This is a genomic window from Leptolyngbya sp. Heron Island J (assembly GCF_000482245.1).
Lineage (GTDB): Bacteria > Cyanobacteriota > Cyanobacteriia > Phormidesmidales > Phormidesmidaceae > Leptothoe.
In genome coordinates this window covers 115344-173014 of the sequence record NZ_AWNH01000070.1, presented here as the reverse complement: position 1 = coordinate 173014, position 57671 = coordinate 115344, and the positions used below count along the sequence as shown (strand labels likewise).

55 protein-coding genes (2 of these 55 cut by a window edge) are annotated in these 57671 nt (G+C 48.9%); 26 read left to right on the top strand and 29 right to left on the bottom strand.

Annotated features, from left to right (window positions below):
- Positions 1–31: the end of a 30S ribosomal protein S4 gene (gene rpsD, locus N836_RS59270; protein WP_023074299.1), read on the top strand. The gene continues 578 nt to the left of window position 1, outside the view; the window shows 31 of its 609 coding nt (coding positions 579–609); its start codon lies off the left edge, out of view; it ends in the stop codon at positions 29–31.
- 220 nt (positions 32–251) lie between these two features.
- On the opposite strand, the gene N836_RS59265 is transcribed toward rpsD, so the two are convergent.
- Positions 252–509 carry a hypothetical protein gene (locus tag N836_RS59265; protein ID WP_023074298.1) on the bottom strand — a complete coding sequence of 86 codons (258 nt, stop codon included), beginning with the start codon at positions 507–509 and terminating at the stop codon, positions 252–254.
- A 155-nt stretch (positions 510–664) separates the two neighbouring features.
- Between N836_RS59265 and N836_RS59260 the strand changes: the two genes are divergently transcribed.
- Positions 665–1021, top strand: a complete 357-nt coding sequence (locus N836_RS59260) for a hypothetical protein (RefSeq protein ID WP_023074297.1) — start codon at positions 665–667, stop codon at positions 1019–1021.
- A 6-nt stretch (positions 1022–1027) separates the two neighbouring features.
- Here N836_RS59260 and N836_RS59255 read toward each other — a convergent pair whose 3' ends face one another.
- The 7 genes from N836_RS59255 to thrS all read right to left on the bottom strand — a co-directional run bounded on the left by N836_RS59255 (position 1028) and on the right by thrS (position 9082).
- Positions 1028–1819, bottom strand: a complete 792-nt coding sequence (locus N836_RS59255) for an energy-coupling factor ABC transporter ATP-binding protein (protein WP_023074296.1) — start codon at positions 1817–1819, stop codon at positions 1028–1030.
- A gap of 144 nt (positions 1820–1963) precedes the next feature.
- A complete protein-coding gene (cbiQ, locus tag N836_RS59250; protein WP_023074295.1) occupies positions 1964–2725 on the bottom strand; it encodes a cobalt ECF transporter T component CbiQ in 762 nt (253 codons plus the stop codon).
- Positions 2716–3423 carry a cobalt transporter CbiM gene (cbiM, locus tag N836_RS59245; RefSeq protein ID WP_023074294.1) on the bottom strand — a complete coding sequence of 236 codons (708 nt, stop codon included), beginning with the start codon at positions 3421–3423 and terminating at the stop codon, positions 2716–2718. Before cbiM ends, cbiQ begins: the two co-directional genes overlap by 10 nt.
- Positions 3423–3938 carry a carboxypeptidase-like regulatory domain-containing protein gene (locus N836_RS59240; protein WP_023074293.1) on the bottom strand — a complete coding sequence of 172 codons (516 nt, stop codon included), beginning with the start codon at positions 3936–3938 and terminating at the stop codon, positions 3423–3425. The genes cbiM and N836_RS59240 overlap by 1 nt, the downstream gene beginning before the upstream one ends.
- A 196-nt stretch (positions 3939–4134) precedes the next feature.
- The gene (locus tag N836_RS59235) at positions 4135–5742 is read right to left on the bottom strand and encodes an NAD(P)H-quinone oxidoreductase subunit 4 (RefSeq protein ID WP_023074292.1); all 1608 of its coding nucleotides are present in this window, start codon (positions 5740–5742) and stop codon (positions 4135–4137) included.
- A 467-nt stretch (positions 5743–6209) separates the two neighbouring features.
- Positions 6210–7124 (bottom strand): homoserine kinase, encoded by a 915-nt coding sequence (gene thrB, locus N836_RS59230; RefSeq protein ID WP_023074291.1) that lies wholly within the window; start codon positions 7122–7124, stop codon positions 6210–6212.
- 158 nt (positions 7125–7282) lie between these two features.
- On the bottom strand, positions 7283–9082 hold the full coding sequence (thrS, locus tag N836_RS59225; RefSeq protein WP_023074290.1) for a threonine--tRNA ligase: 1800 nt from the start codon (positions 9080–9082) through the stop codon (positions 7283–7285).
- A 315-nt stretch (positions 9083–9397) separates the two neighbouring features.
- Here thrS and N836_RS59220 point away from each other — a divergent pair, with 315 nt between their 5' ends.
- Complete coding sequence (locus tag N836_RS59220) at positions 9398–9637, top strand: DUF4327 family protein (RefSeq protein ID WP_023074289.1); 240 nt, start codon at positions 9398–9400, stop codon at positions 9635–9637.
- Positions 9638–9672: 35 nt separating this feature from the next.
- Here N836_RS59220 and N836_RS59215 read toward each other — a convergent pair whose 3' ends face one another.
- Positions 9673–10935 carry a Na/Pi symporter gene (locus N836_RS59215; RefSeq protein ID WP_023074288.1) on the bottom strand — a complete coding sequence of 421 codons (1263 nt, stop codon included), beginning with the start codon at positions 10933–10935 and terminating at the stop codon, positions 9673–9675.
- On the opposite strand from N836_RS59215, the gene N836_RS59210 reads away from it, so the two are divergent.
- Positions 10934–11734, top strand: coding sequence for a Nif3-like dinuclear metal center hexameric protein (locus tag N836_RS59210; protein ID WP_023074287.1), 801 nt, complete (start codon positions 10934–10936; stop codon positions 11732–11734). The two genes, N836_RS59215 and N836_RS59210, sit on opposite strands and share 2 nt — an antisense overlap.
- 8 nt (positions 11735–11742) lie before the next feature.
- Here N836_RS59210 and N836_RS73595 read toward each other — a convergent pair whose 3' ends face one another.
- Complete coding sequence (locus N836_RS73595; RefSeq protein WP_023074286.1) at positions 11743–13587, bottom strand: lipase family protein; 1845 nt, start codon at positions 13585–13587, stop codon at positions 11743–11745.
- A 65-nt stretch (positions 13588–13652) separates the two neighbouring features.
- On the opposite strand from N836_RS73595, the gene nfi reads away from it, so the two are divergent.
- Positions 13653–14375, top strand: a complete 723-nt coding sequence (gene nfi, locus N836_RS59200) for a deoxyribonuclease V (RefSeq protein WP_023074285.1) — start codon at positions 13653–13655, stop codon at positions 14373–14375.
- Positions 14376–14461: 86 nt separating this feature from the next.
- On the opposite strand, the gene N836_RS59195 is transcribed toward nfi, so the two are convergent.
- Positions 14462–15109, bottom strand: coding sequence for an NAD(P)H-dependent oxidoreductase (locus tag N836_RS59195; protein ID WP_031293369.1), 648 nt, complete (start codon positions 15107–15109; stop codon positions 14462–14464).
- A 149-nt stretch (positions 15110–15258) separates the two neighbouring features.
- Here N836_RS59195 and infC point away from each other — a divergent pair, with 149 nt between their 5' ends.
- A complete protein-coding gene (gene infC, locus N836_RS0138705) occupies positions 15259–15822 on the top strand; it encodes a translation initiation factor IF-3 (RefSeq protein WP_023074283.1) in 564 nt (187 codons plus the stop codon).
- Between the two features lie 365 nt (positions 15823–16187).
- Here the strand turns inward: infC and N836_RS59190 are convergent, their stop codons facing one another.
- A complete protein-coding gene (locus N836_RS59190; RefSeq protein WP_023074282.1) occupies positions 16188–16415 on the bottom strand; it encodes a hypothetical protein in 228 nt (75 codons plus the stop codon).
- A 195-nt stretch (positions 16416–16610) separates the two neighbouring features.
- Here N836_RS59190 and yidD point away from each other — a divergent pair, with 195 nt between their 5' ends.
- From yidD to N836_RS78060, 7 genes are all read left to right on the top strand, one after another.
- Positions 16611–16934: a membrane protein insertion efficiency factor YidD gene (yidD, locus tag N836_RS59185; RefSeq protein ID WP_023074281.1), complete on the top strand. Its 324-nt coding sequence runs from the start codon at positions 16611–16613 to the stop codon at positions 16932–16934.
- 61 nt (positions 16935–16995) lie between these two features.
- The gene (locus N836_RS59180) at positions 16996–17328 is read left to right on the top strand and encodes a cupin domain-containing protein (RefSeq protein ID WP_023074280.1); all 333 of its coding nucleotides are present in this window, start codon (positions 16996–16998) and stop codon (positions 17326–17328) included.
- 112 nt (positions 17329–17440) lie between these two features.
- Complete coding sequence (gene tadA / locus N836_RS59175) at positions 17441–17938, top strand: tRNA adenosine(34) deaminase TadA (protein WP_031293365.1); 498 nt, start codon at positions 17441–17443, stop codon at positions 17936–17938.
- Positions 17939–18079: 141 nt separating this feature from the next.
- The gene (locus N836_RS59170; RefSeq protein WP_023074278.1) at positions 18080–18814 is read left to right on the top strand and encodes a lysophospholipid acyltransferase family protein; all 735 of its coding nucleotides are present in this window, start codon (positions 18080–18082) and stop codon (positions 18812–18814) included.
- A 499-nt stretch (positions 18815–19313) separates the two neighbouring features.
- Positions 19314–20015, top strand: coding sequence for a POTRA domain-containing protein (locus tag N836_RS59165; protein ID WP_081716921.1), 702 nt, complete (start codon positions 19314–19316; stop codon positions 20013–20015).
- Between the two features lie 4 nt (positions 20016–20019).
- On the top strand, positions 20020–20181 hold the full coding sequence (locus tag N836_RS77125) for a hypothetical protein (protein ID WP_200867445.1): 162 nt from the start codon (positions 20020–20022) through the stop codon (positions 20179–20181).
- Positions 20182–20186: 5 nt separating this feature from the next.
- Complete coding sequence (locus N836_RS78060; protein ID WP_200867444.1) at positions 20187–20324, top strand: CHAT domain-containing protein; 138 nt, start codon at positions 20187–20189, stop codon at positions 20322–20324.
- A gap of 23 nt (positions 20325–20347) precedes the next feature.
- Here N836_RS78060 and N836_RS59160 read toward each other — a convergent pair whose 3' ends face one another.
- On the bottom strand, positions 20348–21742 hold the full coding sequence (locus tag N836_RS59160) for a hypothetical protein (RefSeq protein WP_031293364.1): 1395 nt from the start codon (positions 21740–21742) through the stop codon (positions 20348–20350).
- A gap of 349 nt (positions 21743–22091) precedes the next feature.
- Here N836_RS59160 and N836_RS59155 point away from each other — a divergent pair, with 349 nt between their 5' ends.
- The 4 genes from N836_RS59155 to N836_RS73590 all read left to right on the top strand — a co-directional run bounded on the left by N836_RS59155 (position 22092) and on the right by N836_RS73590 (position 26516).
- Positions 22092–22865 (top strand): hypothetical protein, encoded by a 774-nt coding sequence (locus N836_RS59155; protein WP_023074274.1) that lies wholly within the window; start codon positions 22092–22094, stop codon positions 22863–22865.
- 67 nt (positions 22866–22932) lie between these two features.
- Complete coding sequence (locus tag N836_RS59150) at positions 22933–23598, top strand: response regulator transcription factor (RefSeq protein WP_023074273.1); 666 nt, start codon at positions 22933–22935, stop codon at positions 23596–23598.
- 43 nt (positions 23599–23641) lie between these two features.
- The gene (locus N836_RS59145) at positions 23642–25582 is read left to right on the top strand and encodes a sensor histidine kinase (protein ID WP_023074272.1); all 1941 of its coding nucleotides are present in this window, start codon (positions 23642–23644) and stop codon (positions 25580–25582) included.
- A gap of 73 nt (positions 25583–25655) precedes the next feature.
- Positions 25656–26516 carry a DUF928 domain-containing protein gene (locus N836_RS73590; RefSeq protein ID WP_023074271.1) on the top strand — a complete coding sequence of 287 codons (861 nt, stop codon included), beginning with the start codon at positions 25656–25658 and terminating at the stop codon, positions 26514–26516.
- Between the two features lie 82 nt (positions 26517–26598).
- On the opposite strand, the gene N836_RS76635 is transcribed toward N836_RS73590, so the two are convergent.
- Positions 26599–26739 (bottom strand): hypothetical protein, encoded by a 141-nt coding sequence (locus N836_RS76635; protein ID WP_023074270.1) that lies wholly within the window; start codon positions 26737–26739, stop codon positions 26599–26601.
- Positions 26740–26808: 69 nt separating this feature from the next.
- A complete protein-coding gene (locus N836_RS59140; protein ID WP_023074269.1) occupies positions 26809–27504 on the bottom strand; it encodes a hypothetical protein in 696 nt (231 codons plus the stop codon).
- A gap of 256 nt (positions 27505–27760) precedes the next feature.
- Here N836_RS59140 and N836_RS59135 point away from each other — a divergent pair, with 256 nt between their 5' ends.
- Positions 27761–27997, top strand: a complete 237-nt coding sequence (locus N836_RS59135; protein WP_023074268.1) for a hypothetical protein — start codon at positions 27761–27763, stop codon at positions 27995–27997.
- Between the two features lie 5 nt (positions 27998–28002).
- Here N836_RS59135 and N836_RS59130 read toward each other — a convergent pair whose 3' ends face one another.
- The gene (locus tag N836_RS59130) at positions 28003–28761 is read right to left on the bottom strand and encodes a TSUP family transporter (RefSeq protein WP_023074267.1); all 759 of its coding nucleotides are present in this window, start codon (positions 28759–28761) and stop codon (positions 28003–28005) included.
- 195 nt (positions 28762–28956) lie between these two features.
- Between N836_RS59130 and N836_RS59125 the strand changes: the two genes are divergently transcribed.
- Positions 28957–30066 carry an aldo/keto reductase gene (locus N836_RS59125; RefSeq protein ID WP_023074266.1) on the top strand — a complete coding sequence of 370 codons (1110 nt, stop codon included), beginning with the start codon at positions 28957–28959 and terminating at the stop codon, positions 30064–30066.
- 1 nt (position 30067) lies between these two features.
- Here N836_RS59125 and N836_RS59120 read toward each other — a convergent pair whose 3' ends face one another.
- The 6 genes from N836_RS59120 to N836_RS59095 all read right to left on the bottom strand — a co-directional run bounded on the left by N836_RS59120 (position 30068) and on the right by N836_RS59095 (position 34952).
- Positions 30068–30877 (bottom strand): phosphate ABC transporter ATP-binding protein, encoded by an 810-nt coding sequence (locus tag N836_RS59120; RefSeq protein WP_023074265.1) that lies wholly within the window; start codon positions 30875–30877, stop codon positions 30068–30070.
- Positions 30878–31002: 125 nt separating this feature from the next.
- Positions 31003–31848 carry a phosphate ABC transporter permease PstA gene (pstA, locus tag N836_RS59115; protein WP_031293360.1) on the bottom strand — a complete coding sequence of 282 codons (846 nt, stop codon included), beginning with the start codon at positions 31846–31848 and terminating at the stop codon, positions 31003–31005.
- Positions 31849–31858: 10 nt separating this feature from the next.
- The gene (pstC, locus tag N836_RS59110) at positions 31859–32770 is read right to left on the bottom strand and encodes a phosphate ABC transporter permease subunit PstC (RefSeq protein WP_152532207.1); all 912 of its coding nucleotides are present in this window, start codon (positions 32768–32770) and stop codon (positions 31859–31861) included.
- A complete protein-coding gene (locus N836_RS59105; protein ID WP_023074262.1) occupies positions 32745–33599 on the bottom strand; it encodes a phosphate ABC transporter substrate-binding protein in 855 nt (284 codons plus the stop codon). Before N836_RS59105 ends, pstC begins: the two co-directional genes overlap by 26 nt.
- An 80-nt stretch (positions 33600–33679) precedes the next feature.
- Positions 33680–33964 (bottom strand): ArsR/SmtB family transcription factor, encoded by a 285-nt coding sequence (locus N836_RS59100; protein ID WP_023074261.1) that lies wholly within the window; start codon positions 33962–33964, stop codon positions 33680–33682.
- 103 nt (positions 33965–34067) lie between these two features.
- Entirely contained in the window at positions 34068–34952 is an 885-nt protein-coding gene (locus N836_RS59095; protein WP_023074260.1) for a DMT family transporter, read from the bottom strand.
- Between the two features lie 154 nt (positions 34953–35106).
- On the opposite strand from N836_RS59095, the gene dusB reads away from it, so the two are divergent.
- The 3 genes from dusB (at position 35107) to N836_RS59075 (ending at position 39123) form a co-directional block, all read left to right on the top strand.
- Positions 35107–36216: a tRNA dihydrouridine synthase DusB gene (gene dusB, locus N836_RS59090; protein ID WP_023074259.1), complete on the top strand. Its 1110-nt coding sequence runs from the start codon at positions 35107–35109 to the stop codon at positions 36214–36216.
- Positions 36217–36252: 36 nt separating this feature from the next.
- The gene (locus N836_RS59085) at positions 36253–36900 is read left to right on the top strand and encodes a DUF3318 domain-containing protein (RefSeq protein ID WP_031293357.1); all 648 of its coding nucleotides are present in this window, start codon (positions 36253–36255) and stop codon (positions 36898–36900) included.
- A gap of 936 nt (positions 36901–37836) precedes the next feature.
- Entirely contained in the window at positions 37837–39123 is a 1287-nt protein-coding gene (locus N836_RS59075; RefSeq protein ID WP_023074256.1) for a glycosyltransferase family 4 protein, read from the top strand.
- On the opposite strand, the gene N836_RS59070 is transcribed toward N836_RS59075, so the two are convergent.
- From N836_RS59070 to N836_RS59060, 4 genes are all read right to left on the bottom strand, one after another.
- Positions 39098–40975 (bottom strand): sensor histidine kinase, encoded by a 1878-nt coding sequence (locus N836_RS59070; protein ID WP_023074255.1) that lies wholly within the window; start codon positions 40973–40975, stop codon positions 39098–39100. The two genes, N836_RS59075 and N836_RS59070, sit on opposite strands and share 26 nt — an antisense overlap.
- Before the next feature lie 115 nt (positions 40976–41090).
- Positions 41091–42467 carry an ABC transporter substrate-binding protein gene (locus N836_RS59065; RefSeq protein WP_023074254.1) on the bottom strand — a complete coding sequence of 459 codons (1377 nt, stop codon included), beginning with the start codon at positions 42465–42467 and terminating at the stop codon, positions 41091–41093.
- A 1060-nt stretch (positions 42468–43527) separates the two neighbouring features.
- Entirely contained in the window at positions 43528–45495 is a 1968-nt protein-coding gene (locus tag N836_RS73585) for a sensor histidine kinase (RefSeq protein WP_023074253.1), read from the bottom strand.
- 377 nt (positions 45496–45872) lie between these two features.
- Positions 45873–48662: a UPF0182 family membrane protein gene (locus tag N836_RS59060; RefSeq protein WP_023074252.1), complete on the bottom strand. Its 2790-nt coding sequence runs from the start codon at positions 48660–48662 to the stop codon at positions 45873–45875.
- A 196-nt stretch (positions 48663–48858) separates the two neighbouring features.
- On the opposite strand from N836_RS59060, the gene N836_RS59055 reads away from it, so the two are divergent.
- Positions 48859–49629, top strand: a complete 771-nt coding sequence (locus N836_RS59055) for a 6-phosphogluconolactonase (protein ID WP_031293351.1) — start codon at positions 48859–48861, stop codon at positions 49627–49629.
- 88 nt (positions 49630–49717) lie between these two features.
- On the opposite strand, the gene N836_RS59050 is transcribed toward N836_RS59055, so the two are convergent.
- The gene (locus tag N836_RS59050; protein ID WP_023074250.1) at positions 49718–50221 is read right to left on the bottom strand and encodes a hypothetical protein; all 504 of its coding nucleotides are present in this window, start codon (positions 50219–50221) and stop codon (positions 49718–49720) included.
- Between the two features lie 229 nt (positions 50222–50450).
- On the opposite strand from N836_RS59050, the gene N836_RS59045 reads away from it, so the two are divergent.
- Positions 50451–50951 carry a GNAT family N-acetyltransferase gene (locus N836_RS59045; RefSeq protein WP_023074249.1) on the top strand — a complete coding sequence of 167 codons (501 nt, stop codon included), beginning with the start codon at positions 50451–50453 and terminating at the stop codon, positions 50949–50951.
- Between the two features lie 462 nt (positions 50952–51413).
- Complete coding sequence (locus N836_RS59040) at positions 51414–52595, top strand: RtcB family protein (RefSeq protein ID WP_023074248.1); 1182 nt, start codon at positions 51414–51416, stop codon at positions 52593–52595.
- Positions 52596–52598: 3 nt separating this feature from the next.
- Here the strand turns inward: N836_RS59040 and N836_RS0138680 are convergent, their stop codons facing one another.
- On the bottom strand, positions 52599–53129 hold the full coding sequence (locus N836_RS0138680) for a type III secretion system chaperone (protein ID WP_023074247.1): 531 nt from the start codon (positions 53127–53129) through the stop codon (positions 52599–52601).
- Between the two features lie 171 nt (positions 53130–53300).
- Here N836_RS0138680 and N836_RS59035 point away from each other — a divergent pair, with 171 nt between their 5' ends.
- Positions 53301–55811, top strand: a complete 2511-nt coding sequence (locus tag N836_RS59035) for a glycoside hydrolase family 3 protein (protein WP_031293349.1) — start codon at positions 53301–53303, stop codon at positions 55809–55811.
- A gap of 38 nt (positions 55812–55849) precedes the next feature.
- Here N836_RS59035 and N836_RS73580 read toward each other — a convergent pair whose 3' ends face one another.
- Positions 55850–57671, bottom strand: partial view of a S8 family serine peptidase gene (locus N836_RS73580; RefSeq protein ID WP_023074245.1) — the 3' portion only. Its footprint extends 734 nt past the window's final position; only the last 1822 of its 2556 coding nucleotides appear in the window; its start codon lies off the right edge, out of view; the stop codon is at positions 55850–55852.

Sequence of the window (57671 nt, the reverse complement as noted above, 5' to 3'; positions counted from 1 at the left end):
CGTGGTTGAGTACTACTCCCGTAAAGCGTAGACCGACTGTCGCTCTACTTGAACACGTTAGGCATGCGGTTATGTATGTCTACTGGGCGTTGCTGATACTCGATCGGGTTTAGTCCTAGATTTTGATTATTTGATCAAAAGCGGTTAACCCAAATCGAAACAGTCCTCCAAATCAGCAATTGCTCTTACCGCGCTAGTTTAGTTATTTCCATTTGCCCCTGAGGTCCGTCAGCCTGAGGGGTTTTTTATGGCTACAGTGGCATCCAAGATAAGACAATCAGCTGCCCCTTGACGACTCCGATCCGGAGCTCATAGATAAACTCGTAGCGATCTTCGTTTCTATCCCAAGCTGTAATCCATAGCTCATAGACGCGAGCATTGCGTTCGTAGCAAGGCAGCTGTCGTAAAACATCGATTTGATGACCGCGATAGCTTTGTAGAAGATCTGCAACAGCAGCCGTGACAGCTGATGTATAGTGTTGCTCTGAGTAAATTCTCGGAAATGCCATGGATCAACGCCCAGAAGCGATGGTGATTGTTTTCATTAGCTACGTGACGTTACGGAATGGGCTTATGGTTGCATCAGATGTGTAAAGTTTTTGAGAAAACGTTCTAGGACTGTGTCAAGCTGGGAAACCGATAGGCAAGTGGCAAATAGTTGTTGATGAGCATTAATTCAGAACGGCTGCGAACATTGATCAATCGTGCTCAGCGGCTAACCGAAGCAGAGGCACTGGCAGATCTTCCTATCCCAGTGACTGAACGGTTAAAAACAGAATCTTCTACGCCGCTAGTGGCTGCGCTAGGGTTGAGCGATGCCCTTTGGATTGATAATCCCTACAAAGGTGAAAAGGGGGCCTCAAGGGCGGTGCGAGTAATTCAGCGCGATGAGGCGTTAATTCGAGCATTAGCGTTCTATCGCCTTAAAGGGGGGAAAGACCTCGAAAAAACAGCTGCTTTTTTTGAAGAGACCTTTGCGACAGAAAGTAAGCATGATGGCCAGGTAAAGCATGCGGATTAGACGCTGTTACTGGTGATGGTTGATCGTGTGGGGAATTAAAGAATGGGGTTTTTCTAGATCGTAGGTATGCATCAGGCGATCATCTCCCATAATCTCCCTGGGAGGTCCATCGGCAACAATCTTGCCCTGATACATTATTAGAGCGCGATCGCAAACCTCTAACAAAAACTCCAGATCGTGGGACGCAATCACCATAGTTTGCTGCAGCCCTTGCATAAACGTGATCAACCGGCGGCGGCTGCGAATATCCAGACTAGCGGTGGGTTCATCATAAAGAACGATTTGGGGCTTCATCGCCAGCAGCCCAGCAATGGCCACCATCTGCTTTTCCCCACCCGACAAATGATGGGGCGGTCGCTCTGCTAAAGGCTGTAACCCAGTCAGCGCAATAGCTGCATCCACACGTTCTTCTACCTGGTGCGGCGGCAGATTCATATTAGCCGGACCAAAGCGAATATCTTCTCGCACCGATGCCGAAAACAACTGGTTGTTCGGATTTTGAAACAACAACCCAATTTGAGGATTAAACCCGCCAGTGACCACCGGTTTATCCATCAGTCGCACTGTGCCAGACGTTGGTGTGAGTGCACCACACAAGGTCATAAATAGGGTTGTTTTACCACAGCCATTATGGCCAATAATTCCAACTCGCTGACCAGGGGAAATTTGCAGACAGATATCGTCAAGTACCTGGGGCCGATCGGGATAAGAAAAACACAGATGTTCAACAGCAATTGCCGCAACCGTTGCTGGCAACACAACAGAATCAACTGTTTTCTTGGGTAGTAGAGACGTCATAGATACTACTCAGAGAGTAAGAGCGTGAGATTTGAAGAGATTTAAATAAGTTTTTATTTTTGAGGTGCTGAGTTAAAGGAATTAGTCTGGGTTCTTAAGGTTTTAATTGGGAAAGGCAGGTTAAACCTATGCTCCAGGCAACACCTACCACACCTGGAGGCCAATTAACGTCAGGCTAATGGTAGCGCACAATCCTATGGCCGCAATATCTGAGCTCCGACCCCAGCCTCGCAGCTGGGAGGCACTATTACGGCTGTGGCCATAGCCTCGCAAACGCATGGCTTTATAGACCCGTTCTGATTGTTCATAACTGCGCACGAGCAGGGTGCCGGTGACCGCCGCTAGTTGCTGCCAGCTCTGGCGACTGCCAGTGGGTTGAAAGCCTCGCAGCCGCATGGCCTGGCGTAACAGGGCAAGCTGATCAGAAATATCAAACAGATAGCGATAGGCCAGCAGCGCCATTTCTGCCAGCAATGAGGGTAACCCCAAAGAGACCAGAGTGTCCATCAGGGTTAGCAGCGGCGTCGTGCCCAATAACAACATACCTAGGGTGACAATGGAGAGAAATCGTCCAGCAATCAGCCCCATGGCCAGTAGTCCTTCCTGGCGAATGGCCAACGGTCCCCACTGCCAGAGAATGGTGTTGCCGGACAACAGCGGCAGGGCGATGACCATGCCGAGGAGAAAGAGACCGGGATAGCGCAGGCGCGATCGCAAAAATGACCAGGGCAGTCCCGATAACAGATACAGCCCAGCCGTCACCAACAGACAAATCGGCACCAGTTGCACCTGCTGCACACTAGCAAACCCCAGCATCAACAGTCCCAGTCCCACTAATTTGGCCCGAGGCCACCAACGATGGAGGGGAGACTCCAACGCAGCATAGGGATCAAGCGTTAGTCGCATAGCTGCTCTCCCGATGGTCGCACCGATTGATTATGCCTAGTCGACGGCATGACTAGGCCAGTCAACAGTTCCGGTTTTGTTCGCTGTAAAAATGTCACAATCAGTGCCGTAAAGATACCCTCAACAATGACCAAAGGACCATGGGCAAGACCTAAGGTCAGTAGCGCCGCCCGTTCGGTGGCCACATCAAAGCCGACAGGCACTGCAAAGATTAAGATGCTGATAAAAAAAGTAACCGCCAGAAGCATGCCAATGGCACCCGCCAAAAACCCACTCACCCCATAGCGCAGCGATGGCTTCAGCGACTGGGGTAGCCAACGTCGTAGTTGAAAAACGCCATGGGCAGTCAGGGCCGGCACACCGATAATAATGGCGTTTACTCCCAGAGTGGAAAACCCACCGTGACCTAAAAATAGGGCCTGGAAAAACAAACCAATCAGGATAGCTAAAAACGCGTGATAGCCCAGGACAGCTCCTAGTAGGCCACTGAGTACCAAATGCAAACTGACGGGCGGCAGTGGAATTTGGATCGACGATGCCACAAAGAAGGCCGCAGCTAGCATAGCCGCCTTAGGCATCTGGGTAGTCGGATCTGAATGCCGGTTAATTTGTCGTAAACATTGCCAGGTAACAAACCCACTGAGACCATACCCAACAATGCACAGCTGGGGGGGTACAAAACCATCTGGAATATGCACTAGGAGTTTTTACCTCGTGAAAAAAATAATACTGTCCCAATCAACCCCCAAAAGGCGGCTCCGGCACTGGCCCAACGTTGTACGGGGCTGGTAGCGGGGTCTGATGTAGCCACAATGGCGGTTGTAGACTCAGTTTCAGTGTGCTGGGGCTGGACTGCTACTTGGGTAGTGCCGACTGGCACGCTGACAGTTGTGCCATGCCCCGCCTGCCGAATCACGACCTCCCAATTACCGTTAGTATCGGGTTGAAATTCAAATTCTCCTTGCGCGTTGGTTTGGCCGGTGATCCTGGGTTCACTGGGATCTTCGGGGCTATAGACCAGGACCTGAGCGGAGGCCATCGGCTGTCCAGATGAATAACTGGCTTTCACCGAAAAGGTTTGGGTGACGGTTGCGATCGCAGCATGACTCCACCCAGGTTGACCGCACAGCAGCACCAAACCCACACTATAAAACCATGGACTCAGCCTGAATAAAGACTTCAATCGGACTAAACCCTGACTGGGGATAGACATCGTGGATGCACATGAGGAATTTTCCCCAATCAGTTAATCGCCTTCTCTTCTATATATTCAATGCCCCAGGGGGGGACATGGGCTGAGTAAACGCCCAAAACAACAAAGTCGCCAACGCCCAAGGTTAGGCACTGGCGACTTTAACGCAAATTGGAAGACTCAATTAACCCTGGAGAAGGGATAAAGAAGTTAACACCTAGCGGATGCTGGTGGTCGACAAACGACTAGCCAGAAGTTCAGGAGCCGTCAAAACCTGAGCATAGAAAGGACCATGATTGGCAGTGTCCTGAGCCAGGCGAATATTCTGCACCCGACTGGCCAATTCAGTACTTTTCACATCGTAGGTTTGGGTAGCCAGCTTGGGATAGAGACCAATGCCAATGATGGGCACCAGCAGACTAATAGCCACAAACGCTTCGCGGGGCTTGATATCCCAAGACGTATTGTCAGGAATTTCCAACTCGCCAGGGTTACCAAAGAAGATGCGACGCAGCATCGACAGCAGATAAATCGGAGAAAGAATTATACCGATAGCCGCCAAAATCACAATGGCTGCCTTGAAGAAAGTACTGTAGGCATCGCTGGTGGAAAAGCCCAGGAAGACAGCTAGTTCAGCCACAAAGCCGCTCATACCCGGCAGGGCCAAAGATGCCATCGCACCAGCTGTAAACATACCGAAGGCAACCGGCATTGCTTTGCCCATGCCGCCCATCTTGTCCATAGCCAGGGTGTGGGTACGCTCGTAAGCGACTCCAGACAAGAAGAAGAGAACTGCCGCAATCAAACCGTGGGAGATCATCTGTAGCAGCGCACCGCTGAGACCCAGGGTAGTAAATGCCGCTAAACCGAGTAGTACAAATCCCATGTGCGCCACAGAGGAATAGGCCATGCGACGCTTGAGGTTGTCTTGACCAAAAGCGGCCAGGGAAGCGTAAACGATGTTGATTACACCCAAAATTGCCAGGACAGGTGCAAAGTAAACATGGGCATCGGGCAACATCTCGATGTTCATCCGAATCAGACCGTAGCCTGCCATCTTCAGCAGCACACCCGCCAGAATCATGGATACCGGTGCCGGTGCCTCACTGTGGGCATCCGGTAGCCAGGTATGAAACGGAAATACTGGCAGTTTGACACCAAATGCAATCAAAAAGCCGGTATAGGCTAACAGCTGCATCGGTAAGGAATAGTCCTTAGCCGCTAACTCACTGAAGTTAAAGGTGAGGTTGTCACCGTAGAAGGCCATGCCCAAGGCTGCTAGCAGAATGAAGATAGAGCCAATAGCCGTGTAGAGAATAAACTTAGTCGCTGCATAGAGGCGCTTCTGACCACCCCAGATAGAAATCAGCAGATAGACCGGTACCAGTTCTAGCTCCCACATGATGAAAAACATCAGCATGTCCTGAGACAGAAAGACACCGACCTGAGCGCTGTACATCAGTAGCAGCAGTGAAAAATAAAGACGTGGCTTGAGGGTAATGTTCCAGGACGCAATCACCGCCAGCGTGGTGACCAGACCGCTCAAAATCACTAAAGGCATGGACAAACCGTCCGCTGCCAATGACCAGTTAAGACCGATTTGAGGGACCCAGGCAAAATTGTCAACTAGCTGTAAGCCGTTTTGATTGAGATCGTAATAGTTAGCAAACGTATAAAGAATGAGGCCAAGTTCTGCTAAGCAAGCGCCAAGGGTATACCAGCGGAGGGACTTACCTTCGCTATCTGGTAGCAAAGGAATGGGGATAGCCGCTAGAAGAGGAAAAAGGACTAGCGCTGTTAGCCACGGAAAGTGTTCAACGATCATGCCAACTCATGCGTACAACTCGTAGAGGCGCATTTTACCGAGAGGCAGTTGGTCTAGCTTAAAGCGAGAAGGCTTAGTCTTAGCAACGTACCCTGTCAGGGGAACTACTGTTTTCGCGGCGGCCTTAGTCGAAGAGGTCGGAGGAATTCAGAAGCACGTGTGCGTTAAAAAACACTAGGCTAACTTACCGGACGGCGATGAGGAAAAATACCTATTGAAATACGCCCAGTCACAGTATATGTAATTTAGTTAACTTTTGATAAGGTCAAAAGGCATTAAAAATCATTTGTTTTTCTTAATTGCCTTAATATATAAAGCTCATGGAAAGATGTTGAGCTATCACAGATAAATAGTGGATATGAGGGTAATCAATCACACTTATGTAAATGTAAATTAATAAAAATCTGGCCAGAGGATTTTTGATGTTAAGTCCAGGGTCAACGCCATACCGTAAACCGTGGCAGACATTAGCCGAGCAAACTGGCTTGAGTACCGTTTAGATCAATAACTAGCTGATGGATGGTGTAGGGGATATTGGCTAATTGCCAGGCACTGCCCAGGGTGCGACAGACAGTTGGTACTGCCTCAGGGCTAGTCAAGGCCAATAGGGTAGGACCAGCACCGCTGATCACCAGTCCCCAGGCTCCAGTCGCAAGGGCACTGGCATGGATATCGTCGTAGTTGGGAATCAGAGTTTTGCGATAAGGCTGATGGATGCGATCGCAAAGCGCCGTTTTCAACCAGTCCCCCTTACCCGCCGTCAGCGCTTGAGTTAGTAACCCCAGGTGAGCCGTATTGAAAATAGCATCGGCACGACTGTAGCTTGCGGGTAGCACCCGACGGGCATCAACGGTGGCCAGCTCAAAATCTGGAATGGCTACGACTGGCACAATCGATTCGTGCCAGGGAATCTGACAGATCGTTAGGGGACCGTTGGTCCCATAGACAGCCAATTGACAGCCTCCCAGTAAAGCCGGGACAACATTGTCTGGATGGCCTTCTAGCTGAGTCGCCAGGGTAGCTAGCTGATGCTGATTGAGGGGACTGCCTGCTAGCAGATTTGCACCGACCAGACCACCAACAATGGCGGTAGAGGAGCTGCCTAACCCTCGAGCCAGAGGAACATGCAGGTCAATGTCAATGTGGACGGGAGGGGTGGGCTTATTGATTTGGTTGTAAAACGCTTCGTAGGACTTATAGACCAGGTTGTCGGGGCCAGTGCTGAGACGAGCGGCTTCTTTGCCAGTGATGGTGATGGTTAACCTATCGGCTGGGGTGAAGGTGAAGTGGTTATGGAGAGTGAGGGCTGCACCAAGGCAGTCAAAACCGGGACCAATGTTAGCGGTGGTTGCGGGGACTGTGACTTGGGCAGTTTGAGACATTGTGGGTCTTTGGAGAGCGATAAGGAGAGGAGACGGCCCGGTCAGGGATACGGTTTTCTTCTGAAAACCAGGAAAAGACGCAACATCAGCAGGGGCACTCCCTTATGGGTGCCCCTGGAACTGTCAAAAAATGGGGTTCAACCAATCAGTATTTCAGATCAGAAGTACCCATGGCTATCAAGGGCCGTTTTTAATCGGCTAATGACATCGGCGACTGCGATCGCACCCAAATCCCCATCTTGGCGCGTACGAATACTCAGACTGTTAGCCTCGACTTCCTTAGCACCAATCACAGCCATCACCGGGATCTTCGCTTTCTCCGCATTACGCACCATCTTGCCAAGACGTTCACCACTGCGATCAACAATCACACGCATACCCAGCTGCAGCATCTGGTCAGCGACCTGCTCCGCAAAGGGAAGCTGCTCAGCCGTAACCGGCATCAGCCGCACCTGCTCAGGAGCCAGCCAGAGGGGAAATAGCCCAGCATATTCTTCGATCAAAATACCAATCAGACGTTCCAAAGAGCCAAACGGAGCCCGATGGATCATCACCGGACGCTGACGGGTGCCATCGTCAGCCACATATTCCAGATTGAACCGCTCGGGTAGGTTGTAATCTACCTGAGTAGTTCCCAGCTGCCATTCCCGACCCAGAGCATCGGTAAAGATGAAGTCCAACTTAGGACCATAGAAAGCCGCTTCACCAATACCCTCAAAATGCTCCATACCCAAGGTTTCCACCGCCCGACGGATAGCGTTCTGGGATTTTTCCCAGGCTTCATCGGAGCCGATGTATTTATCAGAGTCAGGATCGCGAAAGCTGAGTCGAGCCTTGAAATTCTTGAGCTGGAGGCTGTTAAAGACGGCCAAAATCAGATCAACCACCTTAAGAAATTCAGCATCAAGCTGGTCCGGTGTGACAAACAAATGAGCATCGTCCACCGTAAAGCCACGCACCCGCGTTAGCCCCCCTAGCTCGCCAGACTGCTCATAGCGATAGACCGTGCCAAACTCGGCCAGCCGCATGGGCAGTTCCTTATAGGAGCGCAGTTCGTTTTTATAAATCTGGATATGGAAAGGGCAGTTCATCGGCTTCATGACAAAGCCCTGTTCCGCCGCGCGATCATCATCAGTTTCCGCCATCATCGGAAACATATCTTCGCTGTACTTTTGCCAATGGCCAGACGTTTTGAACAGGTCCACCTTGGCAATATGGGGAGTCACCACAGGCAGATAGCCACGTTTCACCTGCTCCTGTTTGAGAAAGTCTTCCAGAGTAGAGCGCAGCAAGGTACCTTTTGGCGTCCATAGGGGTAGTCCAGGGCCAACGTCTTCGGAAAATAAGAACAGGCCTAGCTCTTTGCCAAGCTTACGGTGATCGCGCTTTTTAGCTTCCTCACGACGGCGCTTATACTCCTGCAGCTGCTCCGGTGTTTCCCAGGCAGTACCATAAATGCGCTGCAGCTGAGCTTTGGTTTCATCCCCACGCCAGTAAGCCCCAGCCACGCTTTCCAGGTCAAAGGCTTTAGGATTTAATTTGCGAGTACTTTCGACATGGGGGCCCGCGCACAAATCCCACCACTGCTCACCCAGGTGATAAAGGGTGATCGGCTCTTCAATGCTGTCTAGAATTTCCAGTTTGTAGGGTTCCCCCAGGGCTTCAATGCGCTGCTTGGCTTCTTCCCGCGATACCTCTTCGCACTCAACTGGATAATCTTTTTTAATGATTTTAATCATCTCCTTCTTGATCATTTTTAGATCTTTGTCAGAGAAGGGATCAGGATTGTCAAAATCATAGTAGAACCCATAGTCGGTCCAGGGGCCAATGGTGACCTGAGCCTTAGGAAATAGCCGTTGTACAGCCATTGCCATCACATGGGAAAAGGTGTGGCGAATGCGCTTGAGATCTTCAGATTCGTCTGTTTTGGGAAGGTATATGTTTTCAGACTCAGCCATGGAAACTGCTCGGGTTTATATGCCGCATCTTAGCTTAGACAGGCGCTACAGCTTTGACAATATCTGATTCAAATTCAGTAATTCAAATTCAGTAAATGTCGAATATGGAACTGTAGGCTTATCAGGACATCGGGACCCGCTGATTGTACGTTTGTATTGAAATCTTTCTAAAGAGTTATGCTAAACGGAAACCAGTGTGGTATCTTTTATCATTGTGAAATTCATTGCTTGCGATAGGTAGCGTATGCCCTCCGATATAGGGCCTGAATTTCAATGTACGACGAAATTTTTTCGGAAAATTAAATCCATTCATTTATGGCTAAAACCACAACAGCTGCTCCATTGGCGTTGCATCCAATGGCTAAGTTTCAGCGCCAAGTGACATCCCTTGTAGAATCTGACGTCATCAAGCCCACCGATAAACTCTGGAAAATAGCGTTTCTGTTTAGAGACAGCTGGGAGCATTGGAAACAGGAGCTTGAAGAGTTTGAGTTTTCTATGCAAGACCCAATTAGCGATCTACTGGCAGTGGAAAGTTGGGAAGAAGAACTCTAGCCTGAGATCGCCTCTCAGGTGGCCCAGGCGCTGTCCTAGATCAGCAAAGTTAAAGACAGCCACAGGGCTGCAAATGGTACCAGAAAAAATACCCCTACGACATAGGCAATCGCTACGATGCGATAGTTTCGAGCTGTTGTTGCTAGTTGTTGTGCCATAGCTAACGGCATAGCCCGCAGCGGTGGTAGGCCATAAATCAAACCGACGGCCAGCAGGTTAAAGCTCAAATGCACCAGGGCAAGCTGCAGGGCCACGGGGTTGGCTAGTGCCAAAGTGGCCATTAGGGCCGTAATACAGGTGCCGATATTGGCTCCTAGAACAAATGGATAAACGTCTTGCAGTGTGACCAAGCCAGCCCCAGCTAGGGGCACCATCAAGCTAGTGGTCATAGAAGAAGATTGCACTAGGGCGGTTATGGCAGCACCGGTTGCCAGACCGCCAATTCCCGAGCCATGGCCCGTTGCCCAATGAATAGTGTTCTTAACTGGGGTATCTAGCCAATGCTTCATCAGCCAACTTAGGGCCGTCACAGAAATCATTAGCCCCCCGACGCTGGCGCTAAACAGCAGCAGCGAATCCCAGGGACCAGGCATGCTGTTAACGCCGTAGGCCATCAGCCAGCGGGATGGATGTAACAACCAGTCCATGGGAGCTAGCCAGTTTTCTAGCATAAAATCGGCACTCAAGGTTTGGCGTAATAACCACTGACTTAGCTGTTCTAAGGGGTGCAGCCCTAACTCCAGAGGAAAGAAAATTAGCAAAGCGACTAGGTTAAAGCAGTCGTGTATCGTCGCGGCGGCAAATCCTCGTTCAAACTCTTCATCATTGCCAACATAGCCCAGACTGACGAGGGTGTTGGTGATTGTGGTACCGAGGTTAGCTCCCATCACCATGGGGATGGCAGTCGCCAGAGGTAAGCCTCCAGCCACGAAGCCAACTAACAAGGTCGTAACAACGCTGGATGACTGCATCAGGGCAGTGGCTAAAATCCCTAGCAACAGACCCAGCCAGGGATTAGCAGCCAGGGTCAACAGCGCTTCAACCTGGGGACCGAGAATGGATTGAAACCCGATATTCAGCCAGTCTATGGAGGCGAACAGACCATAGACCGCAAGTAAGGCTCCCCCGGCATACAGCCAGGATTGTCCTAAACTAAGGGTCTGAGACTCGGATGTGTTGCTGGCTGCTGATTCCTCGGCAGGGCTAACGGCTGTTGACGAGGCAGCGGTCGTCACAGTGGCTGTTTGATCAGCATCGACAATGGAATTTGAGTCGCTTTGAGAAGAAGGAGTCACCATGAACGTTGAGGCACTAATTAACTGGGTTGAAGCCTGGGCACCGCCTGCGTGGCAGGAGTCTTGGGATAACTGTGGCTGGCAGATTGAACCGGGTATTTTGTCTCAACCGGCAGGGGTATTGGTCTGCTTAACGCCAACGCTGGCAGTGATGGCCGAAGCCATTCGGCTTAAGCAGGAGGGTGCCCCAGTCAACCTGATATTTGCGCACCATCCGTTAATTTTTAGTCCGCTTAAGTCTGTGGCGGCAGGTAATCCCATCGGGGATATGGTGCGCCTAAGCATAACCCATAGCATCGGCGTGTACAGTGCCCATACCAATTTTGATCAGGTGGCTGATGGGACGGCGGATCGGCTGGCTCAGCTGTTGGGCTTGCAGAATGCGATACCGGTGGTACCGACCCAGAATGAGCTGGGCTACGGTCGAGTGGGAAATTTGCCCAGGTCACAATCATTGGATGAACTGCTGGCCATAATCCAAGCTAAGCTCAATCCACCTAATTTAATCCATTCACCGACGGCAGATTTACACCAGATGATTGAGCGGGTGGCTGTCCTGGGAGGCTCAGGGGCCAGCTTTATGGGAGCAGTGGCCAAAACGGGAGCTCAGGCTTATCTAACGTCTGATTGTAAGTTTCATCAGTTTCAAGAAGGGCGCGATCTCAACCTCATCCTGATCGACGCCGGTCACTATGCCACCGAACGCCCCGCCTGTGCCAAGCTTGTCGAAAAATTCCAACAACAGGGTGTCGCCTGGACCCAACTCAGTACCACTGACGAAGACTTTCGTCAGTTTTGGTAGTACCCCAGCTATTTCTTTTTGGCCGCTTGGGCCGCTCTTAAGCCTTCTGCACCCCCCACCCGAGTCACATCCAGCTCCAACATTGTTGCAGTTTGATCCTTAATTTCCGCCTGCATCGCCTGATCGAGATAGCTAATGTAGTAAGACATATTATGATCGGCAATCAAATCAAATCCCGATTCAAATGCACTTTTAACCAAGCCAACAAAGCCATCAACAGCGCGATTGAGCGCTTTGTAGTTGACCATCAGCAACCCTTTCGAGTTAAAGTACTTGACTGCACCCAGGTGACCATAGAACCGGAAAGGATTTTGTAACGAGAATGGTGGCGGCACATGGGGGACAACATCATTGTTATTAACAAAGCGAAAAACCTTATCCGACAGATGTTTATTAAGCTGCCGACTAAAGGTAAGATCGCCCACGCGAGGTTGTCCAAACGTATATAGACCAGCAACCTCAAACCCATTTTCATGGAGTGATGCCGCTGCCATCGTAGCCAATGCCCCACCCAAACTATGTCCTGTAACCAACAGCGGCGGCAAAGGCTTAGAAATTCCATTGACCTTATCTGCAGTTTGCCAACGCTCAAACTGAGCCAGCACGTCTCGCTCAATCTCAGCCCAGCCCAAAAAGAAACCCGTATGCACTCTCCCTTTGTAAGACGACAAAGTTGTCTTGCCCGCCCGTCGGATAGTAAAGTTCCGCAGTTTTGTATTCAGATTGGTCATCCAATCACGAACCTCCTGAGTACCGCGAAAGGCAAGTATCACACACTCATCTGTGCGAAACATTAACGCTTGCGTATCCCGATTGTGGGCATTAAAAAATCGAAAGTTGTTCCGAATATCAATATTCCACAGTTGGGCAATTTTAGCGATATATCGAACATCCTGATAGACCAGTCGAGATACTTTTGCCAGACTTAAAGCCAGCCTGGTGTTGTAGTGTTTTATATCTCCTAGTTTTTCAAAGTCATTCCCCTTATAGGGAGAGCGTAAAATCCGATAGCCAAACTTTTCAAACAGCTGTCTGACACCGTCAAACCCATGGTCATAGATATAGTTGTAAAGCTGTTCGTAAACTCTCGAATCACAGTTGCGCCGGTAGGTTTCGTCTGCGATCAGTCTCACCCAGTAGTTTAGCCATGGCTGTACCTCCTTGACACTAAACACTTTAGAATTCACCAAGTAACCAAAATGCTCAAGACCATTGAGCATTTGGTTAAACCAATCACGCACGGATGTTTCAGCGTAATACTCCTTGACATCAGCCTCCTGAGTGCCAGCATCAGCATCCAACTTATCCAGCTCTTCTTTTCGATGTCTCCGTAGCTTAGAACTGCTTAAGGCCTGGCTCAAGAGTTCATTGGTGACCTTAAATGTTTTGTCGGTTGTTGCTGATGTCTGAGGCAAATTGAGTGGATAGTCTCGGTACTCTTCAAAGGCCAAAATGCTTAACGCGTGGGAAATACCAGGATCGTTTTCAAACTCTTGGGTAGCTCGCCGCAGAAAATCAATGCGCTGCCATTGGTGGTATTTGCTGTAGCTACGCACACCGTGGACCAGGGCTAGGGCACTCAGCCCGACGGCGGCGGCAAATGCCCCCTGGATTAATAAGAACTGCTGTCGCTGAACGGCTTCAACATCACCATTGTTACTATCTTGTGGCAGCAGTGCCTGAACATCATTATCAAGTAGTGGCACAACGGCGTCTTCAACCTGGTTGATGGCAAGGCTTCTTTCTACCTTCGGTTCCTGTCCCTGGGTTACCGGAGTAGCTCCCATCAGCAGTACACTACCAAGAAGCGCTGCTGTACTGACTGAAAGAATATTGGTTGAAAAACGCACCATAATTTTCTAATGAACCAAATCTCTTCGATGCTACCGAAGCATGCCCAGTTTGCTGCAAAGATCAAATGAAAATTGATGTACCTGATACCTGGCCTAGGGATACGGCGGATGCGATCGCAGTTCAAAACCACCTGCGTAGCCAGGTCATTACCACTGACCAATTTGCATCCATCACCACCGTGGCTGGGGTAGACGCTGGCTTTGAGCAGGATGGCACGATTACTCGGGCCGCTGTAGTAGTTTTGCAGCTACCGGAACTGACCTTACTAGAGCAAAAGCTGGCCTATCGTCCCACCACATTTCCCTACGTCCCCAGTCTACTGTCATTTCGCGAAATGCCAACGGTCCTTGATGCCCTTAGCCAGTTAACCTTAGAGCCTGATTTAATCCTTTGTGATGGTGCCGGCATTGCCCATCCTCGTCGCTTAGGGATTGCCAGTCATCTGGGTGTCCTGATTGATAAACCCACCATTGGTGTGGCCAAATCGCGATTGCTAGGTACCCATCAGGAATTGCCACCTGAAAAAGGAGCTTGGGTGCCACTGATGGACCGAGGGGAACCCATTGGGGCTGTGCTCAGAAGCCGAACTGGAACTAAACCCCTATTTGTATCGGCAGGGCATCGTATTTGCTTAGAAACGGCTGTTGACTATGTGCTGCAATGCACACCCAAGTATCGGTTACCAGAAACAACCCGACTGGCGGATCGACTAGCATCTAATCGAGGGCCAATGCCATCGGTAGGAACGTCAGCAATCGATGGCACAGAACAAATGAAATTATTTTGATGGAAGTGTAGAAGAGAGAACAAAAAAGAGAGTTAAAAAAGTCCATCGTCGGGGCGCTCCAGGGAACGCCCAAGGTTAAATCAGAATTAAATATGTTGCACCTTATCCTCTAGGGAAAAACGCACTTTGGGCAGGTGAGCATATTTGTCGTCTTCTGACCGATAGCCAGCGGCACAAACTACAACAGCGTGGTACCCCATCTCAGGCAACCCCAAAATTTCATCGTACTTATCGGGCATAAACCCTTCCATGGGACAGGTATCGATGCCCAGTAGAGCGGCGCTAACCATCAGCTGCCCCAGGGCGATATAGACCTGACGAGTTGCCCAATTATCCACATCCGGCAGAGTTTTCATAAATCCCTTAATCACGTTGCTAAAGCCTTCTAGCGACTCCAGGGGGACCTCGCGGACTTCTGAGGTACGCGCCATAGAGCGATCCACATCGGTGTCATTTAAACCGGTTTTGATAGCCAGCACCAACAGATGGGACGCGTCGACTACCTGAGATTGCTTCCAGGTGGCTTCCAGTAGCTGTTGCCGGACAGCTGGGTCATCGATTACAAAAAATTTCCAAGGCTCTAGCCCAAATGAAGAAGGAGCCAGCACTAAACTTTGCTCTAATGCTGACCAGGTATCGCTAGGGATTTTTTTACTGGCATCAAACATTTTGGTGGCATAGCGCCAGTTGAGTGCTTGCAGGACAGATTCGCTAGAAAAATTGGGGGCTGTCATAGAAAATACCTGTTCAACATGGCTGTTATAGCAGGTATAGGTCTGATGCAACACATAGCTAGATTACTTAGCAGTGTTAAGTATAGGGTTGCGATCGCGCCAATTCTCGACAAAACCTGGCTCGGAGGGGGGATTCCATCGTTAGATAGATGTCGATAGCGTTGAAATGTGTTTTACTAGGGCTGTCCGACGTAATCGTATTGGAGTGTAGTCCTATTACTAATAAGAAGCAGAAAAGTCTCGTCAATCGCAACATCAAAAGCCCTCAGGTTTTGTTCATTGACCACGCTGGTGAGAATCATGGCGTCATCGATACCCAAGATGCTATTAAGTTAGCAAAGGCGCAAAACCTTGATCTGGTAGTGGTTTCTCAGCGAAAAGATGGCGCTCCGGTTGCCAAAGCCATGGATCACGGCAAGCTACAGTATCAAAAGAGCAAACGCCAAAAGCAAACATCTCGTCCATCGGTAAAAGAGGTCAAGTTCCGTCCCAATATTGGTGAATCAGATTATCTGCTGCGGGTCAAGCGCGCAACGACATGGCTTGACAAGGGTGATTCTGTAAAATTTTTAGTCCGTCTGCGAGGACGTGAACACCAGCATCGCGATCGCGCTACTGATCTGCTGCGGCGAGTCATCGATGACTTGGATAATGCCGGTAAGGTGCAATCTTTTGACAGACGAGCGCTGACTGTACTGCTCTCGCCTGCGTAGACAGCCTAATTATCCCTAAGCACAAAATAAGACCCCTCCGCCAACACTAAGGTCTGCGGAGGGGGTCGGTTTAGATATAGGGAGTTAGGCAATAGGACGTTCCATCTAACAGGCTATATGGTTAGCAATAAACAGTTATGCAATAGGGGGTTTCATTCCTGGACCCACTCTATGCCAGCATGAGCCCTCCCGACATACTTTAGGAGTGGCCCCAACTCCCCCTTAATATAGCCATCAATTTTTCTTGGATTGTGTCGACGAGCACAGCTAGGTGAAAGAGCATGACAGCTTTAAGCGTTAATCAATATCTGGCAATGTTGGCCACAACCCCGCAGCAACTACGCCGACCTGGACAGGCAACGTAACTACCCGATAAATACACGATTATGCTGTCGGTCATAGCGCAGTTCACCGCAGATAATCATACGATGTAGACTACTACTCAGGGACGGCATAATCTCACAAACAGGAAAATGCAGCTGTTGAGAACACTCCTGAGCTAGCTCATAAAGACCATAGGAATGTTTTTTGAGCAGTTTAGGCACCAGTTGGCTAACGCTAGACACTAAATTGGTATCAGAGATTACTTTCATGAGTACATATACCTAACGCTTCCTCTTCATTACGCCATAGGATTTTTTATCATGGGGTAGAGCGTATAGTCTGTTGAGAAAACTTCAATGTCTCACACCTGATGTTATTTTTCTTCAAACCTTCCTCATAGACGCCCTGTCTATGGTGCGGTGTATCTATTTATACAATATTATCTGCTTATTGCAGGGCACCCCATGCCTAACGTGATCAAACTAGTGCTCAAGACACTGATTCGAGGCTATCAGCTGCTAATTTCTCCCCTGTTGCCAGCTACTTGCCGCTATACCCCTACTTGCTCAAGCTATGCCCTCATAGCCATAGAGCGATTTGGCCCATGGCACGGTGGCTGGCTGGCGATTAAGCGGATCGTCCGCTGCAATCCCTGGCATGCAGGTGGATATGACCCGGTTCCTCCACTCCCCATGGTGGGTAGCACCAGCCTTAGCGATCAAGTTGTAGTCAATGAGGCATCTGCCAAAGCGGTTGAGCCAGACAACTCAGCTGTGAGTCACGAATGATTTACTCGGCTCGGGGCACCTGCTCCCTTGACGCGGTCTGTCCCTACGTTTATTCCCTGTTATGAAACACGTTAACCTGAATCAGCTAGCGGACCAGGGAGTTTCCCATAATCCAGCCATTCGCAAAAAAGTTATGCTGCAGCCGGGGGATATTCCCCACTTGACTAACTTTTCCCAGGCTACATTTGCGCCAGGGCAAGTCGCTCAGGCCCATGCTCACTCAGACATGTATGAGGTATTCTTAGTCGCAGCAGGCACGGGGATCATGGTAGTCAATGGCACAGACCAGCCCCTGATGCCAGGCGTATGTATCCTGGTGGAGCCCGGTGATGTGCATGAAGTCATTAACACGAGCGAAGCGCCTTTGGTGCTGACATATTTTGGGATTGCCTAAGCCTTGCAGCTCTAATATTTAGGGGAACACCCACGGGAGAATATCTCTGCAATTGTTTCTGGAATTGTTGTCCCCGTCTCTTTTTGCAAACCTGCCCTGGACCTAGCACTCAATGCCCTATGACGTACCGCCCCCACCGTTAGATAATCCTGTGTATCTAAACCACCGACGGTGGATGTTGCGGGCATTGGAATTGGCGGAAGCAGCAGGGGCTGTAGGAGAAGTGCCCGTTGGGGCTGTGCTCGTTGGCCCTGATAATGAGGTATTTGCCGAAGCAGCCAACCGTCGCGAACGGGATCATGATCCCACGGCCCATGCAGAGATTTTGGCACTGCGACAGGCTGGTCAACGTTTACAAAATTGGCATCTTAATGACTATCGGTTATACGTCACCCTAGAACCCTGCCCTATGTGCGCAGGGGCAATTGTGCATGCTCGGTTGGGCTTACTAGTATATGGCACAGATGATCCAAAAACCGGGGCTGTACGCTCTGTTCTAAATGTGCCAGATGGACCAGCGTCTAATCATCGCCTGATGGTTCAAGGGGGAGTATTAGCATCGTCCTGTCAGCAACAGTTACAAAACTGGTTTCATCAGAGACGGCAGTAAAACTGTCCTGCAGATTGGCAGAGCTTGCCTCAAGATAGGTATATGGTATGTATACAAATGTGGAGTTGGGTATCGTCGAGCACATGGCTGGCGACATTCATTTTCTGCTTTGGGTGTGTTTTCGTTTCCTGAGCATCGCTAATGGCTTTTAGTCCGCAATTTTTGCTTCATAGACAGCCAACATCAGACGTGGTGTATACTCCCTGCCCTTCCAAACTATCCCCCTGGCTAGCGCCGTTAGCTTACAAAATCGGAAAACGGGTTGTCTTACCTAATTTCTTCAGAACTATTCGCATTGTTGGTCAGGAAAATATTCCGACTAGCGGTCCAGTTGTGTTTGCCCCAACCCATCGCTCTCGCTGGGATGCGTTATTGATAGGTTTGGTCGGACATCAAACTACCAGGCGCTATTTGCGTTTTATGGTGACTGCGGATGAGTGCCTAGGGATGCAGGGTTGGGCGATTAAGCGCCTGGGCGGATTTCCTGTGGATGTGAGAAGACCTGCGATCGCAACACTACGCCACGGTCTACAGCTACTCCAAAACCGTCAAACCCTGGTCATCTTTCCTGAAGGAGATATCTTTCGGCAAAAGCAAGTCCAGTGTCTCAAGCCTGGTCTTGCCAGATTAGCCTTACAGGCAGAGCAGTCCACCCCAAACCTGGGAGTAAAAATACTGCCAATTTACCTCGACTACGACAGTCCGCATCCCAGCTTTGGTAGCAGCGTCGAAGTCCGCATTGCCCCAACCTTATCCGTTAGCAACTACATGGCATCGAGTTCAGCCAAACAACAAGCCCTACGATTGACGGCAGACTTAAAATACTCCTTGGAATCTATGGCTAATATTGAACAACCTCTAGAATTAGCTGCATAGAATCGTTCTGACCAACCAAGAGAATATCAGAACGTTAAGACATCGCTGGCACCAGCGGTATGACTCAGAGTATGCAGAGTCTGGGTTACTGTATGGCGGGTGAAGAGTTGGATAGGGCATTTGGAGCCCTGAAACGTACTATTGGCATCTTCTTCATTCCTCCGTCTTCATGCTTCCGCCCTTTGCCATCGCTTAAGCCGATATACCTGGCTTCCAGAATTTAGGCACTGCCTGTAGGCTACACAATCAGCTATTTAATCTGACTAATAAATATAAAGTTGTTCAACTCAGGCAAGAAATCCTGATTGAATAAGAAATCAGCATTCTGACTTCAGAATACAGCCAAAACTGGTGTCTGATGGATCAATTCTACCCTTGGGAAACCGCCCATCTTCAGTCAATGCTCAAATAGATCTGTTTTAGATAAAAAAAGATTTTATCAAAATCCACTGACAATTAACCTTTTATCATTCTCACTAATACGGATAGAGGAGAATTAATGTTTAGCAGATTTATGGTTGGGGTCAAACTCTCTACAGAACCATTAGCTAGCCTCATTAGCTTGGCAGTGCTTGGGAATACACTGCCGGTTGGCGCAGCCGTTTCAACATTAATTAACCCATTGTCGATCTCTCCTCTAAGCGTTACGAGAAAGGAGCAATCATTGACAAATGTACGTTTGAGTCAGGGTGTCCCCTCCCTTCCGCCACAAGATACGCTACCGCCAGAATTACCTGAGCCTGAACCCAAACTGCCTCAACCTCTACCACCAGTAGAAGACTTATTACGGCCCTTGCCGGAGGTTTTGCCGGATACTACACCTGAGCTAGATATCCCTGGCACAGTGATCATCAACTTATTTGAAATTAACGGGAGTACGGTCTTTAGTGAAGAAGAGTTAGCCGCCGTTACCCAGCCTTTTAGCAATCGACCGATTACTTTTTCAGAACTCCAGGAGGCTCGTTCAGCTATCACACAGATGTATATCGATGCAGGCTATGTAACATCCGGAGCTTTTATTCCTGCAAACCAGCCTTTATCCGATGGAACTGTTGAAATCCAGATCATTGAAGGATATCTCGAAGACATTGAGGTTTCGGGGACAGAGCGCCTTAAACCTAACTATCTGCCAGGAGAATCGATCAAACATTTCTCAACGGATATACCTAAGACCGAGAGCGATTCAACAGCAGGTGCATAGTAAGGTGTTATTTAATGAAACGTTTTTGGGTGAGACCTTTAAAGGGGCAATTGATGAGACTGCGTTTCCGGTTGTGCATCTAGCTACCCACGGTCAGTTTAGTTCGGACCCGGATGAAACCTTTATTTTGACTGGGACAATTGAATCAATGTTGCTGAATTCATGAGTTAGTTGTACGGTGATTTAGCGACATTACAAACGTCTAAAGCTGAGATACTACAACAGGCGCAATTACGTTTGCTCTATAGCGAGGAGTATAGTCATCCATTCTTCTGGGCTCCCTTTGTTCTAGTCGGTAATTGGCTCTAAGCATTTCGTTGATGGGAGATGGCCTATGCAATTGCCAGGTGTTCAACAACCTCGCATAGGGTAATGGTCAGTCTGCTTTCAGGCTGATGTCTGTTGGGGCTTTGGGCTTCTGCAGCCGCTTCTCCAATAATCTGATCAATGGTCTGGGTGAGAATGGTTTCGATAGATGGAGCTAGCTCCGTCAACCGCTGGGCTGATGTATGCTGGCCAGCCGCTTCGTAGACAAAGTTTTTGATGTTGTCCAGGGTGAGCTGACGAATTTGGGTCCGTAGCTCTTTTAGCTTGAGTAGACGGGTAATCTGCACCTGGTTGTTAAAGCTGAGGTGGGGAGAGAACTGCTGGGAGAGACGAGCTGCGATCGCACCCATGGACAAGCCTTTCTGATGAAACAGCCGCACCGCTTCTAAATAAGCTTGCGCCTTGAGTTCGCTTGAACGCTTTCTAAGGGACGCTACACGCTGCTGTAGCGCCTGTTGAATAGCCTGTCGCAGACACTGTTCTAAATTGGTTTGATACTGCTGAAAAAAGGCTTGTTGTTCATCGATTTCATCGTGACCCGCTGTCTCTACACTCATGTAGCGCTCAACCGAAAAATTATCCAGCTCATCCAGGTAAATCACATTACCTAGGGTTTGAATATTACCGCTACGTTTGTAGATGCGATACTGGCGTAATTTAGTCGCCAGGCTCTCTAGCTTGGCCAATACCTGTTCTGGCGACTGATTGATCGCTATTTTCTGCAGCTGTTCATAGGTCGGGCTCTGGCAACGGGTACCCTGTCTGCGGGTTTGTAACTTCAGGTGGCGCTCACGGCGATATACCTGATGATAGCGCTGTAGAAGTACCTGGGCCGCCTGACGTTCTGCTTGAGGAAACTGATAAAAGTTCTTAAAAATACGATCTAGCTGAGAGCAAGTAGTATCGTTGAGAATCGCCCAGTTACTGATCCGATAGAGGCCCTGTTCTAACAAAAAATCATTTAATCCTCGATGGTTTTTGGTCAGGTGAGTGGTCCAGGTGCTGAGCTTGGCCTTGTTCATGGTGTACCGCTCTAAAATCTCTAGTGAAAAAGGTCGGTATGAGTTTCTCAGACGACCGTTGTCATCCAACACATAGGGTAGTATGTCTGTGGTGCGGAATCCGTAGTGTTGTCCAAACTGCTGGGCGAGATGACGGCAAGTATTATAGATGTGATGACTGATAAAACAGCGTAAACTCAGCTGGGCGATACTCATGTCTGGCCCGCCTGTCTGCCAACGCTTTACTAAAGCCGTTTGCACATCGCGGTCTGACGCATCGTCTAGAGTACTTAAAAAACACTGTTCAAACCAGGTTTGAACATGGGGAAATGGTTGGCAACAATAACGACCAGAGCTGGTAATTTTTGCGAGCTGCCAGTAGTGAGAGAAGCTTTCCATGGTTTTAGAAGAGATGTGATGAGCTGTCAACGATGGAATGTACTGATGTCTATCAGCCAATACCCTGATATTGACAACTTTAGAAGCTTCAAATTTTCTAATCATCTACTGTATCTGCAGTCCGATCCTCCGAAAACAGATAGGCTCTTTGCAGAAAAGTACAATTTTGGGATAACGGCAGGCTGCATCAGCCCCAAAAAGCTTACGCCCGTAGGGATTGAACCGTGTTTGGCTGTATGGGTTTACGAAAACGGCCAAATCAGCAGCGACCTTTGCAGAAAACTGCAAGGTGACCCGCCATAATCGACGATAAGCTTGGCCTGTAAATGCCCTGAGTAGTGCCTAAATTATGGTCCTACGTACTAGTCTGAACTTATATGCTGTGGTCTGGGCTAATGGCGACATGATAGCGAACATGGCCCAGGTAAATGGCGTATTAGTAGGTATAAGTGTGACTATATTGATGGGCAGTGCGATCGCAAACTGGAGATCGCAACGTGCAACGCGACAGCAGCAACAGGCATGGCACTGGTGGCACAACCAGCAGCAGCAGCAACAGCATATACAGGCCGAAATTGTCCGAGATGGCCTGCTACAAGAAGCATTTGCCCTACGTCGACATTTAGAGAAAAATGACCATTCCAATGATGAGAATGCTCCTTATTTAGAGCAATTTAACCAGTTTTATCGATCCTTAGAAAACCTCAGCAACGAACTTTCCCCACCGTTTGTAGACGATAGTCTGCCCCTGGCCCTACAGTTTTTGCTCAAACACCACGGGCAGCAGGAAACATCCCTTGATATTGAGCCTGACACCGATTGGTCATCGGATGGTAGCGATAGTAATCGGACATTGATTTCTGTTGTCGCTGAGCTTTTACCCTTACTGCTGCAGGCAACCCAGACTCCGCTAACAGTACAACTACGACGCAGCGGCAATCTGAATAACCTACAGCTGACTCGAAATATATTGGATCAGCAAACTACCCTATCCTTGTCAAATTCCACCGAACTCCAGTATCTCAAAGAAATTTTCCATAGCCTGATGTCCGGTACATTAGATATTAGTCAGGATAATGTCGAACTCATCTGTGAGCTTAGTTGGCCCGCCATCGTTGGCTAAACACATTTTTAGTTCGATACTATTTAATTACAGTGTGTTTACTTTTCCATCATAGGAATCTCCTGTCATGGTTCATGCAGAGGCCCAAGCCCCCACGTTTGTTGTTTTAGACGATCATGCAGCAGTTTTAGCTGGTACCTGTAGTGTTTTGCAGGAAGAGTACCCCGATAGCAAGATTACGACCGCAACCACAGTGACTGAGGTCAAAGCGCTATTGACAGATACCCTACCGGATCTGTTGGTGATGGATTTGTCGGTGCCGGTCAAGGCAGGCGATAGTTCTCAAACCCAGGCTGGGTTAGATCTGTTAAAAAGTTTATTAACTGCATATGCTGAGTTAAACATCGTGGTGCAAAGTGCCCATGTGCGAGCACTGGTGCGTCTCAAACCGATTATTGATGCTCACCAGGGAGGCTTTACCATTGCAGATAAAAGTTTAACCAGCAGCGAAATGCTGACTAAGGTGGACTGGGCGCTGAAGGGGCTACTCTATACTCCACCCGAAATGCGCACGGGGTTAGAAGTCAAGCCAGAATGGTTAACAGTGATTGAGCTAGCCTTTAAAGAAAGCCTGACGGATAAAGCGATCGCTGAGCGCATGCATGTGGGAGAACGCACGGTTCGCTATTACTGGACCCGAGTGCAGGATGCCCTCCAGGTATATCCAGACAACGGCATTAATATTCGGGTGCAGACCTATGTGAGGGCACGGGAAGTAGGGCTGTTGGATTAGAAGATGCATCCAACGACCCCAAGTCTCTACAAGTGAATGTAGTATGGGCATTTTCAAGGACAGACGGCTTAATTTCCATAGTGGAGAATTTTCCGGGTTATCGATTATTGCCATTATTGTGGCCTTGCGGATGCTGGGGTTTTTGCAAGCTCTGGAGTGGAATCTTTTAGATTTTGCCCTGCGCAAGCGCCCTGCTGAACCCACCGATGACAAAGTCACGATTGTCTATATTACTGAAGCAGATATTCAAACATCCCTCAGCTATCCAATTTCTGATCAGTCCCTGGCAGACCTACTTAAACAAGTGCAAACCTATGAGCCTCGGGTGATTGGTCTAGATATTTTTCGAGATTTTCCAGTGGGTGAGGGGTATAACGAGTTAGCTAATGTATTGACCAGTTCAGATAATATTGTCGGCATTAAAAAAATTACGACGCCGACAATTTCTCCACCTCAGGCATTACCACCGGAGCAGGTAGGGTTTGTGGATGTGCCCTTGGATCAAGATGGCTTTCTTCGTCGTAGCTTGTTGGGAGTGACCGATCAGCAGGGTAACTATCAGTTTTCATTTACCATTCGTCTGGCGGCGAAATACCTCGCTGACGAGGGGTTTAACTTAGACAATGGTCGCCGTGATCCGGCAACCATGCGGTTTGGTGATGCTGAGGTGCCCCGTTTTCGCGCCAACACGGGCGGCTATGTGCGGGCGGATGATGCGGGTAACCAAACCTTGATTAACTTTCGGGCTGGAGCAACGCCGTTTACTAAGGTGACCTACGGTGAGCTGGTTTCAGGCGCGGTGCCAGCAGCCCTGTTGCAAGATCGTGTGGTCCTGATCGGCTACGATGCAATTAGTGCTAAAGATTTTGTCAATGTAGCGGCCCTGGCTGGAGAAAATCCAGGGTTAGTACCAGGTGTGGCTGTACAGGCCCATGCTGTTAGTCAGTTGATTAATGCAACGCTCAACAACCGGGCTTTTTTAAGCACACCACCCATTTGGATAGAATATGGGTTGTTGATTGTCGGTGGAGTCGCTGGATTGGTATTGGCTAGCAGCTGTCTTAAGCCATCTACTCATTTGTTGATTGTTGCCGCTGTTAGTATTGGCCTAGGTGTAGTATTTTATGCTCTGTTGTTGACTAACTGGTGGCTGCCGATGGTGCCGGTGATGGTGCTATTTGGGTTGAATGCGATGGTGCTCTATCCGATGTATCAGGCACAGGCACAGTTGCGATCGCAGCTAAACCAACGACAGCAGCTGATCGATTGGACCTTCAGCACCATTCACAACGGCCCGCTACAAACCCTGGCTAGATTTCTCAAAGAATGGCCCACAGACAGCGACAATCCTAACTTTAATAAGGCTGACTTAAAGCAGCTAAACCAGGAACTGCGGGCTCTTTATGATGCAATGCGTCAGGAAATGCTGATGCCTGGACAACAGCTAGTACTCAACCAACGGCAGATCATTAACCTGGAAATTCCCCTGACCGAACTGTTGTATGAAATTTACAGCAACACAACAAAACGTCGAAAGGACTTTTTTGAAAATCTTTTACACATTACAGAGTTTCAGGAGATTGACGATAGTCACTTACCCCCCGACCAAAAGCGTGAACTCAGCCGGTTTCTAGAAGAAGCTCTGTTAAATGTTTGTAAATATGCACCCGAGACTACACGGCTTCATGTAGTATGCCAACCCGAGGGCACAGATAACGTTATCCGAGTCATTGATAACGGAGCAAATGGGCTATTCAACCCAGAGCACGAAGGCTACGGTACTCATCAGGCCAAACAGCTGGCCCAGACTCTCGGCGGAGTGTTTGAGCGCTACGCAGTCAGCCCCAAAGGCGTCCGGTGTGAGCTGCGCTGGCCGATTACTTCTCAACAACAGCAGAGGTGGTGCTGGTTCAATAGACTTAAGTTTTGGGCTGGGGTGCCCGGTATTTCAACCATTTTCAAAAACAACAAACTAGAATCATGATCGACGCTAGCCACAGATACGAGTGAACCGTACCGTAATTCTTTCTTGTCCCCCTTAGCTTTCAGGTAGCCCTATGGTCTTCTATCCTATTCCCAATCTACTCAGGTTCTCCCTCGGGCTAAGTGCTCCCCTACTCTTATTTAGACCCCAGGCCCAGGCGTCTGTAGATGTTCCAGCAGCACAGTCAGTTTCTCCTGTGCCGCCCTCTCTGATCGCTGAATTTGAGCCGACTACCACCGAACCTGTAGGTTCCGATACTGATATCAACACCACCGGGGGGCGGTATTCATACTTTCAACCGCCAGCCGATGGTAGACCCTTTCAAGGGGCAAGGACTACTACCGGAACTCGGGGTGGCAGCTGTCCAGTGGATGCTGCGATGTTCTCAGGGCTGGGGCCACGTTCCATCATGGGACTGACCACTAGCGCCCGCCCCGAGTTTGTCTGGTATCTGCCAGATGCGTTGGTCGGGGTTCCGCTCCTCTTTCGATTGTTGGCCATGGATGTCAATGGTCAACCCATTTTGGTTGATAGTGTTGAGCTTTCTGCCCAGGCAGGCTTTATGCGCTATCAGCTGCCTGACAGTGTCCCTGCCCTCGAAGTGGGGCAAGACTATCTATGGCAGGTCATTGTCATGTGCGATCCTGAGCGGGCGTCTAGCTTTTTGACCAGTACTCTAGGATTGCGGCTGACCACTCCCACACCAGAGTTAACGACGGCCCTGGCAACAGCCACCACTGATGCGGAAAGAGCGATCGCATATGGTGCGGCTGGTATTTGGTATGACGCTCTGGCCACCGTTGCCGCCGGAACAACTGCTACAGACATAGAAGTCAGAACAGGATTAATCCAAGATCTAGCCACATTCGAGAGTGATGATGAAGCCTTCAGTAGCCTATTGATCACCATCGCCGAACAAACTGCTACCGAATAGCTCTTGCATCCATATCTCGCATCCATATCTGATGCTCCGACCCAATCACAGCAGCAATAGCGACGGCTGTCGCTATTGCCTTCTAATCTCCTTGTGAGGTAACGACCTCAATGGTTACTTTAGGTTTAGGTTCTTCCTTCTGCTCAGATGATTTAGCGGACGGAGCCAGAGTCACTCGACTCCACATCATTAACACGGTGCCAAAAACAAAGATTGGTAACATAGCTGAATATTTGAGAGTTGTTTGCAGAGTTTTAGAGATTTTAGAGATTTTAGAGTGATGCGAAATCTCTTAGTCAGCCTTGACAGCCACTGGCTGCTGCGACATATTACACAAAGTTTTTAATTGTTGCGCCACTTGTCGAGCCCGAGGCTTTTGGCCACAGGCATTCAGATACCACAGTGCATCTAAATAACATTCGATGGCTACATCCGGATGATGGGTGATTTCTGCAATGTCCGCTATTTTGCATAACACCGTTGCCATCCGACCTTGGGTTTGTTTGTCAGGGTTGGATAAAGACTCATAGGCCTCCAGGGCTGCCTTAAATGAAGCCAGAGCAAACAGATAATAGCGCTGAGTGTGGTAAATTTTCCCCATCATACCGAGCACAATGGCAGCACAATATTGACCCTGCTGATAGTCAATATCTGCCAAGACATCGCTCAGATTTAAACCCCGCTCCAGCACATTCAGGGCCACGGGATGTTGATAACGACGGCTGTAGCGCGATCCCAAACGGCAAAGTCGCAGGATTTCAATTTTTAAATGAACCGACAGCGATAGGTCTTTTTTTTGACCTGAACGGGATTCTATCTCACAGTTCAGGTCATTGAGACGCTCTGTTAGTTGAAGCGCTGCGTCTTGATCATCATCACGTTGAAAGGCTTCAATAGCGTTCAGATAGTCCAAACAAGCCTGGTCTAAGTTGCCAAACTGAATATGCAGATACCCCAGGGTTTGATGATAGCTCCCGTCTGAATACATAAGGCAGATGTCCTTGCTTAGATGCTCATCTATGCTTAATTCTGAGCTGCTACAAGTTATACGTCGGATGGGTGGGTGTTACACCTGAAATTGACAAACCCGGTTTATCATGGTCAATTACGCAGGTTTTGTGGCTGCTCTGAAATATTAGGAGACGATCAATTAGGGTTGCGTCTGGGCCGATGGAGAGAGTTTAAACAGAAGATCAGGGCAGTTGTCTTATAAGCTAACGTTAAGTGCCCTTTGATCAACTACTATGGCAACTGCAAGAACCCCAGTAACGTTACTGCTCACCCCTGACTTGTTAGATAAACTCCGTCCGTATCAGCAGGAGCAGGCGATTACGTCTGTGTCCGAAGCAATTTTAACAATCCTCCATGAGCATTTGGAGCTGGCGGATAAACCAACCCCTCCCTTTTCCCCTAGCCCCTCCATTTACGATGGGGTTGAAGATGGAGCCTGTGAGGTACTCTCTGAATTCTTAGGTGCCTAGCAGCCTTAGCCAAACGTATCCAGCAACAGCTTTGAGGCCATTAGAAAACAAACCATCGCAACAACCGGACGAATCAAAGTAGCTCCTTTGGCGATCACAATTCTGGCCCCAACTGAGGAGCCGATCACCTGGCCTGCCAGCATAATCAGACCCACTCGCCAATACACCTCGCCAAAAGCAAGAAAGTACAGCAGTGATGACACGTTGCTTGTGCAGTTAAGTAATTTGGTGTGGGCGGTGGCCTTAGTCAGGTTATAGCCCCGCAGACTCACCAGCGATAAGGCCATAAACATGCCGGTTCCTGGCCCAAAAAAGCCGTCGTAAAAGCCAAGCCATGGGGCTATCAACCCAGAAAATGGTTTGTGAGCGATGCGCTGTTTTTGATCGGTGATTCCCAACTGTGGTGACAGCGCAAAATAGGAGCCCATACTGATCAGTAAAAACGGTATGATTGCCTGGAGCGCCGTGCTATTGATCTGTAGCACGAGCCAGACACCCACCACGGCTCCCACAAAAGTCATCAATATTGTTAGCCTGATCTCGCTGAAGCGAACAATCTGCTGACGGAGGAAATAGAGGGAGGCAACCAACGTGCCGCCGCTACCCTGGAGTTTGTTAGTTGCCAGGGCAGCGGCTGGAGGTATGCCGGCCATCAGCAGCGTGGGTAATACAATCAACCCACCCCCGCCAGCAATAGTATCTACACAGCCTGCCACCATGGCCACGATAAACAGTAGTGCCACCGTATCAAGGCTCAATTGCATCCCTGCCCCCTAAGGTATTTGCTAATCACCAAGGCAACTTAGCATGTCCGCCTCATACCCAACAGCTCATAGGTTTTCTGGGTAAGCAATTTTTTACCAAAACTCAGCAATCAGATTCAAGTATTGTTTTGATGCTTGTTCCATAGTGGTGTCTGTAGACTAAACATCAGCAGTTGGTCACTGCACAACAAACCTATGAACTATTACACATTAGGCAATACCGGATTAAAAGTCAGTCGCTTAGCACTCGGGACAATGACGTTTGGTGATGATTGGGGTTGGGGAACGGATGAGGCCAATGCTCGCCAGTTGTTTGATGCCTATGTTGATGCGGGGGGAAACTTTGTCGATACGGCGGATCTGTATACCAATGGCAATAGCGAGCGGATGTTAGAGCGATTTATTCGAGAGAGTAAGAATCGCGATCGCATCATCATTACTACCAAATTTAGCTACAATGCCGACCCCGGTAACCCCAATGCTGGCGGCAACGGTCGCAAAAATATTCTCCGCGCCGTCGAAGGCTCCTTAGAACGCCTTGGCACCGACTACATTGATCTCTATATGCTGCACACCTGGGACCAAGTCACCCCAGCGGCTGAGGTCATGCGCACCCTGGATGATCTGGTGCGCTCAGGCAAAGTGCGTCATGTGGCCCTATCGGATGCACCGGCCTGGTATGTGGCGCAAGCGCAAACCCTGGCCCAAGAACGCCACTGGGAACCCATCAGCACCGTCCAGCTGGAATATTCCCTGGCCGAGCGCAACATTGAATTTGAATACACGGCCCTAGCCCAAAATCTCGGCACCAGTCTGATGGCTTGGTCGCCCTTGGCCAGCGGTTTGCTGTCTGGAAAATATAAGCCATCCGAGCAAGGTGGCGAAGGTGCAGGACGACTGGCAATGCTGGCCAACAGCGGCAATCCAGCCTTTGATAAGTTTACTGAGAAAAACTGGGCCATTGTGGCTGCACTGGAGCAGGTGGCGAAAGAATTGGACCGGTCCATGGCTCAAGTGGCCCTGAACTGGGTCGCTAACCAGCCTGCTGTGGCCTCAGTCATTATCGGAGCCACCAAGCTACATCAGCTGCAGGATAACCTGGGCGCACTGGATTTCGAGATTCCCGCTGAGCTACAGCAGCGGCTGGATGATGTCAGCCGTCCCGATGCGCGTTTCCCTTACACCTTCTTTGAGCCTAGCCTACAGGGTATGCTCAATGGCGGCGCGACTGTGGGTGACAAACCCGCGTCTTTTAATCAGCCTGTTTTCGTCCAAGGATCAGGAGCAGGCGTCACTGCGGAATAAGTTAACCCTTCCCACCGCTGACGTAAGCTGCAGTCAGCTCATGGGTGGGGGCTGCAAACATCTGCTGGGTGCTGCCAAATTCAATTAGTTGTCCCACGCCATTTTGAACCCAAAACATACCCATCTGATCAGCGATGCGGCTGGCCTGAGCCAAATTATGGGTGATGACCACCTGAGTATAACGAGGACGCAACCGCACAATTAAGTCCTCAACAATGCCACTGGCAATCGGGTCCAGGGCACTGCAGGGCTCATCCAGCAGTAATACCTCTGGCTGTAGTACCAGGGCTCGGGCAATACACAGTCGCTGCTGCTGTCCACCGGATAAGGCTAAAGCCGACTGGCGGAGACGATCCTTAACCTCTGACCAAAGACCTACATCCCGTAACACGGTTTCAATCGTCTCTGCTAGTTGATGACGCGGGGTGATCCCATGCTCTCGTAACGGTAGGGCCAGATTTTCCCAAATACTGAGGGGAAAAGGATTAGGGCGCTGAAAAATCATCCCCACCCGACGACGTAGCGATAGGGTATCTGTAGCCAGGTGCAGAATATCCATATCTCCCAGCAGAATTTGTCCCTCCACATAACAATCGGGTACTAGATCACTCATCCGATTTAAACAGCTCAAGAAACTACTCTTCCCGCAGCCCGAGGGTCCCACAATCGCCGTAATTTGTCCTGAATAAATCGGCAGAGAAATATCCTCAAAGGCGATGTGACGTCCATAGCGCAGTGTTAGCTGTTGAACGTCTAAGAGGCAGGACGTCTCAACAGAATTAGAATCGGTATATGGATGGTAAGAAAGCATGAGTGAAAAGAAAATAATCGCAGTGATGTCAAAATCAGCAGAAAATTAACACGTGATCAGGTGCTTGAGGCGTAATCTTGTGAGTTGAGATAGTCTTTCATCTAAACATTGCCATAACTTACCCCTTACCTGGCCGACCAACGCAACGTAATCAACGCTGCCAAGCCATTTAACCCAAGCAATAATCCCAACAACACCAATGCAGATGCTGCCGCATTCCCATCTCCACCCGGCACATTCATCGACAGGTCAAAAATATGAATTGACAAGACCCGCCCTGAATCCAAAAGTGATTCTGGAAATCGGTCAACATAGCCACTAGTGAAGATTAGGGCGGCAGTTTCTGCTAAAGCCCGTCCCATAGACAAGACAACACCAACCATGAGTCCCGGTAGGGCCGCAGGCAAGAGAATTTTGAACAGTGTGGTGGTTTTGGAAAGCCCCAGGGCCGCGGCTCCCTGTCGATAGCTGGCGGGTTGAGATCGCAATCCCTCCTCCGTCGCTCGAATCAACAGTGGCAACACCATACACGCCAGGGTCAAGCCCCCAGACAGGATTGAAAACCCTAACCCCAGTACCTGCGAAAAAAACACACTGCCAAATAACCCAAACACAATTGATGGGACCCCGGCCAAAAAATCTAGACTGCGCCGGACCCAGCTCCCCAGACGTTGATCACTCACAGTAAACTCTGAGAGCAGCAGTGCCGTGGCAAGTCCTAGAGGTAGGGCAATCACCAAACACACTCCCAAAATCAACAGAGTAGATACCAGAATTGGGGCAATTCCTCCCTCTCGCCCCGCATTGATGGGCTCAGACAAGAGAAAATTTAAAGACAGCTGTCCTAAGCCTTGCCCGACAATCGAGAGCACAATCCATAGAAAAATAGCGGTAATACCGCTGGCTGTGGCCCAAGTCGCCCAACTCAGCAGTCGATCGGGCCACTTTTTAGAGATTGCTTTAGATACCATAACGTTGTCCTTATTCATCGGCCCCTAAAACAGCTGCAATCATCACCAATAATCCAATCAGCCCGAGTAACACCAAACCACTGACAAACAACACTGCACGGTGATCCGCCGTGGCGTAGGCCATTTCCAGAGCGATATTAGCGGCTAAAGAACGCACCGGATCAAAAACAGACTTTGGAATTTGGACTACGTTGCCGCAGACCATCAGCACTGCCATTGTTTCGCCTAACGCCCGACCTGTGGCCAAAACGACTGCTGTGAACAAACCGGAACGGGCTGTTGGTAAAACAATTCGAGTCAGCGTTGTCCACCGTGACAAACTCAAGGCCTCAGCCCCCTTTAAGTAATCGTCAGGTACCTCTCCCAGGCTGGTTTTTGAGAGCAGTGCCACTGTCGGCAAGATCATCAGACTCAGAATCAAAATTCCTGCCAACAAACTTTGTCCGGGCGGATGGATCTGATTAATCTTTGGCACGAGGACAACTAAACCCCAGAAGCCATAGACTACTGAGGGGATGCCGGCGAGTAATTCCAAAAGTCGCTGATAGGCAGAGGCCAGCAGTTTGGGAGCGTAAAACTGGCAAAAGAGAGCGGAGAGTAACCCGAGGGGAATTGCGATCGCAATTCCTCCCAATGCCAGCAACACAGTTCCCAACAAAATCGGCACCAGGTTAAACTGCCCTTCCAAGGGATACCAGGCCTGATCGCGAAAGAATCGCAGCACGCCAATAGATTGCAGGGCAGGCAACGCTTCTCTAAACACAAACACAGTAATTAAGACACCGACCATTGCGGTCAGACTGGCCAACAACCGCAGGCCAGTTAGCAAAAGCCAGTCATTGCGCTGAGCCTGTCTAAGAGCTAATGATGAGTCTACCTGCCCCGACAAATTCTTTTTATTGATAGAAATCAATAGGGACAAAATTCTGCTGCTCCACAATGTCATGCACCTCAAAAGACTGAGCAAAATCAATAAATGCCTTTGTCAGCGTTTCTGGCTCACCACTCGTCACAAAGTTAAGCGTGCGTGATAACGGAAATGAGCCATCCTGTACCGATGCTGTACTCGGGTTTATGCCCTCTAGCGGCAACAGCTTTAACGGTTCCCCCCGAGCAATGCTGTTTTCCGCTGCGCCAATGGATACATAGCCGATGGCACTAGGATTTCCAGTGACCGTTTTGATGCCTTGCTCATTGTCACCAATGATCACCTGGGCTTGGATATCGCTATTTTCTAAGTCGAAGTGTTTGAGAAAAACTTCCAAGGTGGAACGCCCTTCAGCCTTATTGACCACACTGATCGCTGTATCATTACCGCCTACAGCCGACCATTCGGTAATGTCACCCGTGTAAATATCGACAAGCTGGTCAGGACTCAACTCCGTCACCGGATTATCCGCATGGACAATCATGGCCACCCCATCTTGGGCAACCGCATAGGCCACCACATCCGTTTCATCGGCGGCTAAATCCCGTGACATCATGCCAATATCCGCCTGGCCGCTGCGAGCATCCGCTAATCCCCGTGAGGAACCGCCTGTCTGCACATCCACGCGCACCTCAGGATGCTGCTGTTCAAAGCGTTTGCCCAATTCAGACGCCAGGGGAGCGACCGTACTCGATCCGGTTAGAATCACTTTTCCTTGCAGTTCACCACTAGCAGAATCTGGGGATGATGGTGAACAAGCTGATAGCCCCGCCAATGCTAAAGCAATGACCCCTAACCTTTGCCAATAAAGCGTTTGCACCATAGACCTGATGTCCTTGTAAGAGGGTATGGATCAGGACACTGTGGTCGAGCCTAACGGTCAGGGGAGTATCCCCTCACACATTACCGAAACGATAAAACACAACAATCCAGGTTGAGGCTGTTTTGCTCAATCAATAGGTCGGGTGCTAGCCGATAGAACACTTGCTTACCCATTCTTTCAGGGATTACAAATTTAGCCTTTCGTAATACGCGTAAATGATGGGATAAAAGCGTTTGCTCTACATCTAAAGCCACCATTAGAGCACCTACGGATTGAGGCCCCAAGCGCAGTAACTTCTGTAATATGCCTAGCCTTGTGGTGTCGGCCAAAATCTTGAGCTTATCGACGCAAGTGACCTGATCCATGACCTTGAGATTGACAGAGACAGCTTAGAATGAACTGAGATTCATATGAAATATGATTCATATAGGTTAACGAAGGGTTAGGGGTAATTGAGATCAGCCCCCCTCAACGGCTAAACAACAACCAAACACCAACTAAGGCAACCATGGCTCCACAGATAGCTCGCAAGGTAATCCGTTCGCCAATCACCAGAGCCATCGGCAGCACCATAATCGGGCTGGTCGCCAGCAGTGACTGGGCGATACCAGTAGGGGAATATTTGAGGGCAACTTGCTGTAGCCAGATGGCGAGATAAGTACCAAAAAAGGCCGCGATCGCAACACCCCCAAGCAATCGAGCTGAAACCACTTGTTTGGAGATTAAGGGTTGCGATCGCCTGCGCCACAGACATAGCCCCCCGATACAAACCAATCCGGCCACCAGTCTTAGTAAGCTGCTCCACAGCGGGTCCACCGTTGTATCCGCCAGTGCTGCCCGCGATAAAACACTGCCAATGGCCTGGCCCAGGGCCGCCATCACCCCCAGGATGATCCCCCTGGCAGACGCAGGCCCCGCGTTTAGCTGAGGACTGCGTTCACTCACCACCCAGACAATGCCCACCAGGGTCAGTGCCATACCGAGCCAGGCAATAGCTGAAAGCCGCTCTTGCAAAAAGACCAGAGCCATCACAGCTGACATCAATGGGGCCAACATTTCCAATAGCAGGGCACGGCGAGCCCCCAAGGCATTGACGGTGGCAAAGTAGGCCGTATCTCCTAGACCAATGCCCACCACACCGCTAACCAGTAGGAGCCCGACTGACTCCATGGGTAACGACGCCAGCAGCTGTTGCCGCACCACCAGGGTCAGCACAATAAACCCAATGGCCATACTGCCCTTAATCAGGTTCAGCACCAGTGGCGATAGCTGTTTACCCAATCGACCAAACATCAGCGTTGCAAATGCCCATAGCGCCGCCGCACTGAGCGCCGCAATTTCCCCTTGAAACATCTTTACCCGGTTTTTAATTTGAATATTAAGTTAGTGGCATCCTACAGGAGTTCTGAAGCACGGGTTTTGAGTTGCGCGATGAGATTAGTGGCATCCTAGAGAAGCGTAAGCTGTTGAAAGAACTTCTCCCCTTTCGGCGTTCAGCCAAACCTCCATGTCAGTCGCTCTCAATCTCCACCAAACCACCCAAGATCCGCACTCCTCGATCTCCAATCCCCACGCCCTATCCCCTGCTTTAAAATCCCGTCTGGCCACTCCTCTCAAAATTGGCACCGTCGAGGTCCATAGCCGGGTGCTACAGTCGCCGCTATCTGGCGTGACCGATCTGGTGTTTCGTCGCCTGGTGCGCCGCTATGCCCCTGAGTCAATGATGTACACGGAAATGGTGAGTGCGGCAGAACTGCACCACGTGCACAAGTTGCCCAAGGTCATGGAGGTTGATCCCGATGAGCGGCCCATTAGCATTCAGCTATTTGATCGACGTCCTGAATTTCTAGCAGAAGCGGCGAAAAAAGCCGTAGATCAAGGGGCTGACACCATTGATATCAACATGGGTTGCCCGGTGAATAAAATCACCAAAAATGGAGGGGGATCATCGCTGCTGCGTGACCCGGATACCGCAGCCCGAATTGTGGAAACGGTGAGTACGGCGGTATCAGTGCCGGTTACAGCCAAGACTCGGATCGGCTGGTCGGAAGATGACATTAATGCAGTCGACTTTGCTCGCCGGTTGGAAGCGGCTGGTGCCCAGATGCTCACCCTCCATGGTCGTACCCGTTCCCAAGGATACAACGGCACCGCTGACTGGGACTGGATTGCCAAAGTCAAGCAGGCGTTATCCATTCCGGTGATTGCCAATGGAGATATTTTTTCGGTGGAGGCTGCGATCGCATGCCTAGAACAAACCCAGGCCGATGGCGTCATGTGCTCCCGTGGCACCCTGGGCTATCCATTTTTAGTCGGAGAAATCGATCACTTTCTTAAAACTGGTGAGTATCGCCAGCCGCCTACGGTGGTTGAACGGCTGCGCTGTGCCCAAGAACATTTGATTATGCTGGCTGAGTACAAGGGAAAAAGCGGTATTCGCCAGGCCCGCAAGCATATGGCCTGGTACGCCAAGGGTTTTGACGGAGCCGCCGAACTCCGGGATCAGCTCTGCCGGATCGAATCGGTTGAAGCCGGGTGTGGATTATTAGACGACGCCATTACGGTAATCTCGCCAGAACGTTGCCACCATAGCCACCGAAAGACCGCTATAGTATAAGCATTTTCAAGCAGCGTTTTCGGGTCAATCATCAGCATGTCATACGCCACTTACAGTTCCAGAGCAGATATGGGCGAACTGCGCCGTTTACGTAGTTTGTTACCGCCAGAACTGCAAAGCTGGGTTACGGTAGAACCGGCCATGGACGTCGGCCCACCGCTGATCACCTCTGAGGAACTGGGTAAAGATCAAGTCGAAGTTCAAATTGATCTACCCAAGTGGGAACAGCTGGCCATCGATCAGCGTAACCTGCTGTTTTGGCACGAAGTGGCTCGGGTACAAAACGATACGATCCCTCGGGATGGATGGGAAATGGCGGCGTTAGCCATCGGTCTTGGTGGTGCTGTGGGCGAACTCTGGGTGCAGGATGGTCTGTTGCTACTATTAGCTCTAGGACTGTGTGGCATTTCCGGCTGGCGGCTCTATAAGCGCAATAACGCCGAAAAAACCCTGAAAGAAGCAATGGACGCCGATGAAAAAGCCATTGCTTTGGCTACTCGTTTTGGCTATTCCCTGCCCAATGCCTATAAGAGTCTTGGTAGCGCTCTTAAAACGTTAATTGAGCAGACGCCTAAGAAAAAGCAGCGCGATCGCTATGTCAAGCGTCTGGAAGCATTAAAACGTAGTGCTAATCGCGCCAAAGATCGCATTCGCTCAGACCGCGATACCTCACGGGCCTACTAAAGCTGTTCTAAACCTACGCCTGGAGTCTTTTGATAGCTGAGGTTCCAGGTGTGACCAAGGTTGAATTTTATCAATCCTTTATAAAGCACAGGTTAAACAGTCGGTATTCACACAGAACCGGCTGAAATATCTGTGTATACGAATCACGAAAAGTTGTCTTCAACTAGATTAAGACGTATTAATTCAGGAATATCCGCATAACTATGTGAAGAATTCGTCTATTTCTTCACATAGTTTCGCCTGAATATCATAAAGATTTGCCTATCTCGCTTGTTCGCAGTCTTCAAAGTCCTACCATGTAACGTGGTTGTTGTCCCCGCACTGATGTGCCACATCTAAAAGTCTGATGGTAAACCGTCTGACTAAGAGAGTTTCCTGAAAAATAGGTAGTACGGTTAGAGAAAAAGATAGCTGCTATGGGGTCAGTTAAGTCGCTTGTTTAAGCTAACAACATAGAACGTTTGCAGGGGTTTAGTGTATGTGGCCATAGAGAAGTTGGTTGCTTCAAAACAGTTGGTTTTTCAGCTGTCAGCGTTGAATTTGCTACTGTTTACGGTAGTTCCAACACTCTGATTTACAACAGCTTAAGTCACTACGTTTGGTTTGGAGAGCGAGCTGGTTTCTGTTGACAAGTGCTGGTACTAAACAGTTTTTCCCTAGATCTTCATGGTTACCTCAGCCAGAAGTCGCCAGACAAGATCTTTAGATTGTTGGAAAGCTGTTAAGGGAACCCTCTAAATAGGTACTTGCATCTTCAGAAATACGCCATGTAAATTGCCGTATTTGCGAAAGACAAGTTGGGCTGATTGTAGAACCATATTATTGGAGTTTGAAGGCATCTCTTGAGCTTCATGCTCTGGTCTACATAAATTTCTGGCCCTGCTCGCGCTAGTTGCTAATTTATTCACTGCGACATCAGTAGTCAGAGCGATTCTCATGCGTATACTTATTTATTCGTACAATTACCATCCTGAACCCATTGGTATTGCCCCCCTCATGACTGAGTTGGCGGAGGGGCTAGTTACTAAAGGGCATGAGGTACGGGTAGTGACGGCAATGCCGAATTATCCCCAGCGTAAGATCTACCCTGATTATCGCGGTCAGCTCTACTGTGAAGAAGAACGTAACGGGGTCAAGATCCAGCGCTGCTATGTTGCCATCCATCCGAACCCTGGTGTTATTACCCGCATATTACTAGATGGTAGCTTTGCCTTACTGAGTTTTTTCCATGCTCTGAAAGGATGGCGACCAGACGTTATTCTGTTTACGAGTCCATCGTTGCCGGCCTGTATTCCCGTAGCTTTGTTAAAGCTAGTTTATGGATGTCCAACAGTGCTTAGCCTCCAGGATATTTTGCCAGAGGCGGCTGTACGCACAGGGCTGATTAGTAATCGGGTCGCTATTCGGATCTTTGAGGGACTTGAAAAATTTGCCTATGCCAGTGCTACCCGCATTGGAGTCATTACCGATAGCTTTTCTAGAAACCTGATTAGTAAAGGGGTACCTGCTAAAAAGATTAAGCGGATTTGCAACTGGGTTGATACCAACTTTATTTGTCCTTTGCCCAAGGACGATAACTCGTTTCGGCAGACCCATGGTTTGCAGGATAAGTTTGTCGTCCTCTACTCGGGAAACATTGCTCGTACACAGGGGGTAAGAACCATTATCCATGCGGCTGATGCGCTGCGTCATATCACTAATATTGAGTTTGTGATTGTGGGTGAAGAGCGGCAGCTGGGGGATCTGCGAAATCTGCGTGATGAGCTGGGGGTGAACAATGTCACTCTTTTACCCTTTACGCCGCGTAAAGAGCTGCCGACGATGCTGGCAGCAGCCGATATTTCTTTGATTATGCAGAAAGCTAGCGTTGTTGGCTTTAATATGCCATCTAAGACAATGGTGCTTTTGGCAAGTGGTCGTCCGATTGTGGCTTCTGTACCCGAAGGTGGGGCCGCAGCCCAGGCGGTGCAAGACAGCGGTGGTGGTTTAGTGATTGAGCCTGAAAAACCAAAAGCGCTGGCCAGAGCTATTCAGGAACTGTACAACGATCCTGAGCGGCGGCAGCAGCTGGGGAAACGAGGGCGTAGTTTTGCGATCGCAAATTATTCCTTTGAACAATCCCTTGAGGCCTACGAATCCTTATTAGCGAGTTTAGTCAATAAAGCTACTGCTACCCCGATTCCCTCCACCCTACAGCCTAAGAACATTTCGCTGAAGCCATAGCGGTCTCCAGTTGAGGTTGCATGCTAGGAACACCGTGTGGGAGCAAGATGATAAACGTGGAGCCCTTGCCCACCTCACTTTGAGCCGAAATTGTTCCCCCTAGCATGCGCACAAATTCACGGGTGATGGTTAATCCTAATCCTGTGCCCCCATAGCGGCGGGTCGAGGACGTATCTGCTTGGGTAAAGGCTTCAAAGACTTTATTCAACTGATTCTTCTCCATACCAATCCCCGTATCAGCCACGGTAAATTCAAAGTAGTCTGCAGCCTGATAATGGATTGTTTTAATCCCTAGGGTGAGCTGACCCTCCTCAGTAAATTTATTAGCATTACTCAGCAAATTCAACAGACATTGACGGAGCTTACCCAGGTCACTCTCAATCACATCAATGGTACTTTCATTTTTGAGAACCACCTGATTAAACTTGGCACTCGCCACTGGTTGAATGGTGCTAATCACATCCTGAGCTAGCTCAGCAATATTGATCGGTTCTAGATACAGCTCCATCCGACCCGCTTCAATTTTGGATAGATCAAGAATACTGTTGATGAGATTTAACAAGTGCTTGCTAGATCCCTGAATCTTACGCAAATCAGGAATCATACTGGCATCCCCGCTCAATTCAGCTTCTTCCTGTAAAATTTCGCTGTAGCCAATAATGCTATTGAGGGGTGTACGCAGCTCATGGCTCATATTGGCCAAAAATGTACTTTTTGTGAGGGTAGCCGATTCCGCTGCTTCTTTGGCTTCTTCCAGTTCAGCGGTGCGTTCTTTGACCCGAGACTCTAGTTCTTGATTACTGTTTTCCAGAGCGGCAATCGATTCCTGTAGCTGCTGGGCCATCCGGTTAAATGTACGAGCCAGAAAACCGATTTCATCGTCGCTGACGATCGAGATAGACTGCTCTAGCTGCCCACTTTCGAGTTGCATGGCGGCGGCTGTAATCGCTGCAATCGGCTGGGTGATCCGCCGGGATAACAGATAAATCCCCGACAATAATAACCCGGTCGCCACCGTACCAATTAGCAGAATATTTCTAGCCAGGGCACGAGCCGGGGCAAAGGCTTCTTTTTGATTAATTTCAGCTAGCAGTGCCAAACTTTGGCCATCAAGCCAACGATAAACCCCAATGACAGGCTCATCCGCATAGTTTTGATACAGCCCTGAACCATTCTGGCCAGCCGTTGCTGCATCAATCGCAAAGCTATGCAGGTCTTCTGGTGCTTTGTTGTCTTTACCCGAAGCAATAAACGTGTTGCGACGCTCTAACTGACCAACCAGATAGGTGTTGCCCGTATCCCCCAACCCTGTGCGTTCTCGAATCAGTGAATCTACATCTTGTAAATCTAAGGTCACCGAGAGGACACCAACGCGATTTTTGTTTTGATCTAAGATCGGTGTAGCAAATGTAATTGCCGTTCTCCCAGTCACCGGAGAGATATAGAGCGTTGGCACAATTTTCTCAGCGGAGTTTGTAAAATAAGTAGTGGTTGCCCCCAAGGGTTGATATGTTTGCTCTAGCTCTTTGTTAGTGGAAAATAAGACAATTCCCCCCTCTGTCAGAATCGAGACCTCGGCCAAATTAGGTTTGGCTGAGATAATATCTTTCAAGTAAACGGATAGGGTTTCATAGGCATCTTGTTTCATCGTGTCATCGGCAAGTGCCGCTGTTTGTGCCTTGACTTCTGGCAACCGCGCCAAGAGCAACATATCTCGTCGTTGAGTTTTGAACCACTGAGCAATTTCTTGTTCTTTCAGGGTAGCGGCCACGCTGAGGCGATCAAACAGAGATTGTTTAATCGTTTCTCGTGCTGAAAAATAGGTGCTGACTGAAATCGTTAGCACCGTCATAGCTGATAATAATGATAGCGGTGTAATTAGCCGCCTTAACAGACTTTTTTGTCGAGTTTTCACGCTTGTAATATTAGATAAAATTAATAATTGATCGCCGCACCCGGTTATGCAACTATTGCCAGTCGTCAAATATAGTCTGAATAGTTGCGATCGCTTCATCTGCAGCGGCGTTACTATCTAGTTCACCCGTCGCAATTTTGTTCATGATCTGTCCCCAAACATTTTGAGCAGCGACCTCACCATAGGCAGGATTTAACACTTGATAGGCGGGGCGGGTATTTTGCAGCTGTTTTACTGCCACAGAAATGTGGGTATCTTGCTGTTCCTGCCAGAACCCATCCTCAAAGAGATCAGGCATAACTGGTAAATAGCGTCCCTGCGCCCCCTTGGTATAAGCAGATAAGTTATTCGGCTGCGCTAGAAATGTTAGAAAATCTTTGGCAGCTGTCTGTTGGGTTGATTGGGCTAAAAGAACAGCCTGTTTAATTTCAATCACATAGCGCATCGGCCGACCGTCAGGTTTACTGGGCCATTCCACTGTAGATAGTTTTTTGTAGTATGTCTCGCTATCGCTACGCTGAGACCCTGGCGCTGACAAGGTATGATTGACCGTCATCAAACTCTTGCGACTTAATAGGGATACATTATTGCCGGTATTATCCCAGTCGACTGAGTCAGGCGGAACAGTACCATTCAGATAAAAACGTGCATAGTCTGCGATCGCATCAACCAAGGCAGCTCGATTAGTCTCTGTGATGGCAAAATTACCGGCTTCATCGAGGACTGAAACGCTATGGGCTTCTAGAAACTGTTCAAAATTATTGTAGGTATCTAAACTCAGCGACATGGGCATACCAACGCTGTAGATCTCAGCACCCTGACTCGCTTGCAGACGGGTGTGGGCGGATTGCCAGAAATCCCAGAAACCCTGCCAATCTTTGGGAATGGTAGCGCGACGTTCTCCAATGGCATTGATTAATAGGTCTTCCCAGTAGTGAATATGGATAGCTGATTGCATCAGGGGCACTGCATAGAAGCTACGGGTACCTGCCGTCTTATTTTGGTAGTTAACGCCGCTTAATACATCAGTCGTATAGTAGTTTTCAACCGATTGAATTACGTCTGAAACATCCACCAGTTCACCATTCCAGGCTAAACGAGGAATAGTTGTGAGGTCAGCTGAGCCAGAATAAAATATATCTGGAATATCATCAGTATTGGTAGCCAAAGCCCGCTCAAGGGCTGCCAAAATATCTTTTTGTGGAATAACACTTAATTCAACATCTACCTGGCTTTGAGCTTTCCACTGCTCAATAATTTGCTTAAGTGCATCAATTTCTTCTGGATAAAACCCTTCCTGCCACCATATTTTTAGGGTATCTCCAGAAGTAGCCTTGATGGTATTGGCTGGCTGTTGTTCGCTGGCACAGCTAATGGCTAAACCACCTAGACCGCACAATGATAACTGTGTAAATTTACGCCGCTTCATAAATACAATATCTCCAATTAGAACAACAACACCTCAACGGCACCATTGTTTAATTAATGACTAAAAAATCTGTATTCAGAAATGGAGGGATAATTCTTCGAATTTATGAGTAGCTTAATCACTAAACCAATCAATCAAGATCTAAAATTTGATTCAAAAGCCCCTATTTGGACAATTATCATCGATATCTCAACACCCTTCATCCTGATTTATCTATATGCACCCGGAGTATCTTAATACGAAGCTTAAACTCATCCAACAGGCTGCTTTCAGGTTCCGTCATGATTTGCTGATGCAATACCGAAACTGTAGTCAATCAATGATGCAACTACTGAGGTGAAAGCCCCAGAGACTATATAAAAAGCATCTAAGATACTAATTAGACCTCTAAATTCCTCCCATTTTTCAAACTTGAACAGCAGTTCTTTCAAAGCCTTAGAAAACCCACATTCGAGAAATCAGCAAGACAGTTTAATCGCTTCTATAAATGGAATCCGTCTGGTATTGAATATTACCGTTAAAGCACCCGCTTAAGATAAGTCATATATATACCTGTTTGATATTTACAGCAAGTCCAAACCCGGGCCTCAAAGGAAAATTATTTTTAGTTGTCTATATCTTAATAGTTGGTTGAATAGTTATCGATACATAGAGCTGTATTGTTAGCATCGTCACAAGATTCCTCGGAAAACATACCAGAGGGTTCTGAATCTTTTATAAATAAGAAAATCCAGTAATAGAGATCATGGATGCATAGCTGTCTTTAAGTGATAGTTAACACCATAGGCTATGTAAATTCACCAGTTTTGATCTCAATGTTCAAGCCTACCAGTAATACTCAGGAGAATTAAATAAAGAGTTCTTAAATCGATAAATTAAGGCTATGAAAATTAACGAGTGGACGTCTAGCTAGTACCGAATGGCAGAAATTTGGCAGCTATTTCATCCCCCAATCCACTCATTCACCCATCCCCCCATCCACTCATTCACCCATCCCCCCATCCACATTGGATAGTGGGCAAACTTACGCCACAGAGTACTAGTAATGCGATCGCACCCCTTAGACCTTAGCCATCGCTAACTGACGTTTAGCTCCAGGAATTACCTGTGGAATCCGCATCGTAAACACCGCCCCCTGCTCCCGACCATTTTGAGCAGTAATCACACCTCCGAGCATATACACAAACTCACGGGTGATAGTTAACCCTAAACCAGAGCCATCATAGAGACGAGTTGAAGAATCATCTGCCTGAGTAAAGGCCTCAAAAACATGGTCTAACTGATCTGGAGCGATGCCAATCCCCGTATCCTCCACCGTAAACTCAAGATAGTTCTCATCCTGGTACTGCGGTGTTTTCATCGTGAGGGTAATCTGCCCCCGTTCAGTAAACTTATTCGCATTATTGAGCAAGTGCAAAAGACATTGGCGCAGCTTATCGGGGTCAGTGTCAATCGCCTCTATTGTAGTGAGGTTATTGAGAATAATTTTGTTAGATTTCTTCTCCGCCTCTGCCTGTACAGCTGTTAGTACATCCTGCGCTAGTGCCAGCACATTGATGGATTCCAGCTGCAGCTCCATCCGTCCTGCTTCAATTTTTGATAGCTCCAGCACACTGTTAATTAGATTCAATAAATGCTTACTAGAGCCCTGTATCTTTCTTAGATCAGGAACTAAACTATGCTCACCAATCAGCTCCATATCTTCCTCAAGAATTTCGCTATAGCCAATGATGCTATTCAGGGGTGTACGCAACTCATGACTCATGTTGGCTAAAAACGCACTTTTAGTTCGAGTGGCAGATTCTGCAGCTTCTTTGGCTGACTCTAGCTCAATCGTCCGCTCCTTAACCCGCACCTCCAATTCTTGATTCGTGCTTTCCAAGATTGCAAAAGATTGTTTTAACTGCTGGGCCATATGGTTAAACGTCTGAGCCAGCACCCCAATTTCGTCCTGGCTATTCACCGCTAACGATTGATCTAGCTGACCGCTCTGTAATTGAATAGCGGCGCGAGTGATTTCTGTCAGCGGCTGGGTAATCCGGCGAGATAAGAAATAAATGCCTGACAACAGTAACCCTGTCGCTACAAAGCCAATCAACAAAATATTTCTAGCCAGGGCACGGGCTGGGGCAAACGCCTCAAACTGATTAATTTCAGCCAGGAGAGCCAGGCTTTGGTCATCTAACCAGCGATAAACCCCAATCACCGACTTTCCTGCATAGTTTTGATAGAGACCCGCTCCACTCTCCCCAGCAATAGCCGCATCAATAGCAAAGCTGCTAATGTCCCCCGTTGAATCTTGGTCTTTATCAGAGGCAATAAATGTCTTTTGTTCTCCAATTTGACCGACAAGATAGGTCGTTCCCGTCTCTCCTAGGCCGGTGCGTTCCTGGATCAGAGCATCCACATCCTGTAAATCTAGGGTTACCAACAGCACCCCAATCCGATTTTTAGCCGCATCCAAAATCGGTGTTGCCAGTGTAATCGCAGTGGTACCCGTGGTCGGCGAGATATAGGGAATAGGGGTAATATTATCAGACCCATCGGCAAAATAAGTGGTGTTGCGCTCCAGGGACTGAGTAGTATTCTCTAACTGCTCATTCGTTGAAAATAGAACCAGCCCCCCATCGGTCAAAACGGAAACTTCAGCCAAATCAGGCTTAAACGTAATGATATTGCGAAGGTAGGAGGCCAGCTGGTCACGAGCTGCCTGTTTCACTTCTGGGGTGGGTAGGTCAGCTGACTCAGCATCCTGAGGGGTTGAACCAGACAGCAGCAATTCGGTTTGGGCCTGAACCTCGGGTAAGCGAGCCAGTAGTAAAATATCGTTGCGATGATACTCAAACCACTGATTGAGCTCTTCTTCCTTAAGCGTTGCTGCCACACTCAAGCGATCATAAAGCGATTGTTTGAGGGTTTCTCGCGCCGAAAAATAGGTGCTGACAGAAATAGTCAACACCGTCGCAACAGACAGTAGCGATAGGGGAGTAATGAGCCGTAGCAGCAGGCTTTTAGATCTAATTTTCACGCTTAGCTTCCCTTATGGAGTGGATGAGTGTCTTGCGCTAGGAACTATGTCATTGCTGATTTAGAGGATGAACCGCTCGATTAGAAACGCCATACGGCGACATCTTTAAGAGCAAGTCATAGTTTGGATCAGCAACGCCAGAAATACTAATCATCCAATTGGATAAGGCATTTCCGGATCGCTATAGCAGGTGGGTTAGTTAGGACACGTTAGAGTCCTGAAATTGGCTACTTCAAGCATTTTCCTCATTCCTCCAGCCTCATTCTTCCGACCGTCCCGATATGACGGTCGGTCGTTCCCGCATAACTTTCCAGACGATCTCAAGGGTCGTCAGGAGCCCATGTCAAGAAACAGTATGAAAATTTGTTGGGGTATGCCTATTGCGCAGTTTGAGTCAGTTGATCAAGCAGTCTGCCTAGGCGCGTTTGCGCCTCTCCATAGGCTTGCCAGTCGCCGTTTTGTAATGCCTGCTGTCCCTGAGTATAGGCATCAAGAGCCGCCTGGAGCAGGGCCTGTTGAGCTGCCGTGGGGGATGGTGTGTCGCTCGGTGACGTAGAGGTAGCAGGCCCAGGTGCAGGTACAGCCACAGCCGAACGACGCTGACCAAAGAGCTTCGTTAAGCTATCCTCTAACGTCTGCTCCATTACGATCGAGTCTTTATAGGCAACAATCACTCGCTTTAGTTCTGGAATCGCGTTGCTATTACTGTCCTGACTGCGGGCCTGCAGGTAAACAGGTTTGACATAGAGCAGGGATTCCTCGATGGGCAACACCAGTAAATCTCCCCGAAACACCTCTGAGCCTTCTTGATTCCAGAGGGTTAACTGTTGAGAAATTTCAGTATCTTGATCGATACGAGAATCAATTTGACGCGGTCCGTATAGCAGCGCCTGTCTGGAGAACTCATACACCAGCAGCTTACCGTAGTTATCGCCATCACAGCGAGCCGCCATCCAGGCCACCATGTTATTTTTGCCAACAGGGGTAAAGGGCACAATCAGCATAAACTCCTCAGCCTTACCCTCGGGCAGTTTCATAATCACGTAGTAGGGCTCCAGGATCTCAGGGCTTTCTTCTCGGGTAATCTGAGTTGGAAAATCCCAGAGATCTTCCTGGTTATAAAACACATCTGGTCGATCCATATGGTAAGCCCGATAAATTTGAGCCTGGATCTTAAACAACATTTGGGGGTAGCGGAAGTGGGCCCAAAGATCAGCAGGTATATTTTCTGGGAGTTCAAAAAGTGTGGGAAAGATCTGTTGGAAGGAGGTAAGAATTGGATCAGTGGTGTCTACAACATAGAGCTTGACAGTACCATCATAGGCATCGACGACGGCCTTGACTGGATTGCGAATATAGTTGGTGCCTCTCCTAACAATGCGCTGCATCGCCGTACCCTGGAGCACGTCCTGGATGCCTTCGCTACGGATCAAAGGTTCAGAGTAGGGATAGCGATCGCTTAAGGTGTAGGCATCGACAATCCACTTGAGCCGCCCATCAATCACTGCCAGATAGGGATCACTATCAAGGGAAAGAAACGGAGCCAGCTGACGAATTCGCTGTTGAATCAGTCGATGGTAGTGAATACGTGAGTTTTCTCCTAAGGAATTGGAGAACAGCAACTGCCAATCACCCAAATTGTAGGCATAGACTAGTCGTCGCAGGAAGGAGCCAATGGGCACCCCCCCCGGACCGGTGTAGTTGTACTGGGCGTTGTCATTGCCCAGGGGATAGTCAAACTCAGCTTGAGCTGTACCAGTCAGAATATAGCGATCGGTAGCCTCACCATAATAAATACGAGGCTGCTCAATGGTTAGATCAACAGAACTTTTGGGCGGCAGGTCTTTAATAAACAGTTCGGGTAGACCGTCTTCAGTGACTTTATTAACCGGGCTCATGGCTAAACCATAGCCATGGGTATAAATCAAATGTTGATTGACCCAAGTTTGCGCCTGGGCGGGCAGAGCATCATCAACTAACTCGCGAGGAGATAACATCACCTGGCGATAGTCATCGTCGAAGGTGTAGCGATCAATATCGACATCCTGAAAGCGGTAGTAGGGCCGTAGGGTTTGCAGACTCCCATAGGTGCTTTGCAAGGGTCGATAGTCCCATAGACGAATGTTGTCGATGGTGGCATGGTTGCGTTCTAATTGGGTGGCATCCAGCTGATTTTTAACCTCAAAAGATTGTTGCTGAACATCATTAAGGCCATAGGCTAGCCGGGTCAGCTCAATGTTATCGGCAATATAAGGGGCTTCTTTTTGCAACTCATTGGGTTCAACAACAAATTTTTGCTGAGCCCATGGGTACAGTCCTGTAATTAGAACGAAGATGGCGGCATAGAGGCTAATGGCTGTTAAAGGCAACAAAAAACCACTACGCCATAGGGAGGCGAGAAATAAAATCCCAATGGCTAGGGTAATAAATCCCATAATGCCGTAGGCTTGCATTCGAGCATTGACATCGGTATAGCCAGCTCCAAACACCACACCAGTTGGGGAATAAAGCAGCTCATAGCGAGCCAGCCAAAAACCCAGGGCAAAAATGGTGGCTAATGCGGCCAGCAAAACACAAAAATGGGTTTTGACTTCTCCAGTCAGAAAGTACTTCCAGCCCCGTTCTGGACGAATTTCTCCTTTGATCCCATAGACACAGGCAGTCAGGACGAGACTCCAGAGAAGCAGCTCGATGGTGGCACGATGAACATTCTCAAATAGGGGCAGTTGGAAAATATAAAAGCTAATCTCGCGGCCATACAGTGGATCTTGGGCTCCAAAGTCAACCGGATGTAGAAATTTTAAGACCTCTTGCCAGGCCTCAGCGGCGTTGATGGCTGCAGACAGTGCCAGTAGGGTAATCAGACCGAGGCTACCATAGCGGATCATTCCGGGTAAGTAGGGTTCCCACTGAGGATTTTGCACAACCCGCAGGGGGCGCTCCCGGGTGATGTGTTGGGCAATGGCAAAGTTAAGGAATAGGAGTCCCCACCAGCTGGCAAAGGCTAAAAGTGCGATCGCAATCTGCCAGCGCCAGCGCGTCCATAACACATCTGAAAAGCCAATCGCATCAAACCACCAAACCTCTGTAGTTAAGTGGACCAGGGTACCGGAGAAGACGATAGCAATCACGCCTCCAAAAATTAACCATAACCACTTTGAACTCATGCTGCAGCCTGTCAGATAACGCTTAAAAAAGCGAGGAGTAGAGCAACGGTTAAACCGTTGATTCCTCGAACCTAAAAAGCTTAGCGCACGCTCACGACCCCCAGGATTTATTTTAAGTAGTCACAAGAAACTAACCTCTGTCCCAGCTTGCTTTACGATCAAGCTTTAACTTTTATGGCGTTGCGTTATGAAGCAGATGCCAACTCGGACCTTTAAGGTTGATGCCCTCAACGTGCAAGTTTATTCTGGACCTGACACCCTGGCCCAGGCAGCGAGCCAAAGTGTAGTTAAGCGGTTAAACCGTATCCTCCAACAGCAGTCCACTGCCACCATTGTCTTTGCAACCGGACAATCGCAGCTTGGGTTATTGAGACACCTGCGTCAGGACTCTACTGTGGACTGGTCGCGGGTAATCGGTTTTCACCTGGATGAGTTTTTAGGCCTGAGCCGTGAGCATCCAGCTAGTTTTAATGCCTACCTACACAATCAAATTGCTCAGTGGCTACCGTTTCGAACATTTAACTATCTCAATGGCAATGCGTTAGAACCTATTGCCGAGTGCGATCGCTACACCTATCTTCTGACTCAAGATGCAATTGATATCTGTTTACTAGGTGTTGGCATTAATGGCCATCTAGCTTTTAACGATCCAGCTGTGGCCAACTTTGACGATCCTCGCTGGGTAAAACTAGTCCGTTTAGACACCATCAATCGCCAACAACAGCTGACTTCTCAACATTTTTCGCAGCTTAGGGATGTACCCACCCATGCCATCACCCTAAGCCTCAAGGCCATTCGCAACGCCCGCTATAATCTCTGTTGTGTGACCGGATATCACAAAGCTGATATTCTTAAGACCCTACTGACAATACCTCCGTCTACAGCCTGTCCTGCCTCTGTTTTAAGGCTTGATAGCAATGGCAACAATAGTCTCTTTACAGATGAATCTGCCTGTCAATTCTTCTAATTATTCTCAAATCATCAAGAGCCAGGACATCGGAGAGCGTTGCCCCCCATAGCCTGACTCCTGGGTTCTGGTTGCTATCAGCTAGTCTCTAAGCGGGACATAACAGACTATGGGGCTGTTCTGCAGCTAGCCAAACGGGTTCTCGTCTAATTTGTGTGTTGGCGGGGTTCGCACGACTTAGCCAAACAACCGGCTCCTCTAGATTAAGCACCTTCTCCCCTTCGTCGGTGGTAATGGTGAGTAACTGTTGATGGATACACATACCATGGATAGGCAACCAGCCAGACTGCCCTTGCAGTAGTAGATCGCGGCTGTGATCGCGGCGGACAAACAACCGTCTTAAAACCCGCCAGTCTTGCCAGAGCCGTTTTGCGCTATCGGAGTTGAGATAATAATCAGGTAAAACTTCTAACGGCAGATAATCCCTCACAGGGGCGTGACCCGCTGTCACATACTGCCCCCAGCCAAATCCAAAAATCATACTCAGCGCCCTATATACAGACTGGAGTAATCTTTTCCACAGCCGGAGCTGACTATCATACTGAGACGACCCAACCCGATTCCAGGGAATGGGGTCATTAATCAAAAACATCCGATTGAACCAACTAGTAACGAGGTGCAACTTGGAACTCCTATGGGCTATTGACCTTGACATAGTTCAGCATTCTGTCAAAGGACCTATGGACAGGAAAAAAACACAGAAATACATTACTAATTCCGTAATTCCACGGATTCCAATGGTCAGACATCTCTGAGTAGCACCTATTCCTGATATTATCCATAGCGCTATTAAGGGCTGTCTCTAAATCTCTGAAAACCCTATGGATATTATTGTTCGTCTGCCCCAAGCCAGCGATCTTGCGCCCCTCACAGACCTTTATAACTATTACATTCTGAATACAACCATTACGTTTGACATCACTCCTTACACACTGGCAGAACGCCGAGAGCGCTGGTGGTGCCACTACAGTGCCAAAGGTCGTCATCGTCTACTGGTTGCTGAGCAAGATAAGACAGTTGTGGGGTATGCCACTAGTAGCCAATTTCGAGCGAAAGCCGCCTATGACACTTCTGTCGAAACCAGCATTTACTTAAATCCCGATGCCCAGGGTCAGGGCATCGGGACACAGCTGTATCAAGCTTTATTTCGTTCACTAGCAAATGAGGATGTGCATCGCGCCTATGCGGGGATCACAATGCCCAACTCAGTATCTGTTGCTTTGCATCAAAAATATGGTTTCTACAGCGTTGGTCGGCAGAAAGAAGTGGGCCGTAAGTTTGGTCGTTATTGGGATGTGGAATGGTTTGAGAAATCTCTCTAGGTAAGCTTGTGAGTGTAGAGTGAGCAGATACTTCGAATGCCATCTTCAGTATCACAGACATACTCTCATCACCTCCACGCTTGAGCAAACATTAAATTGTTTGTAAAAAAAGTATTCGCATCAAGAAAACTGCGGTAGCGAGACCATACAACAGGCAAAGACCATTAAACAGCCACAGCAAACTAATCATTGAAAAGTGAAGCCATGGATTGGTATTGAACTGAGATGAAAAATTCATAGATGAGCGTATTTGCCGTCACGACAATTTTAGTGATGCAAAGAAATTTGATCCAGAGACGGTCAAAAAGTACAGGTTTATTCAAACTTGTTCAAGAATGGGCGTAATTGTTATGTCAGCCAGTGAAGAACAGGAGGCATAGTATTGATCTTTTTGTGACGCTCAATTGTGTCCTCATAAATACCCGGATAGCACATCGGTCTGAACTATACTAAATTCTCGATATGCCATACCAAAACGTCCCCTTTAAAACCGATAAGCCTGTCCTCTCTTGGGCCAATCACGATCTCGGCTCAAAAGAAATTCAAATGGCTAAAAACGTCGCTTCTCTGCCCTTTGTTTACAAGCATGTAGCGCTGATGCCCGATGTTCACCTTGGCAAAGGCGCACTGGTGGGATCTGTGATTGCTACTGACGATGCCTTGATCCCCGCAGCGGTTGGCGTTGATATCGGCTGTGGCATGTGTGCGATCCAAACGCCTTACCAGGGCAAAAAGCTAGACGGTAAACTCAAAAAAATCCGTAAAGACATCGAGGCAACGATCCCGACCGGGTTTGACAGCAATAAAAAGATTGCTAAGTCTGTTTACAACTGGCAAGGCTGGCGACATTTTAAGGACTTGCACAAAGGTGTACAGCATTTGGAGAAGAAAGCCCTCAGTCAAATGGGTTCCCTCGGTGGTGGCAACCACTTTATCGAAGTTTGTGTCGATACCGAAGACAGTATTTGGCTGATGCTCCATTCTGGCTCACGCAATATTGGCAATATGTTGGCTAAAAACCATATCAGCACCGCCAAAAACCTGCGTAAACTGGCCACTGAAAAACTGCCGGACCCAGATTTATCCTATTTTGTCGCTGGTACTGCCGAATTTCGGAGCTATTGGAACGACCTGCAGTGGGCTCAAGCCTATGCTTTGCAAAATCGTGAAGAGATGATGGCTCGCTTTAAGCAGATTATTGCAAAGCACCTGGGCGGCGGTAAACCCTTTAAGCCACTGCTAGCCGTTAATTGTCACCATAACTACGCCGAAAAAGAAGAACATTTTGGCAAAGATGTCTATGTCACCCGTAAGGGAGCTGTGCGGGCTCGCACCAGCGACTATGGTATTATCCCTGGCTCCATGGGCACCAAATCCTATATCGTCAAGGGCAAAGGTAGCCACGAGAGCTACTGCTCCTGCAGCCATGGTGCCGGGCGGGTCATGTCCCGTAGCAGAGCCAAAGATACCTACACCCTGGATGACCTAATTGCCCAAACCGCTGGCGTAGAATGCCGCAAAGACAAGGGCGTCATTGATGAAATTCCAGCCGCCTATAAACCCATTGACGAGGTCATGGCCAATCAGCAGGACTTGGTGGAGGTCGTTGCAACTCTCAAACAGGTGGTCTGTGTCAAGGGGTAGAGGCTAAATTTGGTCTAAATCGCTGGGGCGCTGCCGCTGCCGTAACCCAAAGTTGAGGGCATTGCTGGAATAGGATGTACCGAAGGTTTCGGCTAAGCTCACCACCTGCCGCAGGGCTGAACGCAAGTTATCCCCCTGCAGTGTGCTTAACGGGTGTACATAGACGGCCACAACAGCCCCGTCTGTTACAGCGTAGCGGGCATCTAGAGCTGTGTGAAAATTAGCGGCCAACATGGCTTGTACTTGCGGCCCGGTGAGTTCTTCTGTGGGGATGACGGGGCTAAATACTCGCATGCGGTCATTGCTGGCGTCAGCAAGTACGACTACGGTGCGATCGCTAACCCGAAACTGCCACTGGCCATCTGCCCCCTCAACGCCATCCACCTCAGACTGTAGGATTTGCTCTAAACGTGCCAGAGTCATTAACTCCAGCCGCTCAGATGTTTGAGCGCAGGCCGCTGTCGTTATGAACGGCACTGAAGCAGCAATCAGTCCAGCGGTTACAAATGAGGCCGAGCGAGGTAATAGGGTCATGATTTAAGGGATGAAGATTAGATTTACGCTAAATCATCAAAATGAGCCAACCCTGAGAGTTTTCTAAAGGATTTGAGGTTTTTTACGATAACGCTAAAGCCTGATGAACGTACTAAAACCAATAATTCGTCTACCATGCCCCATGGTGAACTATTAGGGCTTGTGCTTGCTATGAACATCAACCTTGTCAGCCTATTAATTGGCTTGGTATTGATAGGTGGATTAATCGCCTATCTGGCAACGGCGGTTAAAAGGATTAGTCACCGCAGCATTCCCCCAACAATTACTCCAGAAAATTGGCCAATAACGTCTGGGGGAGCCCCTTTAGAACCCGAGATCGAGACCCGCATTGACGGTTTGATGGCAGCCATGACCCTAGAGGAAATGGTCGGTCAAACCATCCAAGCAGATATTAGTCACGTTACTCCAGAGGATATCCGTCACTATCGTCTAGGGGCCATCCTTAACGGTGGGAACTCTGCCCCCGGCGATAATGTTCGTGCTGCTACAGAAGATTGGCTCCCTCTGGCTGATGCATTTTATGAGGCCTCCATGGATACCAGTAATGGGGATCAGGCCATTCCTATTCTTTGGGGAACGGATGCCGTCCATGGCCATAACAACATTATCAGCGCGACTATCTTCCCTCACAACATCGGCCTGGGGGCAACTCGCAATCCAGCCCTCATGGAACAAATTGGAGCCATAACAGCGCGGGAAGTAATAGTCACCGGCATGGATTGGACCTTTGCTCCCACGCTAGCCGTCGCCCAAGATAGTCGCTGGGGGAGGACCTACGAAAGCTATTCCGAAAATCCCGACCTTGTTGCTCAGTATGCCAAAGCCATCGTTACAGGATTACAGGGAGAACTCGGCACAGACACTTTTCTCAGCCGTCAACACATACTGGCCACCGCCAAACACTTTATTGGCGACGGCGGCACCCAAGGAGGTAAAGACCAAGGCAACAACATCGACAGTGAAATCAAGCTGCGGGACCGTCACGGTGCTGGCTATCCACCAGCGATTGAAGCTGGTGTTCAAACCGTTATGGCATCATTCTCAGCCTGGCATGGTCAGCGATTGCACGGTCATCAGCCGCTGCTAACCGATGTTCTCAAAGACCGTATGGGGTTTAATGGCTTTGTCATCGGAGACTGGAACGGTCATGCCCAACTACCGGGATGTTCGACCACAAGCTGCCCAGCTGCTTTTAATGCCGGCATCGATATGTTTATGGCCCCAGACAGCTGGCGTCAGCTCCATAAGAACACGGTGGCCCAAGTTCAATCTGGAGACATTGCGCGCAGTCGTCTAGAAGATGCGGTACGGCGGATTTTACGGGTCAAATTTCGGCTTGGGTTATTTGAAAAACCCAAGCCTTCAGAACGACCTTTAGCCGGTGACTACTCCTTGTTAGCTCATCCCAATCATCGGGCAGTGGCTCGGCGGGCTGTGCGTGAGACCCTGGTTTTACTCAAAAATCAAGATAACCTTTTACCTTTAGCTGCCAATCAGACCTTATTAGTGACCGGCGATGGTGCTAACGATATTGGTCAACAATCAGGCGGATGGACGCTCTCCTGGCAAGGGACCGGCAATACCAATGCTCAGTTTCCTAATGGAACATCCATCTGGGCAGGAATTCGCCACGCGGTTGAAACCAGTGGCGGTCAAGCCATACTTAGCACCGATGGGAGCTACAGCCAAATACCGGATGCTGCTATTGTTGTGTTTGGAGAAGGCCCCTATGCCGAGTTTAGGGGAGATATTGACACCCTTAACTGTTTACCAAATACTCCTCTGCAGCAGCTCCAAGAGCTGCGAGCAGCTGGCATTCCAACAGTGGCGGTTTTATTATCAGGCAGACCCCTGTGGGTCACCCCTGAAATTAATGCCGCTGGTGCCTTTGTGGCCGCATGGCTACCGGGTAGCGAAGGGGCTGGCGTCGCCGATGTTTTAATTCGCCAGCCCAACGGTGATATTAACGCTGACTTTAAAGGTAAACTCCCATTCTCATGGCCTCGCACAGCAACTCAGACCAGGGTTGACCAAGGTAAAAATAACTACGAGCCCTTGTTTCCCTATGGCTATGGGTTGACCTATGCAGACAGTGGCAATTTACCCCAGCTGCCCGAAATATCGGGATTAGATGGCACCGAAAACACCCAGAACGAGGCCTTGTTTGCCCTGGGGCAACCCATGGCTCCCTGGAGCCTGCAGGCTTCCGTTGGCAATGAATCCAGTGTTGTTATAGATGAGCGTATCCAGTTAGAAAATGCCTTGACTATTCGTTCCATCGATCGAGCAGCTCAAGAAGATGCCCAACAATTTACTTGGAGCGGACAAGGGAGTGCCTCAGTCGCCATTACCGGCCCTGCTCAAGATTATATGGTCCCATTGCACTATGATATGGCCCTAGAAATTCAGTATCGAATCGATACGGTCCCTGAGGGCCAGGTTAAGCTAGTTATTGGGTATGGTGACGATGCTAAAAGCGATTTAGATATCACTCGACCCCTAGTGGGCTGTCCACCAGGGAAATGGCTTCAGACCCACATAGCGCTCAATCGCCTCGCCGCCACCGGGGCCGATCTGTCCCAATTGACAATACTGGCATTGGAAACAGCCGCACCCTTCTCCCTCAGCATCTCTGATATTCGCCTGGTTGCCAAAGATTAGCAGGGCGTATTCCGGCAGTGATCCAGCTCAAACAAGATTTAGACAACAAAGTTATTTATATCAGCCAATTCTGTTGGGGTAACGTCATGGAACTGAATAAAGCGTCTTAACTCATCTCCACCACCATTGGTGTCAAGCCGCAAGATAGCACTGGAATTGATGCTGCGAGGCAGGATATCAAGATAACCATCGACAAACGGAGTAGTGCCAGTGTAACCAAGGCTATCTAAAAGCGTGGTTAAAACAACTTGATCCACACGGACTTCAAAGTCTAGAACATAATCAACTCCATCGTCGGGACTAGTGTAGAAAAACTGATCGCTACCCGTACCTCCTACTAACAGATCGCGAGCTCCAAATCCGATGATCATGTCATCTTCTGGCGTACCCACTAAGACATCTCGGTTATCTGTTCCCTCAAGGATCTCACCACTAGGCGACAAGTTGTTTAGCAGGGCGTCGATAGCTGCATCTGCTTGAATCAGACCAAATCCACTGGCCGGATCATAGCCCAGATCAAATTGCTCCGTAAACGGATTGTCCATGTCAAGAGCAGTCGATTCCAGAGCTGTGTAAATATCCTGGGGGGTGGGATCTAGCCCGGCATTGTTAGCGGCCTCCAGCATCAGGACCGCCACTGCAGCCGCATGGGGAGCTGCCGCTGAAGTACCAAAAAAGTTTGGGAAAGCACCACTATCGTCGCCAATATCAGTACCAAAAAACGTAGTATTAGTACCGTCTACAGCCACAAAATCCACCGTCTGACGAAGTTCTGGCATATCCAAACGGTTACCATCGGTATCAAAGAAAATCTCAGTCCCGCCTAAAGAGGAGAAGGATTCTAACCTGGGCAGAACCGTGCCAAACGCAGGCGTATCTGCGTAAAAAGCAGCTCCTACCGCCGCCGCCCCAGCAGCATTGGGATGGCCAAAGGATGTGGAACTATTGGTGGCATATTCAACATCTGAGGCTTGGCCATCGAAATCAATATATTTTATGCGTCCCGGATCGGTTCCTCCCTGCATGAGGTTACGACCAATGACAATGTGAAAGTCTTGGGTCGAGCCAGTGTCATTAACAAAATTCAGAAATTCAAATGCATTCCCACTACTAATATTGTCTTCTACGCTAGTGGCAACAATATTACCCGTTGTTAAATCGGGGTTATCAAAAACAAAAATGTCTAAATCATTAGTGGAACCGCTGCCACCAGAAGAACTAAAGGGCTGATCCCACTGAAAAGACAGGGTAATCCCCTCACCTGGAGCAAGGGTAAAGCTCTGAAAAATATCGAGTACATCATCAGCGGCAAAATCATGTAATCGATAGTTACCGATTTGAAGACCAAAGCGAAACTCGTCTTCATAGGAGTTAGCCCCCGAATTGCCAGCAGCAGAGAAATAGGGGACGCCAGCCGCAACGGCTTGATCAACGGCTTGAGCAATGACACCATCCTGGAAAAATGGCTGATCTAGATAGCCAATGTCATCGACAATTACATCTGCACCGATAGCCACTAGCTCTAGGATGCCGTTGGCAAAGTCAGCCGCCCCTCTAAACGCAGTTCTAAAGGCCAGATCAGCTCCCGGTGCCAGGTCGTGAATCAGCTGAGCCATGGCTCGACCTTCGTCGCTACCGGAGGAGATATCGGCCACAATGGCTACATCGTCAGGGAGGTCACCACTGGCAATGTCTTCGGCATAGCTACCGTTAGCGCCGACACTGGCTGAAAAAGAGTCAGATAGGATGCCAACGGTAATATCGGTGCCATCAACGTCGAAGAGATCTCGGGCGATATCAGCCGCCAGTGCCGGATTGGCCTCACTGGTTACCTGACCAACTCGGTTAATGGCATAGGTG

Coding starts and splice junctions, on each gene's coding strand:
- N836_RS59240 (WP_023074293.1), bottom strand. CDS start 3,938: ATGTCTATCCCCAGTCAGGGTTTAGTCCGATTGAAGTCTTTATTCAGG.
- N836_RS59150 (WP_023074273.1), top strand. CDS start 22,933: ATGGTTCATGCAGAGGCCCAAGCCCCCACGTTTGTTGTTTTAGACGAT.
- N836_RS59085 (WP_031293357.1), top strand. CDS start 36,253: ATGTCATACGCCACTTACAGTTCCAGAGCAGATATGGGCGAACTGCGC.
- N836_RS59100 (WP_023074261.1), bottom strand. CDS start 33,964: ATGGATCAGGTCACTTGCGTCGATAAGCTCAAGATTTTGGCCGACACC.
- pstA (WP_031293360.1), bottom strand. CDS start 31,848: ATGGTATCTAAAGCAATCTCTAAAAAGTGGCCCGATCGACTGCTGAGT.
- N836_RS59235 (WP_023074292.1), bottom strand. CDS start 5,742: ATGATCGTTGAACACTTTCCGTGGCTAACAGCGCTAGTCCTTTTTCCT.
- N836_RS59065 (WP_023074254.1), bottom strand. CDS start 42,467: ATGAAGCGGCGTAAATTTACACAGTTATCATTGTGCGGTCTAGGTGGT.
- N836_RS73595 (WP_023074286.1), bottom strand. CDS start 13,587: ATGGTGCGTTTTTCAACCAATATTCTTTCAGTCAGTACAGCAGCGCTT.
- N836_RS59055 (WP_031293351.1), top strand. CDS start 48,859: ATGCCAACTCGGACCTTTAAGGTTGATGCCCTCAACGTGCAAGTTTAT.
- N836_RS59155 (WP_023074274.1), top strand. CDS start 22,092: ATGGTCCTACGTACTAGTCTGAACTTATATGCTGTGGTCTGGGCTAAT.
- N836_RS59215 (WP_023074288.1), bottom strand. CDS start 10,935: ATGGTGACTCCTTCTTCTCAAAGCGACTCAAATTCCATTGTCGATGCT.
- nfi (WP_023074285.1), top strand. CDS start 13,653: ATGAAAATTGATGTACCTGATACCTGGCCTAGGGATACGGCGGATGCG.
- dusB (WP_023074259.1), top strand. CDS start 35,107: ATGTCAGTCGCTCTCAATCTCCACCAAACCACCCAAGATCCGCACTCC.
- N836_RS73590 (WP_023074271.1), top strand. CDS start 25,656: ATGGTCTTCTATCCTATTCCCAATCTACTCAGGTTCTCCCTCGGGCTA.
- N836_RS59125 (WP_023074266.1), top strand. CDS start 28,957: ATGAACTATTACACATTAGGCAATACCGGATTAAAAGTCAGTCGCTTA.
- N836_RS59060 (WP_023074252.1), bottom strand. CDS start 48,662: ATGAGTTCAAAGTGGTTATGGTTAATTTTTGGAGGCGTGATTGCTATC.
- N836_RS59070 (WP_023074255.1), bottom strand. CDS start 40,975: ATGACGGTGCTAACGATTTCAGTCAGCACCTATTTTTCAGCACGAGAA.
- N836_RS59170 (WP_023074278.1), top strand. CDS start 18,080: ATGGCTTTTAGTCCGCAATTTTTGCTTCATAGACAGCCAACATCAGAC.
- tadA (WP_031293365.1), top strand. CDS start 17,441: ATGCCCTATGACGTACCGCCCCCACCGTTAGATAATCCTGTGTATCTA.
- N836_RS0138680 (WP_023074247.1), bottom strand. CDS start 53,129: ATGACCCTATTACCTCGCTCGGCCTCATTTGTAACCGCTGGACTGATT.
- thrS (WP_023074290.1), bottom strand. CDS start 9,082: ATGGCTGAGTCTGAAAACATATACCTTCCCAAAACAGACGAATCTGAA.
- cbiQ (WP_023074295.1), bottom strand. CDS start 2,725: ATGCGACTAACGCTTGATCCCTATGCTGCGTTGGAGTCTCCCCTCCAT.
- N836_RS59045 (WP_023074249.1), top strand. CDS start 50,451: ATGGATATTATTGTTCGTCTGCCCCAAGCCAGCGATCTTGCGCCCCTC.
- N836_RS59035 (WP_031293349.1), top strand. CDS start 53,301: ATGAACATCAACCTTGTCAGCCTATTAATTGGCTTGGTATTGATAGGT.
- N836_RS59095 (WP_023074260.1), bottom strand. CDS start 34,952: ATGTTTCAAGGGGAAATTGCGGCGCTCAGTGCGGCGGCGCTATGGGCA.
- N836_RS59145 (WP_023074272.1), top strand. CDS start 23,642: ATGGGCATTTTCAAGGACAGACGGCTTAATTTCCATAGTGGAGAATTT.
- thrB (WP_023074291.1), bottom strand. CDS start 7,124: ATGTCTCAAACTGCCCAAGTCACAGTCCCCGCAACCACCGCTAACATT.
- N836_RS59075 (WP_023074256.1), top strand. CDS start 37,837: ATGCGTATACTTATTTATTCGTACAATTACCATCCTGAACCCATTGGT.
- N836_RS59220 (WP_023074289.1), top strand. CDS start 9,398: ATGGCTAAAACCACAACAGCTGCTCCATTGGCGTTGCATCCAATGGCT.
- N836_RS59120 (WP_023074265.1), bottom strand. CDS start 30,877: ATGCTTTCTTACCATCCATATACCGATTCTAATTCTGTTGAGACGTCC.
- N836_RS59195 (WP_031293369.1), bottom strand. CDS start 15,109: ATGACAGCCCCCAATTTTTCTAGCGAATCTGTCCTGCAAGCACTCAAC.
- N836_RS59210 (WP_023074287.1), top strand. CDS start 10,934: ATGAACGTTGAGGCACTAATTAACTGGGTTGAAGCCTGGGCACCGCCT.
- N836_RS59040 (WP_023074248.1), top strand. CDS start 51,414: ATGCCATACCAAAACGTCCCCTTTAAAACCGATAAGCCTGTCCTCTCT.
- N836_RS59180 (WP_023074280.1), top strand. CDS start 16,996: ATGAAACACGTTAACCTGAATCAGCTAGCGGACCAGGGAGTTTCCCAT.
- infC (WP_023074283.1), top strand. CDS start 15,259: ATGTCGATAGCGTTGAAATGTGTTTTACTAGGGCTGTCCGACGTAATC.
- N836_RS59140 (WP_023074269.1), bottom strand. CDS start 27,504: ATGTATTCAGACGGGAGCTATCATCAAACCCTGGGGTATCTGCATATT.
- N836_RS59255 (WP_023074296.1), bottom strand. CDS start 1,819: ATGACGTCTCTACTACCCAAGAAAACAGTTGATTCTGTTGTGTTGCCA.
- N836_RS59165 (WP_081716921.1), top strand. CDS start 19,314: ATGTTTAGCAGATTTATGGTTGGGGTCAAACTCTCTACAGAACCATTA.
- N836_RS59265 (WP_023074298.1), bottom strand. CDS start 509: ATGGCATTTCCGAGAATTTACTCAGAGCAACACTATACATCAGCTGTC.
- N836_RS59190 (WP_023074282.1), bottom strand. CDS start 16,415: ATGAAAGTAATCTCTGATACCAATTTAGTGTCTAGCGTTAGCCAACTG.
- N836_RS59260 (WP_023074297.1), top strand. CDS start 665: ATGAGCATTAATTCAGAACGGCTGCGAACATTGATCAATCGTGCTCAG.
- N836_RS59160 (WP_031293364.1), bottom strand. CDS start 21,742: ATGGAAAGCTTCTCTCACTACTGGCAGCTCGCAAAAATTACCAGCTCT.
- N836_RS76635 (WP_023074270.1), bottom strand. CDS start 26,739: ATGTTACCAATCTTTGTTTTTGGCACCGTGTTAATGATGTGGAGTCGA.
- N836_RS59105 (WP_023074262.1), bottom strand. CDS start 33,599: ATGGTGCAAACGCTTTATTGGCAAAGGTTAGGGGTCATTGCTTTAGCA.
- yidD (WP_023074281.1), top strand. CDS start 16,611: ATGCCTAACGTGATCAAACTAGTGCTCAAGACACTGATTCGAGGCTAT.
- N836_RS59130 (WP_023074267.1), bottom strand. CDS start 28,761: ATGCAATTGAGCCTTGATACGGTGGCACTACTGTTTATCGTGGCCATG.
- N836_RS59050 (WP_023074250.1), bottom strand. CDS start 50,221: ATGTTTTTGATTAATGACCCCATTCCCTGGAATCGGGTTGGGTCGTCT.
- N836_RS59135 (WP_023074268.1), top strand. CDS start 27,761: ATGGCAACTGCAAGAACCCCAGTAACGTTACTGCTCACCCCTGACTTG.